This is a genomic window from Pseudonocardia sp. N23 (assembly GCF_002583555.1).
In the GTDB taxonomy this organism is placed as follows: domain Bacteria; phylum Actinomycetota; class Actinomycetes; order Mycobacteriales; family Pseudonocardiaceae; genus Pseudonocardia.
In genome coordinates, this window is the sequence record NZ_BEGX01000071.1 from 113468 (window position 1) to 163844 (window position 50377).

Consider the following 50377-nt stretch of genomic DNA (forward strand, 5'->3'; position numbering starts at 1 on the left):
GCGGCCCGGAGGCCCACGTGCCGCTGCGGGCCACGTCGGGCGGTGTGCTGATCACCCCCGACTCCGGTCTCGAGGGCCTGGTCGGCGCCGATCTGGTGGCCGTCGGCGCCACCCGGCTCCGCGAGTTCCCCGAACCAGTCCTCGACGCCCTGCGCGCCGCCCACGACGCCGGCGCCACCATCCTCTCGGTCTGCTCCGGGGTGTTCGTCCTCGGTGCCGCCGGCCTGCTCGACGGCCGCCGCTGCACCGCGCACTGGAACGCCGTCGACGACCTGCGGGTGCGGTACCCCCTCGCCCAGGTGGAGCCCGACCTGCTCTTCGTCGACGAGGGCGACCTCGTCACCAGTGCCGGTACCGCTGCCGGGATCGACGCCTGCCTGCACCTGGTCCGCCGTGAGCTCGGCAGCGCCGTCGTCAACGGCATCGCCCGCCGCATGGTCGTCCCGCCCCAGCGCGAGGGCGGCCAGCGCCAGTACGTCGACCAGCCGATCCCCGAGTGCAGCGTCGACACCCTCGCCCCGGTCCTCGACTGGATGCTCGAACACGTCGACGAGGACCACAGCGTCGCCGCCCTCGCCGACCGTGCCGGCATGTCCGCCCGCACCTTCGCCCGGCGCTTCGCCGCCGAGACGGGCACCACCCCCGTCCGCTGGCTGACGTTGCAGCGCGTCCTGCGCTCCCAGCGCCTGCTCGAGGACACCGACCTGTCAGTCGAGGAGATCGCCCGCGAGTGCGGGTTCGGCGGCGCGGCGCTGCTGCGTCACCACTTCCGCCGCCAGGTCGGCGTCTCCCCGGCCGACTACCGGCGGTCCTACGGCTGCGGCGCCGACGCCGTCGCAACGGCCATGCGCACCGCCGGAGCCTGAGCGCCGACCCGTTCCCCGGCGCGGCACGCGGCGTTGCGACGGGCGGCGTCGGCGCGGGATTGTCGCCCGAGCCGAACGGACCCGGGCCGGGTCCGTGACCTGCACAATCCCTGCTCGGGTCCGGCACCCCGGTGAGGTATGAATAAGCCCGGTGCCCGGGACGACGACCCCCGGCGCAGCAAGGAGATCGAATGACTTCCGCCCAGCCGAGAGTCGCCGTGATCGGAGCCGGACCGTCCGGCCTGTACGCGGCGGCCGCACTGCTCGCCTCTGCCGCCGAGACCGGCGTCAGCGTCGACGTGATCGACCGGCTCCCCGCCCCCTACGGCCTCGTGCGCTACGGCGTCGCCCCCGACCACGTGAAGATGAAGTCCGTCATCCGCGTGCTCCAGAAGCCGTTCGACCCCGCCGAGGTGCACTTCCTCGGCAACGTCCCCGTCGGCCGCGAGGACGGCGGGCTGCCGCTCGACGTGCTCCGCGAGCACTACCACGCCGTCGTGCACGCCACCGGCAGCTCGGTCGACCGCGCACTCGGCGTCCCGGGGGAGGACCTGCTCGGCAGCGTCGGCTCGGGGCAGGTCGTCAGCTGGTACTCCGGTCACCCCGACCACCTCGGCTCCGCACCCCCTCTCGACCACCCCGGTGTCGCCGTCGTCGGTGCGGGCAACGTCGCCCTCGACGTCGCCCGCGTGCTCGCGAAGAGCGCGGACGAGATGGCCGCCACCGACATCCCGGACAGCGTCCTCGCCGTCCTGCGCGACAGCGCCGTCCGCGACGTCCACATCCTCATCCGGCGCGGCCCGCAGCACGTCAAGTTCACCCCGGCCGAGCTGCGCCAGATCGGCGAGCTCGCCCACGCCGACGTCCTCGTCCACGACGACGACATCCTCGCCGGCGAGGGCCCCGACCGCACCGGCATCGACGACCGCCGGCAGCACCAGAACCTCGACATGCTCGCCAAGTGGGCGGCGGCCGACATCGAGGAGGGCCGCCCGCGCCGCATCCACCTGCGGTTCCTGCGCAGCCCCGTGCGCGTCCTCGGCACCGACGGCCGCGTCAGCGGCCTGGTGATCGAGCGCAACGAGGTCGTCGACGGCAAGGTCCGCGGCACCGGCGAGGAGGAGACCCTCGACGTCGGTCTCGTCGTCCGGGCCATCGGGTACTCGGCCGAGCCCATCCCCGGCCTGCCCTTCGACGAGCGTTCCGGCACCGTGCCCAACGACGGCGGCCGCGTCGTGCGCGACGGTGAGCCCGTCACCGGTGCCTACGTCACCGGCTGGATCAAGCGCGGCCCGAGCGGTGTCATCGGCACCAACAAGGGCGACGCCATCGAGACCGTCGAGAAGCTCCTCGAGGACCTGCCCCACCTGCCGGACCCGAAGGCGCCCGCGCGGGAGGACATGCTGGCCTCACTCGCGGCCCACGGTGTCGAGCCGGTCGACTGGACCGACTGGCTGCGCCTCGACGCCGAGGAGGTCCGCCTCGGGGGAGTGCGCGGTGGCGCCGACCGCGTCAAGGTCGCCGAGCTCGCGGCGATGATCGCGGCCTGCCGCGGCGCCTGACCGGCCCCGGACGTGCTCGAGGCCCCCGCCGGAAGGAAGGCGGGGGCCTCGGCTCGCTCACATCGTCGCGGCCCGTCGAGTGGCCACGTCGCTGTGACGGTCTGGGAAGGTCCGCCGGATCAGGAAGGGTCGACCGCGAGGACCACTGGGTGCGCGAGCATCCGGTCGGCGAAGGCCGGGGCCTCACCGTCGGTCATCGACATCGTGGCGAACACCGAGCTGTACGGGATGCCCTCACGGACCTCGACGGAGAAGTCACGGACGGGAAGGCCGCTGTCGCGCAACAGCTCCGCGGCCGCCAGCGCCCCACCGAGGCCGCCGGAGACGACGATCTCGTAGCGGCGGTGCATACGGAACCCCGGGTGCGCCGAGTCGGAACGGCGCGAGGTGTCGGACGGGCGGCGGTGATCGAGAATCGTCATGGAAGTGCTCCGGTCTGGGTTCACGGGAAGGGAACCCGAGCCAGGTCTCGGAAATCGACGTGCCGCAGGGGTGGGCGGCCGGAGAGCGCGCGGGCGACCTGGCTCAGCCGACGCGCGAGGCTACTACCTCAGCGCGCGGAGTGATGAACTCGTCGAGGCGCACGAGTGTGACCGTAGCAACGTCACGCGTCCCGATCAACCGCACCGCGCCGGACGAGTGACGCCCGCCCGGCCGTCGAGCATGGTCTAGCATCAGGTCAACAGGTTCATTCGTCATCCTGTTTCCACCTGTTTCATACGCATCGCGACCCTGTCGCGGCCGCGTGCCGGCTCGGCGAGGAGGTCCCGCGGATGGCTGCCGACAGCGGCGACGACCGCTCACCGGCCCCCGTCGCCCCGGTCGCCCCCGGGCTCGCCGTCGGCCGCAGGCTGCGGGTCCCGAAGATGGCCGAGCTGGTCGCGGCGCACCTGCGCAGGCAGATCATCCGCGGTGAGCTCTCCGCGGGCGACGCGCTGCCGTCCGAGGCCACGCTGATGGAACAGTTCCAGGTGTCGCGCCCGACGCTGCGCGAGGCGTTCCGCGTGCTGGAGTCCGAGTCGCTGATCAGCGTGCGGCGCGGGGCCCACGGGGGAGCACGCGTCCAGGTGCCCGACGCCGACGTCGCGGCCCGCTACGCGGGCTTCATCCTGGAGTACCGCGGGACGACGCTGGAGGACGTCTACGAGGCCCGGCTCGTGCTCGAACCGCCCTGCGTGGCGTTGCTGGCCGCCCGCCGCACGGACGAGGACGTGGTCCGCCTCAAGGCCGCGCTGAAGGCCCACGACGACGTCGGCGGCGACCACGACCTCACCATCCGCACGCACACCGCGTTCCACACGCTGCTCACCGAGATGACCCGCAACCAGACGCTGCAGGTCCTCATCGGCATGATCGACCACATCATCGCGCTGGCGAACTGGTCGCAGATCGCCGCCGACGCAGGCACCCCCCAGCACCTGCGCGCCATGCGTCGCGGGCTGCGGGCCCACCACCTGGTCGTCGAGTACATCGAGAACGGTGACGCCGTCGCAGCCGAGGACATCTGGCGCAAGCACCTCGAGGAGGCGCGCGACTACCTGCTGCGCGCCGACGTCCGCACCGTGCTCGACCTCATGGACTGACGCGCGCCACCACGCGACCCGTCGTCGTCCACCTCCGGCCGAACCCGGCACCGGACCGCTTCGACCATGGTCGGGACGCAACCCGGCGTCGACCCCGGCCGAGCCGCCCGGCAACGACGAAAGCCCCGCCCGGAATCCGGGCGGGGCCTTCGTCGTGGTCGTCGACCGTCAGTCGGTCGGGTCCTTCGGGCGGCCGGCGTCGGGACGACCGGCCAGGGCCGGTTCGTCGCGACGGGAGTTCGACCGCTCGACCTCGGCGTGGTGGGCCTCGGCGCGCGCCCTGTCCAGGGCCACGGTCTCCTCGATCGGGTCCGGGGTGAGCATCGAGCCGGCCACCGGCTGGCCCGCCGAGCCCAGCTGGTTCATCCGCTTGGGCACCGCAGCACCCTGGTAGGCCAGCGGGATGGCGTGTCCGTGCGAGTCCACACCGGCGAGAGGCTGGTGGACCTCGATGAACTCGCCGTGCGGCAGCCGCTTGATGATGCCGGTCTCGATGCCGTGCTCGAGGACCGCGCGGTCGGACCGCTGCAGGCCGATGCAGATGCGGTAGGTCACCCAGTACGCGATCGGCGGGACGAGCAGGGCGCCCATGCGTCCGGCCCAGGTCGTCGCGTTGAGGGAGACGTGGAAGAAGTAGGCGATCCAGTCGTTGATTCCGGAGAGCACCAGCCACGCGTAGAACGAGATCGCCATGACGCCCAGCGAGGTGCGGACCGGCGCGTCACGCGGGCGCTGCAGCAGGTTGTGCAGCGCGTTGTCCTTCGTGAAGCGCCGCTCCAGCGCCGGGTAGATGCCCGCGACGACGTACAGGATCGGGAGGAACGCGGCCGTGCCCCAGAAGGCGGCGGGGATCGTGTAGTTCCCCAGGTAGATCTCCCACGGCGGGAAGATTCGTGCCATGCCCTCGGTGAACAGCACGTACCAGTCGGGCTGCGACCCCGCCGAGATGTGCGCGGGGTCGTAGGGGCCGATGTTCCAGATCGGGTTGATCTGGAACAGGCCCGCCATGAGGCCGATGACACCGACGGTGACGGCGAAGAACGCGCCGCCCTTCGCCGCGAACGTCGGCAGGATGCGGACGCCGACGACGTTGTGCTCGGTGCGGCCGGGCCCGGGGAACTGGGTGTGCTTCTGGTACCAGACCAGGCCGACGTGCACGGCGATGAGCGCCAGCAGGATGCCCGGGATGATCAGCACGTGCGCGATGTAGAAGCGCGGGATGATCTCGGTGCCGGGAAACTCGCCGCCGAACAGCAGCCACTGCAGCCAGGTGCCGACGACCGGCGCGGTCATCGTGATGCCGGACATGATCCGCAGGCCGGTGCCCGACAGCAGGTCGTCGGGGAGCGAGTAGCCGGTGAGGCCCTCGAAGAAGCCCAGCAGGACCAGGACGACACCGATGATCCAGTTGGTCTCACGCGGCTTGCGGAACGCGCCGGTGAAGAACACCCGGAACATGTGGACGACCATCGCGGCCATGAACAGCAAGGCTGCCCAGTGGTGGACCTGGCGGACGAACAGCCCGCCGCGCACGTCCATCGAGATGGCGACCGAGCTCTCGAACGCCTTCGACATGTGGACGCCGCGCAGGTTGTCGAACGACCCGTTGTAGGTCGTCTCGGCCATCGACGGGTCGAAGAACAGCGCCAGGTACGTGCCCGAGAGCAGTAGGACGATGAAGCTGTAGAGCGCGATCTCGCCGAGCATGAACGACCAGTGCGTCGGGAAGACCTTGTTGAACTGCCTGCGCATCCCCGCTGCGGGGTGGAACCGCTGGTCGAGCTCGTCGAGAGCCTGACCGGCCTTTTCCTGCAGCCCGCTGGGCGAACTGGTGGGCGTCGTGATCGAGCTCATGATCTCCGCTCCCAGAATGCGGGGCCGACGGCTTCGTGGAAATCGCTCCTGGCTACGAAGTAGCCCTGCTCGTCGACCGTGATCGGCAGCTGCGGCAGCGCCCGGGTGGCAGGCCCGAACACGGGGCGAGCGTACTCGGTCGCGAGGAATTGCGACTGGTGACAAGGGCACAGGATGCGGTTGTCCTGCGCCTGGAAGAGCGAGGTGGGGCAGCCCAGGTGGGTGCAGATCTTCGAGAAGGCGTAGTAGTCGCCGTAGTTGAAGTCCTCCTGGCCGGCCCGCTTGACGACCTGGGTGCCGGGCCGCAGACGGATCAGCATGACCGGGGCGTCGGAGGCCTTCTGCGCGTGCAGCAGGGCTTCCTCGTCACCGCGCTCGCTCTCGCGGAAGGGGAAGACCGTCTGCATGGAGCCGGGCTCCATGTCCTCGGGACGGACCCGGCGGATGTCGTCGAGCTCGCCGGTGTCGGCGCGCAGGAAGACGGTCTCACCGTTCTCCGGCTTCCAGCCCGTCACCCACAGCGGGGAGTTCGGGCCGTCCTTCCACGGGTTGCGGATCATCGGCCCGATCGCCGCCACGCCGAGGCCGAGGCCGAACAGGCCTGCCGCCGCGCCCGCCGAGCGCTTGATCAGCGAGCGGCGCGCGATCGTGGTGTCGTTGCCCGCCGCGGCGAGCTGGGCGAGGACGGTCTTGCGCGCCACCGGGTCGGACGGGCCGTCGTGGCGCTGCTGGACCGAGACCTCGCTCGGGAAGAACTTCTTGACGTAGACGATCACGCCGATGCCCAGCGACAGGACCGCCAGGCCGAACGTGACACCGACGACCGGCGTGTACAGCGAGTACATCGTGTAGCCGGGGTCGGACGGGGGGACGTACTCGTGGGGCCAGGCGATGAACGCCACGACGAAGCACAGCGCCGCGAGTGCCGACAGCCCGAACCAGGCGGCGACGCCACGCTCGGCCCGCTTCTCCGCCCGGGTCCCGGGGACCGGGAACTTCGGGGCGTTGTGCTGGACCTCGACGTCGTCGAGCTCGCTGGCGAGCTGCGCGAGCTCGTCCTGGGACATGTCCTCGAGCTCGGCCTCGCTGGGGGAGCGGGTCACGCCGCCCTCACCCGTGGTCACGCCGCTCATTGCTTGGCCCCCAACCACATCGCGAAACCGACCAGCGCGGCGATGCCGACGATGAAGGCGATGACACCCTCGGACGTCGGGCCGATGCCGCCGAGACCAGAGCCACCCACGTCGTTGTTGCCGTCGGACACGGACTTGACGAAGGCGATGATGTCCTCCTTCTCCTCGGGCGCGAGCTGCGCGTCGGAGAACTTGGGCATGTTCTGCGGGCCGGTGAGCATGGCCGCGTAGATCTGGGACTCGGAGGCCGGGTCCAGCGACGGGGCGTACTTGCCGGACGACAGCGCGCCGCCGCGGCCCGTGAAGTTGTGGCACGACGCGCAGTTGAGGCGGAACAGCTCGCCGCCGCGTGCCGGGTCGCCGCCGCGGAGCGCCTCGCCGGTGGCCGCGGGCATCGTGGGGCCGCCGCCGTTCGCCTGGACGAACGCGCCGATCGCCGACAGGTTGTCCTGACCCTCCTGAGTGTGGGGGTCGAACGTCGCCGTCGGAGGCTTGCGTGTGGCCTGGGCCTCCTGGCGGGCCAGGGGCATCCGGCCGGACGAGACCTGGAAGTAGACGGCCGCGTCGCCCACGCCGACCAGGCTCGGGCCGCGGTCCGTGACTCCCTGCAGGTTCGAGCCGTGGCACGAGATGCAGGCGTTGTTGTACAGGTCCTGGCCCTTGGCGATGGTCGCCGCGTCGGCCGTCTGGGCCACCGCCGTCTGCGGCGTCGGCTGCACGACGGAGTAGAGGGCGCCGACCGACAGCAGCCCGATTCCCAGCGCTAGCGCTCCGGCCAGCCGGCGCCGCACCTTGCCGTGCGGTCGTCGGCCGCGGCGGGACCGCGGCTCAGGTGGTGTGGTGGTCGTGGATTCCATCGTCGGCGTTGTCCAACCCTCGCGTCGAGTTCGGGGCGCTTGCGAAGCAGGCCTAGCGGATGAAGTAGATGACGGCGAACAGACCGACCCACACCACGTCGACGAAGTGCCAGTAGTACGACACGACGATCGCCGCGGTGGCCTGCGCCGGGGTGAACTTGGAGAGCCTGGTGCGGATGAGCAGGTACACGAACGCCACGAGACCACCGGTCACGTGCAGTGCGTGGAAGCCCGTCGCGAGGTAGAAGACGGTGCCGTACGCGCTCGAGGCGAGCGTCGTGTGGTGCTCCTCGACCAGGACCCGGTACTCGTTGGCCTGACCGAGCACGAAGATCGCGCCCATGATCAGGGTGAGCGTGTACCAGCGGCGCAGGCCGAAGACGTCGCCGCGCTCGGCCGCGAACACGCCGAACTGGCACGTGAACGACGACGCGACGAGGACGATCGTCACGACGAGGGCGTACGGGACGTTGAGCTCCGTCGGCGGTGGCGGCCACTCACCGACGTTCTGCGCGCGCGCCGTGAAGTAGATGGAGAACAGCCCGGCGAAGAACATCAGCTCGCTGGACAGCCAGACGATGGTGCCGATGCTGACCAGGTTCGGGCGGTTCAGCGAGTGGATCCGCGCGCTGATGTTGGGGGCGGCTGTCGTCACCCGGGCATTATGACCCCACCCGAACTTCTACAGCCTGTCGGGGGACCAGGGATTCACGTCACTCCTCGTCAGGCGCAACGCCCGGCGCGGCGCCGGGGTTCCCGGGTGCGCCCGCGGTGCCGATCACCGCGCGCGCCGGAGGATGTGACAGCGCCCATTACGATGACGCGCGTGACCAGCCCCGCGCCCCGCAACGCCGGAGCGGCCTCCGAGCCGCACAGCCCCCTCCACGTCCTGGTGTTCAGCCACCGTCCCGAGGTCCGGGAGGGCATCGTGACGGCGGTCGGCCGTCGCCCCGCCCCCGATCTCGGGCGTGTCACCTACACCGAGGTGGGCACGATCGCCGACGTCCTCGCCGCGGCCGACGCGGGCTCGCAGGACCTCTTGATCCTCGACGGGGAGGCGCAGCCGACCGGCGGCATGGGGCTGTCGCGGCAGCTCAAGAACGAGATCACCGACTGCCCGCCCATCATGATCACGGTCCGCCGCCGTGACGACCGCTGGCTGGCCACGTGGTCGCAGGCCGACGCCGTGCTCGTGCACCCGCTCGACCCGCTCACCGCCGCCGAGACCGTCGCCGACGTCCTGCGGCGCACCGCGGGCGTCGCCGTTCGTGGCTGACGTGGCGGCAGGTGCGGCGACCCCGACCCCGACCGACGGCAGGACCTGGCCGAAGGTGCTCGCGAGCCTCATCGCGGGCCGTGACCTCGACACCGCCGACACCGCCTGGGTGATGGACCGCGCGCTCTCGGAGGACGCCACGCCGGCCCAGCTGGCCGGGTTCCTGGTCGGGCTGCGCGCCAAGGGCGAGACCGCGGCCGAGGTCGCGGGTCTCGCCGAGGCGATGCTCGCCCGCGCGCCGCGGGTCACGGTCACCGGGCGGGCGGTCGACATCGTCGGCACCGGTGGTGACCAGGCGCACACCGTCAACATCTCCACGATGGCGGCGGTCGTCGTCGCGGCCGCGGGGGTGCCCGTGGTCAAGCACGGCAACCGGGCGGCGACGTCGAAGTGCGGCGCGGCGGACCTGCTGCAGGAGGTCGGGGTGGCCATCGCGCTGCCCGCGGCGGGCGTCGAGGCGTGCGTCGCCGAGGTCGGGATCGGGTTCTGCTTCGCACCCGTCTTCCACCCGGCGATGCGGCACACCTCCGGCCCGCGCGCCGAGCTCGGCGTGCCGACGGCGATGAACCTGCTCGGCCCGCTCACCAACCCGGCACAGCCGTCGGCGGGGCTCGTGGGCTGCGCCGACGGAAGGCTCGCCCCCGTCCTCGCGCAGATCTTCGCCTCACGCGGCCAGTCTGTCCTGGTCGTGCGTGGTGACGACGGGCTCGACGAGATCACGACGACGACCCGGTCGACGGTCTGGGTCGCAGGAGACGGCCGGGTCCGCGAGGCGAGCGTCGACCCGTCCGCCCTGGACATCGACCCGGCCACGCGGGAGGACCTGCGTGGCGGGGACGCCGCCTTCAACGCCGGCGCCTGCCATGCCCTGCTCGCGGGCAAGCAGGGGCCGGTCCGTGACGCCGTCCTGCTCAATGCCGCCGGCGCCCTGGTCGCCGCCGACGGCGTGTCCGGGACCGGCGACACGCCCGACCTGACCGGGCAGCTGCGCGACGCGCTCGAGCGGGTGGCCGCGGCCGTCGACTCCGGCGCGGCCGCCGACCTGCTGGCCCGCTGGGTCACGGTCTCGACGCGGCTGGCCGCCTGACCGGGCTGTCGTCGTGTGACGGCTCCACCCGGGGCCGTCACACGACAGGGCCACGAAGCCGGGTCACGACGCCGGGTCGCATGGCGGGGTCACACCGGGTGGTCACTCCATGCCGGCGCTGAAGATCGCGTCGTTCTCCGTGCTGGAGTAGGAGCGGAACGCGATGTGGGTGTCGGTGCGCACCACGCCCGCGACCTTGCTCAGCCGGCCCGCGATGACCTCCGCGAGCTCCTCGTGCGCGCCGACCTTGACGACCGCGATGAGGTCGACGTCACCCGCGCACGAGTAGACCTGGCTGACCCCGTCGAGGTCGGCGATCGCCTGCGCGGTCTCGGGGATCCGGTCGGCGGCGGTGTGCACCATGACGATCGCGGTGATCACGGTTGCCCTCCTCGGGGACGTCGGGGCGGTCCGCGACACCCGACGACACGGGCGGCGACCGGGACCGAACACTAGCCGAGGGTGATCTCCGAGGGACTGCCGAGCGGCACCGGCCGGGCTCGGCGCGCCCAGTCCTCCCACGCGGCCGCGCCATGGGCCGGTTCGGACCAGGACGGATCGCTGTACACCAGGCGGGTCCCACCCGTGGTGAGCCAGCGGCGCACCAGGTTCACCTCCTCCGCCCAGGCCCCGGACAGCGGCCCGTCGGCGGGCAGGATCGTCTGCGCGGACCGGCGCAGCGACTCCACGACCGGCATCGGTGGCGTGCCCCGGCGGGCGACGTCGGCCGCCGCGAGCCGTCCGTGGCGCACGACGGCCAGCTCCCAGCCGCCCCGCCCGTCGGGCCGCGCGCCCACCACCTCCGGCAGCGCCGCCAGCGCGGCGAGCTGCTGGGACCGTGCGAGCGCCGACGCCAGCGCGGCCAGCCGGTCGCGGTCGCGCGCCGCCGACTCGAACCGCTCGGCCACCGACAGCCGCTCGATCCGGTCGGCCAGGGTGCGCAGCGGTGCGTCGTCGGCGCCGTCGACGAGGCTGCGCAGCGCGCGCACCCCGGGGGCGTACTCGTCGATGCTCTGCAGCCCCGCGCACGGCGCCCGGCACCTGTCCAGCTCGTGGAGGACGCACGGGCTCGCCGCGGGGGAGCGGGCCGGGATGCGCTGGGTGCAGCTGCGGATCGGCAGCGCGTCGAGCAACGTCTCCACCGCGTCGGTCGCGCCCCGGCGGGACCCGAACGGGCCCAGCGCCGGCCCGCGCGGCGCCGTCACGACCGACAGCCGCGGGAACGCCTCCTCGGTCGGTGCGACCCACCACACGCGGCCCGGGTTGCGCGAGCGCCGGTTGTACCGGGGACGGTGCGTGGCGATCAGCCGCAGCTCCCGCACCCCGGCCTCGAGCGCGTGCGCGCACACCACAGTGTCGACGCGCTCGGCCAGCTCCACCATCTCCCGCACGCGCCGACGTCGCTCGCCCGCAGTGAAGTAGCTGCGGACCCGGCGCCGCAGGTCGCCGCTCGTGCCGACGTAGAGCACCTCGTCGCGGGGCCCCCGGAACAGGTACACCCCGGCCGCCGACGGCACGTCGCGCGCCAGGGTCCGCCGCCTGCGGACGCGTTCGGGCGGGCGGTGCGCCGACGCCTCCCGCGACATCGACAGCAGCTCCTCCAGGCTCTGCACCCCGAGGTTGCCGATGCGTTCGAGGAGGTGGTGGAGCACCTCGACGGTGGCGCGCGCATCGGCCAGCGCGCGGTGCGTCGGCTGTGTCGACGTGCCGAACAGCCGGGCCAGCGCACCGAGGCGCACGCTCGGGGCCTCCGCGTGGCTGAGCACCACCCTGGCCAGCCGTGCCGTGCACAGGACCGGCGGGCGCGGCCACGGCCGGTCGTGGCGCTCGCACGCGGCCCGCAGGAACCCGGCGTCGAACGGCGCGTTGTGCGCGACGAGGACCGCCCCGCCCAGGAACTCCAGCAGCGTGGGCAGCACCTCGTTCAGGCGGGGCGCGCCCGTCACCATTGCGGTGGTGATACCGGTGAGCGCCACGATGTTGGGCGGCAGCCGCCCCGTTCCCGGGTCGACCAGCGTGGCCAGCTCGCCGACGACCTCGCCGCCGCGGACCTTGACCGCCCCCACCTCGGTGATCGAGTCGTTGCGGGCCGAGCCGCCGGTGGTCTCCAGGTCGAGCACGACGAACGTCACGTCGCGCAGCGGGGTGCCCAGCTCGTCGAACGACAGCTGCGCGAGTGCGCCGGGACGTGCGGATCCGGGGGGAGCGGACACGCCGCGGACGGTAACCGTGGGCACCGACAGGATCGCCCTCGTGCCCGCTGCGTGGCGGTCGCGGCTGCCGGGCACAGGCGGATAACCTGGTCCGATGTCCGCGGAGGAAAGACCGGCCGGGCGCGCACCCGCGCCCGCCGCGGACGACCCGCGCCCGGAACCGGTCGAGCCCGCCTCCCCGGAAGGTGAGGTCGTGTCCGGCCCGGCCGACTGGGACCGCCTCCCCGATCCCGTCCGCGGCAGGCTCGCCGAGCTCGCCGCGGTCGCCGTCGCCGGCCTGCCCGACGCCGACGTCCCGCACCGGCTGCGCCGCTTCGCCCGGTTCACCCCCGCCAAACGGGCCCGGCTCGGTGGGCAGGCGCTGGTGCACGAGCTGCGGCGGTCCGCCGCCTTCCGCGCCGCCGTGCTGGCCTGGTGCCACGAGCACCACCCCGCGGCCGCCGACGCCGACGACCCGCTGGGTGCCGCCGCGCTCGCCCTCCTCGGCAACGCACCGGACGCCGCGGCGCTCGTCGCTCGCGCCGCCCGCCGCGGGGAGGCGGGCGAGCTGCGCGCCGAGCTGGACGCCGCGCTCTCGCGGGCCGACAAGCTGAGCGCGGAGCTCGAACGGATGCGGGCCGAGCTGGCGGAGGCCCGCGAGGAGGCCCGGACCGCGGGCCAGGCCCGCGACGCGGAGTTCGCCCAGCTGCGCCGCCGCGTCGGGGAGCAGGGCGCGCGGCTGCGTTCGGCCACCGACGCGCTCGACGTCGCCGCGGCCGACGTGGAGGCCGTCCGCAGCCAGGCCCGTCAGGAGCTGGCCGTGATCGTCGCCGAACGCGACCGCGAACGGGTCCGCGCCGACCGGGAGCGGGCCCGCGCCGACCGGGCCGCAGCGCAGGTGGCCGCGGCCCGGCAGGCGGCGCGCGAGGCCCGGCAGGCCGACGAGGTGCGCCTGGAGCTGCTCGTCGAGACGCTGGGCGGGGCCGTCGCCGGCCTGCGCCGCGAGCTGGCCATCGGCGGGGGCGGCCCGCGCCCGGCCGACCTCGTCGCCGGTGCCGGTGCCGTGCGGCCCGGCGCGCCCGTCGACGACCTCGCCGCCCTCGACGCGCTGCTCACCGTGCCCGCCGTGCACCTGGTCGTCGACGGCTACAACGTCAGCAAGACCGGCTACCCGGACCTGCCGCTGGCCGACCAGCGCACCCGCCTCGTCCGTCAGCTCGCCGCCCTCGCCGCCCGCACCGGGATAGAGGTGACCGTCGTGTTCGACGGCGCCGGCGTCGTCGCCGCGGCGACCCGCGGCTCCCGCGGGGTGCGCGTGCTGTTCAGCGACGCCGGGGTGCTGGCCGACGACGTCATCCGCGCGCTCGTCGCGGCGGAGCCCGAGGGCCGGCCGGTGCTGGTGGCGACGTCGGACCGGGCCGTCGTCGAGTCGGTCCGCCGGCGCGGCGCGCACGCTCTGCCCTCGGCGGTGCTGCTCGCGCGGCTGCGCGGCTGAGCGCGCCCGTCCCGGCGCCCCCGGCACGGTCAGGCCGTCTCCGTCGGCGCGGAACTGTCGGTGCGCTGCCCTAGCGTCCGCACCGTCCGAACGACGACGGTGAGGGGAGGCCAGGATGATCATCGACTGTGACACCTGCGCGGTGCGGGGTGACGCCTGCGGCGACTGTGTCGTGGGCGTTCTGCTGGGTGTGCCGGACCCGGCGACACGCCCGGCCGGTGTGCCGCCCGGCGCGTCAGTCGTGCAGCTCGACGCTCCGGAGACGCGCGCCATCGAGGTCCTCGCCGATCAGGGGCTCGTCCCGCGGTTGCGCCTGGTGTCGACACGGCCTCCGCAGGCACCATGGATCCCCGAATCCGGGGACCCTTCCCGCAACGCAGGGTGACGGCGCGCCGGGTACTCCGCGACGCGCCGAACGCTGTGTCCCCTGTGGGTGAGCTGCGCACGGCGACGCGCCGACACACCCCGGTGATGGATCACCGGCGGCGCTGTTCGTAATCTCCCCGCGACCTCGCGAACGGTCTGCGGCTCATCCGGAGCGCAGGCGCGGGGTCACCGCACCGCTCCCCGCAGTGCTCGTGACTGTGGAGAACGCGCGGTCCGCGAGGAGAGGGGCACGTCCGCGTGGTGGCGCCTCGACGCAGCGGTGACGGCAGCGACGACAGCGACTACGGAGCCCGAGCGGTGCCGCGTCCACGCCGGCGCGGCGCCCGTCGGCAGGCCTCCCGCTCGGTGACGGTCGTCCTCGTCGGCGCCATCGCCGGAGCCGGACTGACCGCTGTCGTGACCACCGAGGCCGTCGCGGACCCTGCCCCGCCGCTGCCCCCGGGGGTGACGGTGCCGTTCGTGCCGCCCGTCGGGTCGGCCCTCCCGCTCGCCCCGCCCCCACCCGCAGTACCCCCACCCGCGGTCCCGGTGCCGACGGTCCCGCCGCCCCCGACCGACGCCGCGCAGGCCCGCGACCAGTACCAACAGGCTCAGCGTGAGGCCGAGGCCCTCACCGAGCAGTGGCACGCCGCCACCGACGCCCACGACACCGCCGAAGCCGAGGCCGACACCGCCCGCACGGCCGTCGAGCCCGCGCAGGAGGCCGCGGCCAGAGCCGAGGCCGACGAGGAGCAGTACCGCGGCCAGCTCGACGTCCTCGCCATGGCCACCTTCGAGAACGGCCGCCTCGACCAGTTCGACGCCCTGCTGTCCAGCACGTCCCCGCAGAACTTCCTCGATCAGATGTCGGCGCTGGAGTCGCTGAGCGCGGAGCACCGCGTGCAGCTGGAGGAGTTCGAGGCGAAGGTCGCCGCCGCCCGCAAGGCCCGCGCCGACGCCGATGCCGCTGTCGCGAGGGCCCAGCAGGCGGCCGACGACGCGCAGCGCTCCGCCGACGACATCGAGACCCGCAAGGCCGCCGCCGACGACCGCATCGCCGACGTCGAGCGGATGATCTCGCGCCTGAGCCCCGCGGAGCGGGCGAAGCTGCGCAGCCCGGACGAGGGAGCCCCGATCGGGGTGGTCCTGGGAAGCGGCATCGGGGCCGAGGCGCTGGCCATGGCCGCCACGAAGCTCGGCCGGCCGTACGTGTGGGGCGCGTCCGGACCCAGCAGCTTCGACTGCTCCGGGCTGACGTCGTGGGCGTTCAAGCAGGTCGGCATGACGCTGCCCCGGTCGAGCAGCGCGCAGTCGCAGGTCGGGACCCCGGTGTCGTGGAACGACCTGCGGCCCGGTGACCTCGTCTTCTACTACTCGCCCGTCAGCCATGTCGGCATCTATGCGGGCGGCGGCAAGATGATCAACGCTCCGGAGTCGGGCGACGTCGTGAAGTACCAGACCGTGTCCCGGTCGGCCTTCAGCGGCGCGCGCCGGCTCTGATCCCGGCGCGGCCGGGCCCCGACCCGGCCGCGCCATGGGACGGCCGCTCCCCAGCGGAGGGGGCGGCGGCCGGGACCCGGCCGCCGCCCCGTAGCCGCCGACCCACCCGCCTGAACGAACGGCACAGTTGCGCAACTGTGCCGTTCGTTCGGGAGGGCGCCGGGGGGTGGGCCTCGTGCGAGCGGAGGGTGTCGGTAGCTTCACCGGCCGTGGCCCGCACGTTGCTCGTGACGAACGACTTCCCGCCCCGAGCCGGCGGCATCCAGACCTACCTGCAGGCCCTCGCCGACCGGCTGCCCCCGGGCGAGCTGGCCGTCTACGCCCCCGCCTGGGAGGGCGCGTCCGCGTTCGACGCCCGCCTCGGCTACCCCGTGCACCGGCACCCGACGTCGCTGATGCTGCCCACCCCCGACGTGGTCCGCCGCGCGGCCGATCTGGCGCGCGGGCACGGCGCGGAGACGGTGTGGTTCGGTGCGGCGGCCCCGCTGGCGCTGCTCGGGGCGGGGCTGCGGGAGCGGGCCGGCGTCCGCCGCGTCGTGGCGAGCACCCACGGTCACGAGGTGGGCTGGTCGATGCTGCCCGGGGCGCGGCAGGCGTTGCGCCGCATCGGCGACGGCTCCGACGTCCTCACCGTCGTGTCCCGGTACACGCGGGGGCGGGTGGCGGCGGCGTTCGGACCGCGGGCGGTGCTGGAGCACCTCCCGCCGGGCATCGACGCCGACGTCTTCCGCCCGGACCCGGCGGCGCGGGCGACCCTGCGGGCCCGCTACGGGCTGGGGGAGGCGCCGGTCGTCGCGTGTGTGTCGCGGCTGGTGGCCCGCAAGGGCCAGGACATGCTGGTCCGCGCCCTGCCGGCGCTGCGGCAACGGGCGCCCGGCACCCGGCTCCTGCTCGTCGGCTCGGGCCCCGACGAGCAGCGGCTGCGCCGGCTCGCGGCCGACGTGGGCGTCGCGGGACAGGTCGTGTTCACCGGTGCGGTCCCGGCCGACGAGCTGGCCCCCCACCAGGCGGTCGCCGACGTGTTCTCCCTCCCGTGCCGTACCCGCGGCCGCGGCCTGGACGTCGAGGGCCTGGGCATCGTGCTGCTGGAGGCGTCGGCCTCGGGGGTGCCGGTCATCGCGGGGGACTCCGGTGGGGCCCCGGAGACGGTCCGCGAGGGTGTGACCGGCCACGTGGTCGACGGGCGTGACCTGGACGCGCTGGTCGGTGCCGTCGGCGGGCTGCTGGGCGACCCGGCTCGCGCGGCCCGGATGGGCGCAGCGGGCCGGGAGTGGATGCTCACCGACTGGACGTGGGACGCGGGCGTCGCGCGGCTGCGGCACTTCCTGGCGGGGACCCCGGTGGCAGGCTGATCCCTGCAGGTCAGGCTGGCTGGTGGGTGCCCTGGTAGATGCCGGCGATGACGTCGGCATGGTTGGCGGCGACGACGTTGCGCTTCACCTTCATCGTCGGCGTCAGCTCACCGGTGGCCTCGGTGAAGTCGCCGGGCAGGATGCGGAACTCCCGGATCTGCTCGGCGCGGGACACGGCCTTGTTGGCGTCGGCGACGGCGGCGGCGATCTCGGCGTGCAGGTCGGGATCGTCGACGAGGTCGGCCGCGGTGACGCCGGCGGGCTTGCCGGTGCGCTCCGCCCAGGCGGGCAGGACCTCGGGGTCGATCGTCACGAGCGCGGCGATGAACGGCTGCGCGTCACCGACGACCATGCACTGCCCGACCAGCGGATGGGCGCGCAGGCGGTCCTCCAGCACCGCAGGGGCGACGTTCTTGCCGCCGGCGGTGACGATGATCTCCTTCTTGCGGCCGGTGATGCGCAGGTAGCCGTCGTCGTCGAGCTCTCCGATGTCGCCGCTGTGGAACCAGCCGTCCGCGACGGCCTCGGCCGTCGCGGTGGGGTTCTTCCAGTACCGCTCGAAGACGATGCTGCCCGCGAGCAGGATCTCGCCGTCGTCGGCGATCTTCACCGACTGCCCGGGCACCGGTCGCCCGACGCTGCCGACGCGCTGCGCGGTCAGCCCGTTGACGGTGATCCCGGCGGAGGTCTCGGTGAGGCCATAGCCCTCGAGGACCGGCAGGCCGACGCCACGGAAGAAGTGCCCCAGGCGTTCGCCGAGGGGCGCGCTGCCCGAGACCGCGCCGACGACCCGGCCGCCGACGGCCGCGCGCAGCTTGCCGTAGACCAGCTTGTCGAACACGGCGTGCTTGAGCCTGAGGACGAGGCCGGGGCCGCCGGTGTCGAGGGCGCGGCTCCAGGCGACGGCGGTGGCGTCGGCGACGTCGAAGATCGCGCCCTTGCCTTCGGCGTGGGCCTTCTGCCGGGCGCCGTTGTAGACCTTCTCGAACACGCGGGGGACCGCGAGCAGGAACGTCGGCCGGAACGAGGCGAGGTCGGCGAGGAGGTCCTTGACGTCGGGGGTGTGCCCGATCGTGGTGCGGCTGGCGATCGCGCCGCACTGGATGACCTTGCCGAAGACGTGCGCCAGCGGCAGGAACAACAGCACGGAGCCGTCGACGTTGAGCAGCTCGACCAGGACCTGCCGGGTGCTGTGGACCTCCGAGACGAGGTTGCGGTGCGTCAGCTCGACACCCTTGGGCCGGCCCGTGGTGCCGGAGGTGTAGATCAGCGTGGCCAGGTCGTCGGCTCCGACGGCCTCGTGGCGGGCGCGGACGTCGTCGTCGGACACGTCGGCGCCCAGCGTGGTGAGCGCGTCGACGGCGCCGTCACCCGACGCCGGCTCGATCGTCCACACCTTGGCGAACCCGGGGACGGCCTCGGCGACGAGCCCCGCGTGTTTGTCGGACTCGACCACGGCCGCGACGGCACCGGAGTCGGACAGGATCCAGGCGATCTGCTCGGCCGAGGACGTCTCGTAGATCGGCACCGTGACCGCGCCGGCGGACAGGATCGCGTAGTCGAACAGGGTCCACTCGTAGCGGGTGCGCGACAGCAGCACGACCCGGTCGCCCGCCTCGATCCCGGCGGCGAGGAGCCCCCGTGCGACCGCTCTGACCTGCGCGCCGAACTCGGCACCGGTGACGTCGCGCCAGATGCCGGCCGCGTCGGTGCGGCGGATCAGTACCGCCGCCGGATGGTGGCGCTCGGCTTCGATGACAGGGTCGAGCAGGGTCTCCCGCGGCCCGACCTCGACCGTCGTGGGCACGCTGTACTCGCGCACGTCGCAACCTCCTGTGCCACACCGGTGGGGTGAACGTTCGTCCGAAATCTATCGTGATCGACGGCGGTACCGCACCGTCGCGGCCGGGCCCGGCGTGGCCCGCCCGGTCCGCCACCCACGAACGGGGGAACCTCGCACGATGCCGACGGTCGACGTGATGGACGAGACGTTCCTCGTCGTCGCCCGCCCACGCCTCGCGGCGATCTTCGCCGATCCGGCCGGCTGGACGCGGTTGTGGCCCGACCTGCGGTTGAGCGCCGTCACCGACCGCGGCGACCTGGGGATCCGGTGGACCGTGTCGGGCGCGCTCGTCGGCAGCATGGAGGTGTGGCTCGAGGAGGTGCTCGACGGCACCGTCCTGCACTACTTCCTGCGTGCCGACGCCGCCGGTCCGGACGGCGCGCCGGTGCCGCTGACGCCGCTGCGCGCGGCCGCGGAGTCGCGCAGGCGCCACCACGACGCGAAGCGGCTGGCGCTCGCCCTCAAGCGGTCCCTGGAGAACGGCCGGGCCCCGGGCGAACCCCCGCCGCGCGGTCCGGGTGGCCCCGGGACCCGGTGACCGGCGTCTGTAGCGTCGCAGGCATGCGCGTGCACGTGGTCTCCGACGTCCACGGCAACGTCGAGGGCCTCGCCCGGGCGGGCGACGGCGCCGACGCGCTCGTCGTCCTCGGCGATCTCGTCGACTTCATCGACTACGGCGACCCTGCGGGCGGGATCGTCGGCACCGTCCTGGGTGCGCAGGTCAGCACCCGGCTCGCGGAGCTGCGCCGCACGGGCGACCGGAACGCGTTGCGCGCGTACGCGACCACGGCGTGGGCGGCCGTCGGCGACCCGCGGGCGCTCGTGGAGGAGGCGATCTCCGAGCAGTACGCGCGGATGTTCGCCGTGCTGTCCGCGCCGACGTGGGCGATCCCGGGCAACGTCGACGTGCCGCACCTGTGGCCCACGCACGCCGGGCCGGAGGTGGCGCTCGTCGACGGCAGGGTCGCCGAGATCGGCGGGCTGCGGTTCGGGTTCGTCGGCGGGGCGCCGCTGCCGCCCGGGGTGCCGTTGCGCGGGGGCCCGGCGTGGCGGCCGAACCTGGTGTCGTGGGAGGACTACGAGGCGGTCGTCGACGGGTTCTCCGGCGTCGACGTGCTGTGCAGCCACGTGCCGCCGGCGATCCCGGAGCTCGCCTACGACGTCGTCACCCGGGGTCCGGAGGCGGCGGGCCCCGGCCTGGTGGAGCTGATCGACCGCGACCGGCCGCGGGCCGCGCTGTCGGGTCACGTCCATCAGCCGTTGTCCCGGCGGGTGCGGCGCGGGCGCACCGAGTGTGTGAACGTCGGCTACTTCCGTCGCGACCCGGTGCCGTACGTGCTGCGGTGGTGACGGTCCCGGCCGCGTCGGGGCGGTAACCTCCGCGCATGGCCGACGCGACCACCTCCTCGATCTCGATCGCCGCGGACCCGCAGCGGGTGATGGCGGTCATCGCCGACTTCGAGGCGTACCCGAAGTGGGCGGAGCAGATGAAGACGGTGGAGATCCTCGACGAGGGTGCCGACGGCCGTGCCCGCCGCGTGCGGTTCTCCATGGACGCCGGGCCCATCAAGGACTCCTACACCCTCGACTACGACTGGGGCCCCGACGGCAACTCGGTCAGCTGGAACCTGGTCAAGGGCCAGATGCAGAAGGCGCAGAACGGGTCCTACGTGCTGGAGGGCGACGCCGCGTCGACGACGGTCACCTACACCCTCGCCGTGGACCTCACCATCCCGATGATCGGCATGCTGCGCCGCAAGGCCGAGAAGGTCATCATCGACACGGCCCTCAAGGGTCTGAAGCGCCGCGTCGAACAGGGCTGAGCAGCCCCGTCGCGCCGGCCGCGGCTACGCTCGCCGGATGCGGGTCGTGCTGTTCACCGGCAAGGGCGGGGTCGGGAAGACCACCCTGTCCGCGGCCACCGCCGCCCGGCTGGCGAGGTCGGGGCGCAAGACGCTGGTCGTGTCGACGGACCCGGCGCACTCCCTGGGCGACGCGCTGGAGGCCGACCTCGACGGCGAGCCGCGGGAGCTGCCGGGCGTCGGCGGGCTGTACGCGGCGCACGTCGACACCCGGGTACTGCTCGACGGCGCCTGGGGCACGCTGCAGGGGCACCTGCGGGCGCTGCTGGCCGGGATCGGTGTCGACGAGATCCTCGCCGACGAGCTGACCGTGCTGCCCGGCGTCGACGACCTGCTCGCGCTGTCGGAGGTGCGCAGGCTGGCCGAGACGGGTCTGTGGGAGGTCGTGGTCGTCGACTGCGGCCCGACGGCGGAGACGTTGCGGCTGCTCGCGCTGCCGGAGGCGCTGGCCGGCTACCTGGAACGGCTGTTCCCGGCACACCGCCGGGCCGTCCGCGGCATGCTCGCGGGGCTGGCCGGGCGGGGCGCGGCCGACTCCGCCGCGCGGCTCGACCGCACCGTCGACGCCCTCGACGCACTCGCCGAGCAGCTCGGCGGCCTCGCGGGCCTGATCGCCGACCCGGCGCGCAGCAGCGTCCGGCTCGTGCTGACCCCGGAGCGGGTCGTCGCCGCCGAGACCCGGCGCACTCTCACCGCCCTTGCGCTGCACGGCATCCGCGTCGACGGGCTGGTCGCCAACCGGGTCGTGCCGGCGCCGCCGCCGTCGCTGCGCGGGCCCGCGGCGGCATGGCTGCGGGAACGCCACGCCGAGCAGCGTGCTGTTCTCGACGAGCTCGTCGCCGGCGCCGACGGTGCGGGTGTGCGCGTGGTCGGGCACACCGCCGCGGAGCCGACGGGGGTGACGGCGCTGCTGGAGCTGGCCGACGACCTCTACGGCGACGCCGACCCCGTGCCGCCGCCGGGGCCCGCGACGCCCGCGCTCACGGTGCGCCGCACCGCGGGGGAGGGCACCGCGCTCGACTCCGAGTTCGTGATGGACCTCCGCCTTCCCGGCGCCGACGCCGGGCCGCTGGACCTGGTCCGGGTCGGCGACGAGCTGGTGGTCACCGTCGGGTTCGCGCGGCGTCCGGTGACGTTGCCGTCGGTGCTGCGCCGCTGCGCGGTCGTCGACGCCCGCCTCGAGGGGACCGGCGACGCCGCGGTGCTGTGTGTGACGTTCCGGCCCGACCCTGCGGCGTGGATGCGATGAGCGACGGAACCCGCCCTGCCGGGGACTCCTGCGACGGGCACCCCGGTGTCGGCGGCGAGGCCCGCACGCTGCTCGCCGGGCTGATCGACCGGCTGCAGCCGGCGCTGGACCGCCTCGCCACCGCCCCGCCCGGCGCCGACCGGACCACACCCGCGGCCTGCGCCTCCTGCCCGGTCTGTGCGGTCATCGCCGTGCTCCGCGGTGAGCGCCCCGAGCTCGCCGCCCAGCTCGCCGAGCACGCGTCAGGGCTGCTCACGGTGCTGCGCGCCGCCCTCGACGAGGGCGCCGGCGCCGCACCGGCCGCTGGAACCGCCGCCGCGTCCGACCCGTCGCCGCGCCCCCCGGCGCAACGCATCACCGTGACCCGCGGATGAGCGCCGGACCCGCCGTCGACGAACAGCTGCTGGCGGTCGGTGTCGACGTGGGCGGCACCAGTGTCCGGGCGGGCGTCGTCGACGCCGAGGGCCAGGTGCTCGACACCGTCCGCGCCCCCACTCCGGTCGGTGAGGAGGCGCTGGAGGAGACGATCGCGGGCGTCGTCCGCGAGCTCGCCCGCCGCCACCCCGTGCAGGCCGCGGGCCTCGCCCTGGCCGGGTTCATCGCCCCCGACCGCGACACCGTCCGCTACGCGCCGCACCTGTCGTGGCGCGACGCCCCCGTCGCGACCCGGGTCGGTGCCCGGCTGGGCCTGCCGACCGTCGTCGAGCACGACGCGAACGCCGCCGCACTGGCCGAGCGACGGTTCGGCGCGGCTGCGGGCACGTCGACGGCCGTGTTCATCGCGCTGGGCACCGGGATCGGTGCGGCCCTGCTGATCGGCGGCGAGCTGTTCCGCGGCGCGCACGGCGTCGCACCCGAGCTGGGCCACCTGCGGGTGGTGCCCGACGGGCGGCCCTGCCCGTGCGGGAAACGTGGCTGCTGGGAGCGCTACTGCAGTGGCACCGCGCTCGCGACGACGGCGCTGGAGCTGCTGGGCGCCGATCGTTCAGGCGGGTCGATACTGGCCCGCGACGCCGCCGCCGATCCCGGCCGGATCAGCGGCCAGCGTGTCGCGGCGGCGGCCCGGGAGGGCGACCGCGTCGCCCGCCGCGCGATGGCCGACCTCGGCCACTGGCTGGGGGAGGGCCTCGCGCTGGTCGCCGACGTGTTCGACCCGGAGGTGGTCGTCGTCGGCGGCGGGGTGTCGGGGTCGGCGCCGCTGTTCCTCGACGCCGCCCGCGAGCACTACGCGCGCATCGTGACCGGGGCAGGACACCGGCCGCTGGCTCGGATCCGGACGGCCCAGCTCGGCGAGGCCGCCGCCGTGGTGGGCGCAGCGCAGCTCGCGCGGGAAGCCGTCACGGCGTCGGACGCCTCGCAGCGCGCGGACGTCGCACGCTCTTGACCTGCAGGAACGATGCCGGCACGGTCAGAGGACGGCGCCGTCGTCGTCCTCGTCGGGGTCGCCGTCGGCCGGTGTGGGCCACAGCCGCAGCACCAGCCAGCCCAGGCCGGCGGCCAGCGACAGCAGGCCCAGAGGCAGCCCGTAGACCGACGACATGCCCAGCACGCTCGGCGCGACCACGAGCAGCAGACCCAGCGCGAGCAGCGCGATACCGACGATCGCGGGCGGGCCGAGCCGCGGCAGTGGTGGCGGCTCCGGCGGGACGAAGTGCTCGTCGGGCTCGTCGGCGTCGGACGGTTCGTCGGACGTGGGGCGCGCGATGCCGCGTGCGGGCGTCGGCTCCTCGTCGCGAGGGCCGTCCGGGCGCGGCGGGGCGGGCGCCGCGGCGGGCGTGGCGATCTCGTCGGGCCACTGCGGGACCGGGCCCTCGCTGCGCCACGCGGCGACGATCCGGTCGAACTCGTCGATCGCCCGGTCCGGGTCGGGGCCACCGGTGCCGGGGCCGCCCCGATCGTCGGGATCGTGGTTCAACCGGCACCTCCCGTGGTCGTCCGGACCCGGCTGGGGTCCGGGGCGACGAAGTCCCGACCATCCTGACACGTCGGGCGTGGAAAAGGCCCGCCCCGACCGCATCGAGACCGCTCGGCGTCCGAATCGTCCTGAACAGGTGCATCCACGTCCGGGGCGGCGGCGGTGCCGGACGCCCCACGCCCACCGTCGTGAACCCGTGGGCCCCATCCGGTGGCGGGTGTGGTGGGGCGTCCGTAGGCTGTGCGGCGTCGAGCGGAGGGGAGCCCGCCCCGGTGTTGTACTGGTGGTCGAAGTTCGTACTGCTCGGGCCGTTGATGAGGCTGCTGTGCCGACCCACGATCGAAGGGCTGGAGAACGTCCCGGAGAGGGGCGGCGCGATTCTCGCGAGCAACCACCTCGCCGTCGTCGACTCGTTCTTCCTGCCGCTGCTCGTCCCGCGCCGGATCACGTTCCTGGCCAAACGCGAGTACTTCACCGAGCCCGGCCTGATCGGCTTCCTCAAGAAGCAGTTCTTCACCGGGGTCGGTCAGGTGCCGGTCGACCGCTCCGGCGGGTCCGCGGCCCAGGACGCCATGGACACCGCGGTGCGGCTGCTGCGTGAGGACAAGCTGCTGGGCATCTACCCGGAGGGCACCCGTTCGCCCGACGGGCGGCTCTACAAGGGCAAGACCGGAGTCGCGCGGATGGCGCTGGAGGCAGGCGTCCCCGTCGTCCCCGTCGCGATGATCGGCACCGACAAGGTCAACCCGATCGGCTCGCGCATGTGGAAGCCGCACCACGTCCACATCAAGGTGGGCGAGCCGCTCGACTTCTCGCGCTACGCCGGGATGGCGGGCGACCGGTTCATCGAACGGTCGATGACCGACGAGATCATGTACTCGCTCATGGAGCTGTCCGGGCAGACCTACGTCGACCTCTACGCGGCGTCGGTCAAGGAGAAGGCCGCGGCCGAGGCAGCCGACCGCGTGCCCGGTACCAAGGCCGGATGATCAGCGATCCTCGCCGACGGTCGCCACGTCTCGGTCGTCGCCGAGTCGGCAACCGGTGAGCTGTTGTGCCACAGGGGGATGAGCGCCGTCACGGCGGGCGACGTCGTCGCCGACTCCGGCCAGCGGTGAGGTTGCCGCCGCCCGCGGGCACCACGTGTTCACCCGCACCAAGCTGTTCCTGATGGACCGGGCCCGCGGCGAGGGCCTGCGCGGCATGTGCTCCGTTCCACCGCCGCGGCGTCGACGCCGTCTGCCTCGACCAGCCGGTCACCGACCCCGCGACGGCAACCGTCGCCACCACCTCGAGGCCCTCGGGGTGTCGTACGCGGACATCTTCCCCAAGCCGCGCCGACGGCGACGTGCTGCGGATGCAGTCCCTGAACCGGGTGCGCATCGCGGCCGACGACGTCGTCGTCGCCTCCGACTACGGCCGCGACCTGCTCGACTACGTGCTCCCCGACCTGGCCGCAGGCTCCCGGGCCCGACCGTCGGCGGTGTCGCGGGCCGCCCCGGGCCGGGTGCGCCTGCCGGGTGGTCCGTACGCTCACCTGCGGCCCGGCGGCCGCGGGCGGGAGCCCGTGTCGGCGTCCGGGTGGTGTCGCCGGCCGCAGCGGTCCGGCGGGGTAGCGGGGGCGCGTGATCGCCCCTGGGCAGCACGAACAGGGACAGGATGCGGTTCTTCTACGACTGCGAGTTCATCGAGGACGGCACGACGATCGATCTCGTGTCCATCGGTGTGGTGGGGGAGGACGGCCGCGAGTTCTACGCCGTCTCCACGGAGTTCGACCCGGGCCGGGCGGGGGCGTGGGTACGTGCCAACGTGCTGCCCAAGCTGCCGTCGCCCGCCGACGCGGCGTGGCGGTCGCGGGCCGCGATCCGATCGGACCTGCTGGCGTTCCTCACCGGAGCGCCCGGTGACGTCGAGCTGTGGGCGTGGATCGCCGCCTACGACCACGTCGTGCTGTGTCAGCTGTGGGGAGCGATGCCGGCGTTGCCGCGGGCCCTGCCGCGGTTCACCCGCGAGCTGCGCCAGCGGTGGGAGGACGCGGGACGTCCGCCGCTGCCACCGCCGTCGTCGGACGCCCACGACGCGCTGGCCGACGCCCGGCTCAACGCGCGGCGCTGGGAGGCCATCGAGTCGGCGGTCGCGGCCCGCTGAGCGCGGGCCGCGACCGCCCCTCGGATCAGGGGAGTCGGGCCGGGGGTTCCGAGGTCAGGTGAAGATGCTCACGCCGCCGGGGCCGACGAGCAGCCCGACGATGATCAGCACGATGCCCCACAACAGCTGACGACGCAGGATCGCCACGATGCCGGCGATGACCAGGACGACAGCCAGGATCCACAGAAGAGTTGCCATGCAGGGGGAGTACACCGGGGGTCCGATGTGGAATCGGTCCGTCCGGGTGACGTCGGCGTCCGGACGGACCAGCCGGCGCCCGGTCCGGGCGTCCGAACGGCCGCCCGGGCCGTCGTCCGTGAGGGGTCGGGCCGCGCGGCGCCCGGGTTCGGCGACGGCCTAACCTGGCGGGTGTGAACTGGTCGGTCGACGCCCCCGTCGAAGTGCTGCCCGAGCTGCCGCCGCTGCCCGCGGACCTGCGGACCCGTCTCGACGAGGCGCTGGCGCGCCCCGCGGCGCAGCAGCCCGACTGGCCCGACGCCGAGCAGGTCGCGCACGTGCGCACGGTGCTGGAGAGCGTGCCGCCCGTCACGCTGCCCGCCGAGGTCGACCGGCTGCACGAGCGGCTGGCCGACGTCGCCAATGGCCGCGCGTTCCTGCTGCAGGGCGGCGACTGCGCGGAGACGTTCGTCGACAACACCGAGCCGCACATCCGGGCGACCATCCGGACGCTGCTGCAGATGGCCATCGTGCTCACCTACGGCGCGTCGCTGCCGGTGGTGAAGCTCGGGCGCATCGCCGGCCAGTACGCCAAGCCACGCAGCAGCCCGACCGACGCGCTGGGCCTGCCGTCCTACCGCGGCGACATCGTCAACTCGATCGTCGCCGACCCGGTCGCCCGCATCCCCGACCCGTCACGCATGGTCCGGGCGTACGCCAACGCCAGCGCCGCGATGAACCTCGTGCGCGCGCTGACCGCGACCGGCATGGCCGACCTGACGATGGTGCACGACTGGAACAAGGACTTCGTCCGCACCTCGCCCGCCGGGGAGCGCTACGAGGCGCTGGCCGGCGAGATCGGCCGGGCGCTGCAGTTCATGGACGCGTGCGGCGTCGAGGACTACCGCATGCACACCACCGAGTTCTACGCCTCCCACGAGGCGCTGCTCGTCGACTACGAGCGGGCCATGCTGCGGCTCGACACCCGCAGCGGGACCCCGAAGCTCTACGACCTGTCCGCGCACTTCGTCTGGATCGGTGAGCGCACCCGCCAGCTCGACGGCGCGCACGTCGCCCTCTTCGAGCTGCTGGCCAACCCGATCGGTCTCAAGATCGGCCCGACGACGACGCCGGAGCAGGCCGTCGAGTACGTCGAGCGGCTCGACCCGCACGGCGTCCCCGGCCGGCTGACGCTGGTCAGCCGCATGGGCAACGGCAAGGTCCGCGACGTGCTGGCGCCCATCGTCGAGAAGGTCGAGGCGTCCGGGCACAAGGTCATCTGGCAGTGCGACCCGATGCACGGCAACACCCACGAGTCCACCACCGGCTACAAGACGCGTCATTTCGACCGGATCGTCGACGAGGTGCAGGGCTTCTTCGAGGTGCACCGCGGCCTGGGCACACACCCGGGCGGCATCCACGTCGAGGTCACCGGCGAGGACGTCACCGAGTGCCTGGGTGGGGCGCAGGAGATCTCCGACGCCGACCTGTCGGGCCGCTACGAGACGGCGTGCGACCCGCGGCTGAACACACAGCAGTCCTTGGAGCTGGCGTTCCTCGTGGCGGAGATGCTGCGCGGCTGAGTCCGGAGAATCCTGCCCGGACGACGATCCGGGCTCGGAAGACGGGTCAGGGCTCGACGCCTGTCAGGGCTCGGACGACGGTCAGGGCTCAGAACCCTGTCAGGGCTCAGAACACGGTCAGGGCTCAGAACACGGTCAGGGCTCAGAACACGGTCAGGGTGATCGTGCTGCCGCGCGGCAGCGACTCGCCGGCGTCGGGGTACTGGGCCACGACCCGTCCGTTGTCGCGGTCGCCGAACGGGAAGTCCGACTCGGTCTCGACGTCGAACCCGGCCTCGCGCAGAGCCTGCGTGGCCTGGTTGACCCGCATGCCGACGACGTGGGGGACCTCGACGGTCTTGGGCCGCTCGCCCTTGCTGAGCACCAGGGTGACCGGCGCGCCGACGGGCAGCGCGGTGCCCGCAGCGGGATCGGTGCGCAGCACCGCACCCTCGGGGACGGTGTCGCTGAACTCGGTGGCCGCGACCGAGCGGACCGGGGTGAGGTCGCCGTCACGGAGCTGCTGCTCGGCGGCGGCGACCGCCGCTCCCGGAGCCACCGCGGGCACCACCGGACGCCCGCTCGACACGGTCAGCTGCACGTGCGCCCCGCGCAGCAGCCGTGACTGCGGCGCCGGGTCGGCCTGCGCGACCACGTCGGCCGCGATGGAGTCGTGGTGCTCCTCGTTGACCGTTACGACCAGGTCGGAGTCGGCCAGCAGTCGTTCCGCCGCCGGCCGGTCGAGACCGACGACCGACGGCATCGCCGTCCACCGGCCGGTGCCCAGCCACCAGGCCGCGCCCGCCACGACCAGACCGAGCACCAGCACGACCGCGATCCACAGCGCGAGCCAGCGCCGGCCGCGGCGGCGCGCCGCGTGGTGGGTGGCCGGCGCGTCCGGGGCCGCGGCGGGGGTGAACGCGACAGAACCCGGGGGGCGCTCCATCGTGCGGGTGCCACCCGGGCCGGCCAGGCCCGCCGCGGGCACCGTCAGCTGCTCCTCCACGGGCCGCACCGGCGGGCGCACCGGCACACGGGGGACACCGAGCCGGTCGCGCACGGCCTGCAACGCGGCCAGGAACGCCCCCGCGTCGGCCGGGCGGGCCGCCGGGTCGCGCCGGGTCGCCGCCAGGACCAGCTCGTCGAGCTCCGGGGGGACGTCGCCGGCCACCTGCGAGGGGGCCGGGACGTCCTCGTTGACGTGGCGCAGCGCCACCGTGATCGGCACGTCGGCCACGTACGGCGGGGAGCCGGTCAGCAGTTCGTAGAGCACGATGCCCGCCGAGTAGACGTCGCTGCGGGCGTCTGCCGCGCCGCTGGCCACCTGCTCGGGGGAGAGGTAGGCGAGAGTGCCCATGATCATGCCGGCGTGGCTGGCGCCGCTCTGGGCGGCCGCGGTGACCAACCCGAAGTCGGCGACCTTGACCTCACCGGTGTCCGAGATGAGCACGTTCTCGGGTTTGACGTCGCGGTGCACCATGCCGAGCCGGTGCGCCTCGGCCAGCCCGGCCAGCACCGGCGCCATGACGGCGAACGCCGTGGGCACGCCCACCGCGCCCCGCGCCCGCAGCACATCGCGCAGCGTGCCGCCCTGCACCAGCTCCATGACCAGGAACAACGCGCCGTCGGGACCGTCGCCCTGGTCGTGCACGTCGACGACGGCCGGGTGGTCGATCCGCGCCGCGAGACGGGCCTCGCGCTCGAAGCGGGCCCGGAACGCCGGGTCGGCCGCCATGGCGCCGTCCATCACCTTGATCGCGACGGGACGGTCCAGCCTGGTGTCGAGCCCGTGGTAGACCGTCGACATGCCGCCCTTGGCGATCACCCCGCCGACGCGGTAGCGCGCATCGAGCAGCGCACCTGCGAATCCGGTCGGGGCGGTCACCCCCCGACGGTACCGTCCGGTCGGAGGCTGCCGGTCATTGCCGGTGATGTGGCATCCTGTGCCGCTGTGAGTGAGCGTCAGCGATCGAACCATCTACACAGCGTGTCCGCGAAGCGTCGGCCGAGCCTTGGCGAGGCCGGACGATGAGTGAGCGTCAGCGATCGAACCATCTACACAGCGTGTCCGCGACGCGTCGGCCGAGCCTTGGCGAGGCCGGACGATGAGTGAGGTGTCGGGCGCCGAGTCGGTGCTCGCCGACGATGTGGTGACCGTTCCGGTCGCCGACGTCGCCGAGGCGTTGTCCGTTCCCGTCAGCCGCGTGCACCAGCTCGTGCGCGACGGGCAGCTGCTGTCGTTGCGTCGCGACGGGGCCGTCGTTGTCCCCGCCGACTTCCTCGACGCCGACCTCGGGATCATCAAGGGTCTGAGCGGCACGATCACGGTGCTGCGTGACGGCGGCTACACCGACTCCGCAATCCTGCGCTGGTTGTACGCCGACGACGAGTCGTTGCCGGGCACGCCCGTCGCCGCGCTGGTCGCTGGGCGGCACAAGGAGGTCAAGCGTCGCGCGCAGGCGATGGCGTTCTGACCCGTCCGGCGGGCCGCGCGGCGCGGCTCGGGGTCCGGGCCACGACGGCCCGGGCCAACCCGGGGATCGCGACGGCCGCGCGCCGCGCGGTGCCGACCCGCACCCGCTCGTGCAGCACCGTGTCGTAGCCGGCGTCGGCGACCCGGTCGAGGATGCCCCCGTAGAGGGTCGCGGCCGCGTCGATGCACGCCTGCGACACCGGTTCCAGCATCCCGATGCCGGGCGCGGCGCGCCGGTACACCGCGCGCGTGCGGGCCACGAGGTGCGCGACCGCGGCCCGCACCCGCGGGTCGCGGGCCCGCCGGACACGGCACCACATGAGCAGGTCGCGGTCGACGCCGAACGCGGCCAGCTCGTCGGCGGGCAGGTAGACACGGCCGCGGTCGAGGTCGTCGCCGACGTCGCGCAGGAAGTTCGTCAGCTGGAACGCGACGCCCAGTGCGGCGGCAGGTGGCTCTGCCTCCTCGCGGGGGACGACGGTGCCCAGGATCGGCACCATCTGCAGCCCGATCACGGCCGCGGAGCCGTGCATGTAGCGGGCCAGGTCGTCGTAGGTCGCGTAGTCGGTGACCTCGGTGTCCATCCGCATCGACGTCAGGAAGTCGCGGAAGTGCGCCGGGTCGATCGCGTAGCGGCGGGCGGTGTCGGCGACGGCGAGCAGGACGGGGGCGGCACCCGTCCCCGCACCGTCCGGCAACGCCCCGAGTGCCGGCTCTGGCGCGCGGCCGTCGAGCACGGCGTCGAGGGCCCGGCCCAGGGCGTCGATGCCCGCGGCCCGGTCGCCGGGTGCGCGACCGTCGGACAGGTCGTCGACGATCTCGTCGGCGAACCGGGCGAACCCGTACAGGGCGTGCACCGCGGGCCGCCGCGAGGCGGGCAGCAGCCGGGTCGCGAGGAAGTAGGTGCGGCCGTGCGCGGCGTGCAGGTCCCGGCAGGCGGCGTACCCGGCGCGCAGGGCCGGATCGGTCAGGCCCGCGGCGTCGAGCTCAGCTCGGCCGTTGCCCGGCACCGGCGGCCGCCACGGGGTCGCGGGACTCTTCGGGGGCGGCGACCGGCTTGCGCCGGGAGAGCCTTCTGTTCAGGCCCAGCGGGTCGGGCGTGTGCAACGACCAGGCCGCGAGCAGGCAGCCGAGCGCGCAGATCGCGAGGTAGCCCCAGTTGTAGAGGGCGTCCTCGCCGTTGGGGTAGTAGACGATCACCATCCACAACGAGCCCGCGACCAGCCATGACAGGTGTTTGCGCGACCAGGGCGCCATCGCCAGGAACGCGATGCCCCAGCTCAGGTACCACGGCAGCGTCGCAGGGGAGAGCACGGCGACCGCGAGCAGGACGATGCCCGCCCGGCGCAGCGCGTCGGGGCCGCCGTCGCGGGCCGCGAGCCACTGCTTCACCGCGATCCAGACGAGCAGGGCAGCGCCCACGATGCGCGCGACGTTGATGAACGGTTGCTTCGGGACCGTGACGACCAGGTTGACCAGCCAGTGGACGAGCTCACCCGCGCCCGTCGGCCACGACAGCCAGTTGACGATCATCGACGGCGCGCTGAGCGCCGGCAGCCACCCGAGCCCGACGCCTGCGGCCACGGTGATCAGGCCGAACGTCACCACGAACACGCCGATGCCGGCGCCGATGGCCTTGCCGATCCGGACAGCACGGGTGGAGCCCGGCATCTGCATGGCCCAGATCAGGACGACGAACGGCAACGCCACCGCGGCGCTGGCCTTGACGGCCATCGCGGCGCTCACCAGCACGATCGCCAGCAGGCAACGCCCGCGCAGCGCGAACAGGCCGCCGACGGCCAGCAGTCCCATGACCAGGAGGTCGTTGTGACCACCGCCGACCATGTGGATGATCATCAGCGGGTTGGCGACCGCCACCCAGAGGGCCACCGGCACCTTGCCGCCCATCCGGCGGGTCAGCTCCGGCAGCGCCCAGACCAGAAGGACCAGGCCGAGGCACAGCACCAGGCGCATGAGGATGACGCCGACGATGATGTTGTTGCCCGCCAGCGCGGCCGTGCCCTTGGCCAGCAGGATGAACAGCGGCCCGTACGGTGCCGGCGTGTCCTGCCAGAAGAAGTGCACGTTGTCGGTGAACACGCCCGGCATCGCGTCCGGCCCGACCGCGTACGGGTCGAATCCGTGGAGCGGCAGCGCCCCCTGCGCCAGGTAGCTGAAGACGTCACGGGTGAACAGCGGCGGCGTCACGAGCATCGGGATCAGCCACACGACCGCGGTGCTGAGCACCGCGCGTCCGCCGACCCGCCCGGCCAGCACCTCGCGGCCCAGCCGGATCCACGCCCATGCCAGCAGGACGACGCCGATGTAGACCAGTGCCGTCGCGATCTCGGAGCCGTGGCCGTAGCGCCAGAACCCGATGGGGGAGTTGGTCAGCCACGGGTCGCGGATCAGGGTGCCACCCGCGCCGAACCCGCCGACGAGCATCAGCAGTGCCGCACCAAGGCCCATCAGCAGTGGGCCGCGCGGCGGGCTGCCGAACCGGGAGCGGCGGGCCGCGAGGACGGTGTCGTGCCCGGCAGGGTCCGTGCCGGCGACCTGCTGTGCTGCGGACTGCGAGGCGGACTCCGGAGGCGTCGCGGCGGCCTCGGCCACCGACGGGACGGCGGACGGCACCGGCTCCGATGTCGTCGGCTCGGGCGCCGCCGGTCCCGGGACCGGGGTGGAGGGCTGGGCGGTCATGTCGGCGCCCATGCTCGCACGCCCGCCGTCACGGCCGTGTCGGGACCCTGGGGTGGGGTCGTGCCGACGTCCGTGACCACGGGGAGAACCCTCGACCCGCCGTGGCGCCGCGGTTGCGTCCGGTCGGACCGGTGATCCGCTCGGCGGCCAGGCGCCCCGACAGCACCACCGGCGGGATCCCCACGCCCGGCGTCGTCCCGCACCCGGCCAGCACGACGTTGTCCAGGCCGCGCACCAGGTTGCGGGGCCGGAACGGGCCCGTCTGGGCGAGCGTGTGGGCCAGTGAGAACGGGGTCCCCGCGCCGAGGCCCTGTGCGGCCCAGTCGGAGGGCGTCACGAGCTGCGACACCTCGATCGACCCTGCCACGTCGCCGAACCCGCGCGCGGCCAGCACGCCGAGCAGCTCGTCGCGGTAGGCCGGGCCGATGCGCGACCAGTCGATCGACGACGACTCGGTGTTCGGGCACGGCGCCAGCACGAACAGAAGGTCCCGATCGGCAGGGGCCAGCGTGGGATCGGTCGCGGTCGGGCGCGTCACCAGCAACGACGGGTCGCTCATCAGCCGGCCCTGGTCGATGACCTCGTCGAAGGTCCGGTCCCAGGCGCCGCCGAAGGAGATCGTGTGGTGGGCGGAGTCGCCGGAGTCGTCGGTGAGGCGGCGGTCCAGTCCCGCGTGCAGCACCACCGCGCTCGGCGACCACCGCAGCGGGACCGGCCGCCGGGGCCGTCGGCCCAGCAGCCGGTGCACCACCGGCAGGTCCGGGGTGAGCACGACGGCGTCGCAGGCCAGCCGGTCGAGGTCGGACCCGCCCGTCGTGGTGTGGCGGACCGCATCCACCCGCCCGGAGCGGCGGTCGAGCCCGGTCACCGTCCGTCCGTAGAGGATCCGCCCGCCCGCCGACGTCACCGCGCCCGCGAGCGCCGCACCCAGCGCGCGCATCCCGCCGCGGGGGAACCACACGCCCGCCACCGTGTCCATGTAGGCGATGACGCCGTACGCGCCCAGCGCGTGCCGGGGCGCCACCCCGGCGTAGAGGGACTGGAAGGAGAAGATGCGGCGGAGCCGCTCGTCGGGGATGCGGCGCGCCACCTGCGGGCCCAGCCGCCCGAAGCCGCCCGCGGCCGCCAGCCGCGCCAGGTCGGGGACCAGCAGGTCCAGCGGGGAGTCGATGTTCGCGCCGATGAACCGGTCGATCTCCGCCTCGTAGAGCCGGGTGAGCCAGGCCCGCAGGTCCCGGTACCCGGCCGCCGCCGCGGCCCCGCACGTGCGGGCGACCTCGGCCTCCATCGCCGCACCGTCGGTGTGGACGTCGATGACCGAGCCGTCCGCGAACCGCGCCCGGTAGGCGGGATCGAGCGCGACCAGGTCGAGGCGGTCGGTCAGCCGCTCACCGACGGCCGCGAACACCTCGTCGAGCAGGTCCGGCATCGTCAGCACCGTCGGGCCCGTGTCGATGCGGAACGTCCCCGACGGGCCCTCCAGGTCGAGGGCACCCGCCCGGCCGCCGGGCCCCGCGTCGCGCTCGACGATCGTGACCTCCCGGCCCGCGCCGAGCAGGTGCAGCGCTGCGCACAGGCCGGACAGGCCGGCGCCCACGACGACGACGTGGTCGGTCGGCCCTGGAACCGTGCGGGTCGTCATCGGCGGCGACGGGTCGCGCGGACGGCGAGGTCGGCGAGCATCGCCGCGGCAGGTTCGGTCACGTCGGCCTCGTGCAGGGCGTCGAGCGCGGAGGTCGTCAGCGTCGCGATCCGGTCCTCGACGGCGTCGGTCGCGCCCAGGTCGACGAGGACGTGGCGGACCCGGTCGACCCCCGCGTCGTCGAGGGCCGGGTCGCCGAGCGCGTCGGTGACCACCTGTGCGGACGTGGCGTCGCCGCGCTCGCCCGCCCGTTCCAGTGCGAGCGCGACCAGCAGCGTCCGCTTGCCCTCGCGCAGGTCGTCGCCCGCGGGCTTGCCGGTGACGTCCGGGTCGCCGAAGACGCCGAGCATGTCGTCGCGCAGCTGGAACGCGATCCCGATGTCGGCGCCGAAGCGGCGGTAGGCGTCGGTCAGCGCGGTGTCGGCCCCCGCGAGGGCCGCTCCGATGTGCAACGGCCGCTCGACCGTGTAGGCGGCCGTCTTGAACCGGTTGACCCGCATCGCCGACGCGGTCGTGGTGTCGGCCCGGGCCTGGGCCAGGACGTCGAGGTACTGCCCGCACAGGACCTCGGTCCGCATCGCCCGCCACGGCTCGCCCGCCCGCGCCAGCGCCGCCGCGTCCAGCCCTGAGCTCTGCAGCATGTCGTCGGCCCAGGCCAGCGCGAGGTCGCCCAGCAGGATGGCGGCGGCCGCGCCGAACCGCTCGGCGTCGCCGGTCCAGCCCTGCTCACGGTGGCGGGCCGCGAACTCCACGTGCACCGTCGGACGCCCGCGCCGGGTCGCCGACGCGTCGATGTAGTCGTCGTGGACCAGCGCGCACGCCTGCAACAGCTCCAGTGCGCTCACCGCACGCAGCACCGCTGCGGCCTGCTCCGGGTCACCGCCCGCACCGCGCCAGCCCCACCAGGCGAACGTCGGCCGGATCCGTTTCCCGCTGCCCAGGACGAAGCGCTCCAGCACCTCGACGGCCTCGTCGACCTCGAGCGCGACGGCGGCGGCGTCGAGCCGGCGCTCCGCCAGGGACGCCGCGAGCTCGCCCTCGACGGCGGCGGGGACGTCGGCGTCGGTGTGTGCGAGAACCCGCTGTGGGTCCGTGGCCGGGTCGGTACCGGCCGCCGCGGGGGCCGGTACCGACCCGGTGAGGTCGAGATCGGCAGCGCCGGAACGGGCGCTCACCCCGGTCCCCGGGAGCTCGCATCGGTCATGGGCACGACGCGAGACTATCGGCGGGCCCCCGGTGCGGCGCGGTGACGCGATCAGTGGCCGGACCGGGCGCTCCGGGACGAACCGGATCCGGCGTCCCCCTGACGGTCCCCGCACAGGGCGGTGGTGGTGTCCGACCCGGGCCGTACCCTGTGCCGGTGAGCAGCACCCCGCCCCGGCGCGCGACGGTCGTCGACCGGCTCCACGTCGATCGCCCCGTCTTCTCCGTGGAGTTCTTCCCGCCCAAGGACGCCGCGGGCGAGGCGCAGCTGTGGGGGGCGATCCGGCGGCTCGAGACGCTCGACCCGGCGTTCGTCTCCGTCACCTACGGCGCCGGCGGGTCCAGCCGGGACCGCACGATCCGTACCACCGAGCGGATCGCCTCGGACACCACCCTGGTGCCGATGGCGCACCTCACGGCCGTCGACCACACCCGCGCCGAGCTGCGCCACGTCATCGGCTCCTACGCCGCGGCCGGCGTCCGCAACGTCCTCGCGGTCCGTGGCGACCCTCCCGGCGACCCGCTGGGCGAGTGGACCCCCCACCCCGAGGGCCTCGCCTACGCCGACGAGCTCGTCACGATGGTCCGCAGCCTCGGCGACTTCTGCGTGGGCGTTGCCGCCTTCCCCTACGGCCACCCCCGCTCGACCGACGCCGACACCGACTTCGCGCGCCTCGTCGCCAAGATCCGGGCGGGCGCCGACTTCGCCATCACCCAGCTGTTCCTCGAACCAGGCGGGTTCCTGCGGCTGCGTGACCGGCTCGACGCCGCCGGCTGCCGCGTCCCGCTGCTACCCGGGATCATGCCGCTCACGACCGTGCGGACCCTGCACCGCGGCCCGGAGCTCTCCGGCGCCCCGCTGCCCGACGACCTCGTCGCCCGCCTCGACCGCTTCTCCGACGATCCCGTCGCCTTCCGCGCCGCGGGCATGGACGCGACGACAGAGCTGTGCGAGAAGCTCCTCGCCGAAGGCGTGCGGGGGCTGCACTTCTACACGCTCAACCGCTCACCGGCCACGGTCGAGCTGGTCGGCCGGCTGGGGCTCGCCGCGGGGCGCTGACCCGCGGCTGCGCGTTCAGCGCCCCGACGGGCTGACCGGGGGGTTGCGGGTGCGGTGCGCCATCCGGACCACACCCACCGATGCCGCCGCCACCACCAGCGCCAGCCCGATCGTCCACGCCGTGGCCGACGGTGCGTTCGGGTCGTCGTAGGCCACCGACGCGCGCACGTCGCCCACCTGGCCCGGCGTGAACGTCCAGCTGATGGTCCCGGACTCGGTGTCGCCGTTGGTCTCCAGCACCTCGCCGGGCGCACTGATCTTGAGCTGGAAGTCCGCCTTGTCGACGGGGATCGTCGTCAGGTCGACCTTGCCGGTGATGAGCACCCGGTTGCCCGCGCGGCGCAACGTCAGCTCGGTGCGCTGCTGCCCGGCAGGCCCTGCGACCCCCGCCAGCCGCGACACCTGGTCGAACGACAGACCCGAGAAGCGCAGCACCGATCCGGTGTAGCCGTCCTGCCGGTAGTCGGTGACGTCGATCTTGTCGCGGAAGTCCTCGGGCAGCGTCAGGGACGGACCGCGGTCGTCCGGCGACGTCTGCGGCGTCGCGAGGACGATCTCGCCCGTCACCGTGTCGTCGGGTTGCAGGGCCAGCGCCGTCCGCACCCGGGCGCAGCCGCCGAGGGCCCCGAGCACGAGCACGGCCATCAGGACGACGGCCAGTACGCGGCGGCGGGGGGAGCGGACGCCTGCGACGGGCGGGGACTGCATGGCGTCATCGTGCCATCGGGACCTCCCGGGGCCGTGACGGCGGGGCGGTCGGCACGTCGCCCCTCCGGCGCGACCAGGAACGGACACGCCTCGCCGGTGGTGCCGGCTCATGCCGGGCGGGGTGGCCGGACATCCTGCGGGGCAACGGGATCCGCGCCGTCCGGCGGGTCGAGCGGCAGGGTCCGGCCCAGGACCGCGAACGGGCGCGCGTCGCCGGTGAACCGGTGGTGGCGCAGCACGTCGGTGAACCCGGTGCGCCGGTAGAGCCGCCACGCCCGGCCCGGCTGCCGGTCGCCGTACTCGGGCGTCGACAACAGGACCCGGCTGTGGCCGACGCCCGCGAGCAGGGCGCGCAGCAGTCCCTCGCCGAGCCGGGCGCCCTGGGCGTCGGGGCGGACGTGCAGCTCGGTCAGCTCGAAGTAGTCGGCCAGCCACAGCGGCGCCGACGGGTCGTCCCCGATACCGCTGCGGACCTCGTCGTACCACCACTGGCCGGCTCCGCCCGAGTAGCCGTAGGCGATCCCGACCAGGGAGCCCGTCGTGTCCAGCCAGCCCACCGCGCGCCAGCCGGGACGACGGCCGTGGTCGAGCCACAGGGTGCGGCGCTGGCGGGCCGTGCTGCGCGGGTAGCCCATCGCGGCGACGTAGACGGCGAGCGCCTCGTCGACCCGCGCCGCGAACTCGACCGGTCCGAGCTCGACGAGCCGGTGCCGCGGGCGCGCGGTGGTCATCGGCCCGCTCGTTCCGGTCCGGTGCCTGCCCCGCGCCTGCCCTCCGGGCCGCTGTGTGTGGGGCCGCTGTGTGTGGGGCCGCTGTGTGTGGGGCCGCCGGGGGCCGGGTCCTGCCGGGCCGGGCCTCCGGTGGGGCGTGCGCGCGGCGCCCGTCGGGCGCCGGCGCGGGCCGCGGGCGCGTCGGGGACCAGCACCCGGTGCGGGTGCGGGGCGGGTGGGCGATCCGGGCCGTGCACCGCGACATCTCATCACGCCGCACAGCGGCCGCGCAGGGGCGGGCGGCCGGACTTGACGTCGCGGGACCGGGCAGCTCTACTGGATTCATCGAACATGTGTTCGATACGATGGTTCGAGTCGCGCCGGCCGGCGAGCGAGGGGAAGCGCTCGCCGGCGGTGCGACCCGGGAGGAGTGTGGTCGAGGTGAGGGCACCGTCGGGGCCGGGCGCGGGCGGTCCGGTGGCAGGGGCGTCGGGTGGATCCGGATGAGCGGGTTCAGCAGGGTGTTCGGTTCACGGCAGCCGATGCCGATCCAGGTCCGCTGGCAGGACGGCGAACCGGTCGAGTTCCAGCGCCGGCCCGTGCGCCGCGGGCCGCGCTACCTGATCACCGATGTGCGGGAGCGCTGGATCGAGGAGTCGCCGTGGCCGTTCCCGTCGCCGATGCCGATCGGCGGGGACAGGTTGCGGTGCTGGCGTGTGACGGCGCGGTCGGCCGAGGAGCCGCACGCGCCCGAGATCGAGTTCGTGCTGCGGATGCGGGCAGGGCCGGGTGTGTGGGACCTCGTGCGGGTGCCCCGATGAGGGTGGCGGACGCGGTGCCGGTCGGGTCAGGGCCCGTTGCGATGGACGGTACGGCCGTCGGGAAGGGCGCGGCTCGGGTGGCCGCGGGGGCGCGGATGAACGGGCCTGCGGACAGCGCGGGCCGGCCCGGCGGGAGCGAACCGGCCGGCGGGAACGAGCGGGAAGGGGCGGCGACGATGGACCACGTGCTGGAGCACCTGCGGGATCGCAGGACGGAGCGCGCACCCGGCGGGCCGGCGGAGCCGTCGGCCCGTGTCGGCCGGGACGACCGGCGCGGCGCAGCCGGGCGGGATGCGGGACAGACGGTGTTGCCGTTCGTCGCCGGCCCGCGGCGGCCGCGGCAGGCAGGCCGAGGCCGGGGTGGGGAAGCCCCGGCACGTCCCGCCGCCACCGGTCGTCGCGCCGCGTTCGACGCCCCACGCGGCGACGGGCGCGGTGCCCGTACGCGGCGGGGGTCGCAGGCGGTACCGCCGACGTCGCGGCACGCGGGCGCACTCCTGCGGCAGGCGCAGGAGGGGCTTGCCGAGGCCCGAACGCTGGAAGACCCGTTGCGCCGCTATCCCGCCGCCTATCTGTCCGCACTGCGTGCCGCGGCGGCGGTACTGGCGTTGCGGGCGCGGCCGCAGCCGCGTCGCGGCGCCACCCGCAACGTGTGGGACCTGCTCGCAGGCGTGGCCCCGGAGCTGGGGGAGTGGGCGTCGTTCTTCGCGTCCTGCTCCGCGACGCGTGCGGCCGCCGAGGTGGGGATCGCGCGGCTGGTGAGCCGCCGCGACGCCGACGACCTGCTCCGCCAGTCCGAGCAGTTCGTCGCGCTCGTCGCGGCCGGCGTACCGATCCGATGACCGCGGTGTCGCCGGCTGCCGCGGTGGCGGCAGCCGGCTACCACGATGAACTGACCGGCAGGTCAGGCGATCGGAGGGGGAGGCGAGGTGCCCGGCCGCCCGGACGCGCGTCCACTGCGCAGCACCCGGGCCAGCAACGTCGTGAACACGGCCGAGACCTCGCGCGCCCCCGGGGTGTCCCACGCCTGGATGGGCAGGCACGCGCCCTGGGCCTGCTGCACGGCCGACCGGTCGGGCACCACACCGCTGAACACCAGCGGCCCGAAGATCTCCCGCAGCTCGGAGATGCGGTACTCGTGCTCGGCGTTGCGGGGGCGGACCCGGTTGATCAACACCCCCAGCGGCTGCAGCTCGGGGTTGCCGCGATGCCGCTCGGTGTGCACCGCGTCGAACGCCCGCTGCACGCCCGACACCGCGAACATCGTCGGGTCCGTGACCAGGATCGCCCGCTGCGCCGCGGTGAGCGCGCTGCGGGTGAGCTGCCCCAGCGACGGCGGGCAGTCGATGACCACGAGCCGGTAGGCGTCGGGATCGCCGGGGTCGTACCCGGCGGCGCCGGCGATCGGGTCGTCATCGTCGTCCGGGTCGGCGTCGGGCAGGTCGTGCAGCCGGGACAGGGCCCGCACCAGCCGGTTGAGCTGCTTCGGGCCGGGATCGGGATGGTTGTGCCGCTCGGTCTGCTCCGCACCGACGACGACGTCGAGCCCCTCACCCCATCCGCTCGGTGCGATCGCCCGGTGCAGCACGGAGCGCCGTGGATCGTCGAGCACGTCGGCGATGGTCGCCGTCGTGGGCTCGACATCGAGGGCGATGGTGGCATTCGCCTGCGGGTCGAGATCGACCAGCAGGGTCCGGATTCCGTGATGCAGGGCAGCACCCGCGAGACCGAGGGCCACGGTGGTCTTCCCGACACCGCCCTTGAGGCTCAACGTGGCGACGACGTGCACGCGATCAAACTACTCCGTCTTGGGGACCACTACGCTGCGGTCCGTGACTGCGGCGGCGGGAGATCTGCTCGGTGCGTCCGGCGGCAGCCGGGTGGGCCGAGCGCTCGAGACGGAGCTGGATCGAGTCCGGGGGGCGCACCCCGCCCGCCGACCACTGGTCCTCGACGTGGGCGGCGGAAGCGGCGCGTGGGCGGTGCCGCTCGCGGTGGCGGGCTGCACCGTGATGGTCGTCGACAGCAGCCCCAACGCTCTCGCCGCGCTGCAGCGGCGCGCCCGTGAGGCGGGCGTCGGCGAGCACGTGAGCGCGGTGCAGGGCGACGTCGACGCCCTCGCCGACTGCGTCGAACCCGGCAGCGCCGATCTCGTGCTCGGTCACGGGCTGCTCGAGGTCGTCGACGACGCGCACCGCGCCGTCGAGGCCCTCACCGCAGCGGCGGCCCCCGGTGCGGCGGTGTCGGTGCTGGTCACGGGCCGCACCGCGGCCGTGCTGACCCGTGTCCTCGCCGGTCGGCTCGCCGAGGCCCGCGCGATCCTCACCGACCCCGACGGTCGCTCCGGCGCCGGCGACAAGCTGCGCCGCCGCCTCGACGGGCCCGGCCTGCGGTCGTTGCTCGACGGCGCGGGCCTCGTCGTCGAGGTGGTCCAGGGCGACGGAGTGCTCGACTCCTGGCTGCCCGGCGCCGTCCGCGACGGTGGCGCGGCCGAGGTCGCCGAGCTCGAGTCGCTCGCGGCGGGTGTGCCGGCGCTGCGCGAGGTCGCGACCCGGCTGCACGCGCTCGCCCGTCGTCCCTGAGCGGCGGAGCCGACGTGTCGTCCCTACGGCGACGATAGAACGCCGGAAGGCATCCTGACCTGCTACGTGGAGTCCCGGCGCGCACCGGGACGCGCGGGCCGGATCGGTCCGGGCGGCCGGGCGTCGGGGTGGGCCGCGGAACGGGCCCGGCGACGGCGGCGTGGTCCCGCGGCTCGGTCCGGGCGGACGCACGGTTCGTCCGGAGGGCGAGGAGTGTGAGCCGTTCGAAGATCGGACAGTCGTGTTGGATACTCCGGCTAGTGGACCAGGCGCCGGACTCGTATCCTCTGCACTAGACGCCCACCCTGGGCGCTCGTCGTGTCGTTCCGGCACCATGGAAGATGACCCGACCGAAGATGTGTGCCGGAGGCGAAGCCATGCCCCTCTCCGAGCACGAGCAGCGACTGCTCGATCAGATCGAGCGTGCTCTCTACGCCGAGGACCCCAAGTTCGCATCGTCCGTACGCGGCGGCCGAATGCGCAAACCCACCCGCCGCAGGCGCCTTCAGGGCGTCCTGGTGTTCCTGCTCGGCCTTGTCCTGCTCGTCGTCGGAGTTGCCGTACGTGCGCTTTGGCTCGCCAGTAGCTTCCCCGTCCTGAGCGTGGTCGGCTTCCTGCTGATGCTGGGTGGCGCCGTGCTGGCCGTGACGTCCGTGGGTGCCAGTGGTGCCGCTGCCGCACAGGGCGGCAAGAGCGCCACGCAGCCGCAGGAACGCGGCGGCTTCACCGGGAAGATGGAGGAGCGTTTCCGGCGGCGCTTCGAGCAGGAGTGAGCTGACCTCGGGACAGCGTCCCGCACGACGGCGGCCCGGCTGGGCCGCCGTCGTCGTATGTCCGCCCGCGGAGCAGGGCGAGCGCGAACCGGTCGCGCGCACTCACAGCCACGGCATCTCGCGCGCGTCGTCGGCCGCCACCCTGACGATCGTGGAACCGGCCGCCGCGGACCGTGGGGTTGCGCAGCGGCGAGGGTGCGCACCCTCGCCGCTGTCTCGTCGCCTCGGGGCGACCGTGAGGGTGCGCGCGGAGTGAGCGTCAGGCGGAGGTGGTCGTGCGGGCCGGGGCGAGGTTGCGGCGGTCGGTCACCGAGCGCGGGAACAGCCGCCGGCCGAGGCCGATCGGGGTGCCCGTGGCCATCGCCTCCCGGACCGTACCGATGGCCGAGGTGAGCGCGGCGCCGTCGGCCTGCAACGGGCCACCGGCGTAGCGGGCGGCCTCGACGGCGGTGACGAGGTCGCGCAGCGCGTCCCGGGCGGGATCGCCGAGGCTGTGCGCGCCGACCAGCCGGCGGGCGGCACCGCGGACGGTGTCGGTGTCCGGGACGGTGACGCCGCGGTCGGTGGACTCCGCGAGCACCTCGGCCCAGGCCTGTTCGGCGGCGTCCGGTCCGCCGCCACCGGCCGCGGCGAGCCGTCGCCGGCGTTGCCCGCGACGCAGCAGCGAGGGCAGCGCGAGCGTGGCGACGACCAGCAGCGCGAGGACGGCCGCGACCGGGATCGTCCACGAGCTCGGCTCGTCGGTGGACGGGGGCGGCTGGTCGGGGGCGGTGGCCTGGTCCTGCGGGACGCCGGGGTCGGGCGAGTCGGTGGGGGTGGGGTCGGCGTCCTGCGGGGTGGCGGGCTCGGGGTCGGAGCCGCTCTGGTCGCGCGCCTGCTGCACGTAGGCGGGGACGATGCTGCGGCCGTCGGCGAGCGGGGTGGGGTCGAAGGCGGTCCAGCCGTAGCCGGCGAAGTAGACCTCGACCCACGCGTGCGCGTCGGAGCTGGTGATCAGCCGGCGGTCGCCGTCGACGGTGCCGCCGGTGAAGCCGACGGCGACCCGTGACGGCACGCCGACGGTGCGGAGCATCACGGCCATCGCGGTGGCGAACTGTTCGCAGTAGCCGGTGCGGCCCTGGGTGAGGAAGTCGACGAGCGCGTCGTCGCCGGTTCCGGGCGCGGTCTGCAGGCTGTAGTGGAACTGCGAGGACGGGCCGGTGAAGAAGTCGGTGACGGCCATCGCCTTGTCGAAGGCGGTGACCCGGCCGCGGGTGACCTCGGTGGTCAGGGCGCCGACGCGGGGGTCGACGCCGGCGACGTTGAGGTAGCCGACGTCGACGGCGCCGGGTGCGGCGGTGGCGGCGCGCAGCTCCTCGGCGCTGGGCGTGCCGATCACGGCGGACTGGGTCCAGCCGCTCTCCTCGCGCTGGCGGGTGCTGTAGGCGATGCCGGAGGCGGGGTCGAACGACCACGCGTCGGACAGGCCGTCGACCCGCTCGGGGCTGCCGTAGAGGGGGAGCCAGTAGTCGCGGAAGCCGACGTTCTCGACGGTGACGGTGGCCCGATCGGCGTTGCCGGTGGGCAGGCCGGGCAGGTCGGCGTCGCCGATGCGGACGCCGGGGGCGGGTGCGGTGGCGACGAACCCGCGGTCGGCGGCGAAGTCCCGCAACGTCAGTGCCCGCATGTACTGGGCGCGGGGGAGGCCGGAGACCTCGAAGAGGTCGGTGGGGGTGCCGCGGGTGAGCTGGCCGCGCAGCGCGGTGAAGGGGTTGAGCCCGATGGCGCCGGTGGCGCCGGCGTTGCCGCTGGTGAACCGGCCGGTGGTGCCGACCGCGGTGAACAATGACCCGGCGAGCAGCGCGACGGCGACGGCGACGGCCGTCATGACGATGCCGGCGGGCAGCTGGCGGCGGGCGCCGCGGCGGGTGAGCAGGAGCATCGCGAACCCGGCGGCGGGCCCGGCGACGGCCCACCACGGCAGGAGCTGCCCGGTGAGCGCGGTCGGGACGGCGTAGACGGCGAGCAGCGGCACGCCGGCGGCGGCCGCGGCCTGCCCGACGACGGCGATGAGCTGCACGACGATCGCGACGGCGCCGATGGCACCTGTCGAGAGCAGCAGGATCTCGGGGGTGGCGGCGATGGGCGGGACGCCGGTGCCGATCTGGGCGCCCGCACCGGCGACGAGCCGGCCGAGCTCGGCGAACGCGGAGGGTCCGGGCCACCACTCGGGGGTGAAGACCACCACGAGGTACTCGAGGACGGCGAGGACGGAGACGACGGCGCCGACGACGGCGTGGGTGCGGCGCAGCAGCAGGCCGACGACGACGCAGACGGCGATGACCCCGGCGGCGTGGCCGAGCCAGGCGAGGCCCGAGACGACGGCGGCGACGGGCGCGGAGGCGAGCAGGACGGCGACGCCGGCGATGACGCCGACCCAGGGCCCGGCGCGGTGGGGCGCGGGTGCGGGACGGGGGGTGGGGCGTCGATCGGTGTCGGTGTCGGTCTCCCGGGGCCGGGGCGGTGCGGGGGCGCTCACCACGCGCTCCCGGCGACGGCCTGCCGCCCGGCGGCGAGCTCGGCCCAGCAGCTGCGGGGGTCGGTGTCGGCGCGGGCGACGGCGACGTGCCAGCCGGCGGCGCGCAGGGCGACCGCGGCGGCGTCGGCGCCCGGGGCGCGGGCGGCGCCGGTGGTGTCCCAGCCGGCGACGTCGAGCAGGATCGCGTGTCCGCCGCCGTGGGGGCGGCGTTCGAGGAGCGCGCCGACGTCCTCCACGGTGGCGGCGCCGAGGATCGCGACGACGTCGCCGGTGGGGGCGACGGGCGGCCCGCCGAGCCCGGTGCGGGCGGAGACGCGCAGCGTCGCGAGTGCGTCGAGGATGCGGTCGGCGCCGGCCGAGGGGCCCCCGCCGACGCTGCCGCCGACGCGGTCGCCCAGCGCCGTGCCGTCCTCGGTGACGAGCGTGACGGGTTCACCGTGGCGGATCATGTGCAGGCAGATGCTCCCGGCGAGGGACACGGCGTACTCGAGGCTGGACGTCGGCCCGTCGCCGCGGTGGGCGCCGTCGCGCCGGTCGAGCAGCACGGTGATCTCGCCGCGCCAGGGGCGTTCCTCGAGGCGGACCATGAGGTCGTCGTGGCGGGCGGTGGCGCGCCAGTGCACGCGGCGCAGCTCGTCGCCGGAGCGGTAGGGGCGCACCATGACGTCGGGTTCGCCGACGCCCTGGTGGGCGACGACGGCGCCGGGAGTGCCCTCGCCGCCGCCGAGTGCGGACGGCAGCCCGTGCAGGTCGACGGTGGCGGGCAGGACGAGGAGCCGGTCGGCCTCGCCGTAGCGGCGGGGGAACTCGGCGAGCCCGAGGGGGTCGGTGATGCGGGCGACGAGCGGGCCGACGCGGTGCTCGCCGCGCAGGACGGGCCGCAGCGGGTAGCGCAACGTGACCCCGGAGCGGGCGGGGAGCCGGTGGACGGTGAACCGCGGTGGTGCCGACGCCCGGGGCCCGGCGGCGTCCGGCACGGTGTCGGCGACGCGCAGCGCTCCGACGAGCGGGCCGCCGGTGAGGCGGACGTCGACGCCGCAGTCGGTGCCGACGGGGACGCGTGCGGGGTCCACGGTGCGGTGCGCCCGGATGGCGCGGCGGGTGAGGGCGGCGACGGCGAGCGACAGCAGTGGCAGCGCGACGACGAACAACGCGAGGCGCAGCAGGTCGCGTTCGTCGAGGACGACCGCACTGACGGCGGTCGCGACACCACCCGCGAGCAGGCAGCGGCCGCGCACGGTCAGCCCTGAGGACCACCGCGGTGACGCCACCGGGTCAGGCTCCCGAGCGCGCGGCCGGGACCGGGACGGGCAGCCCGCCGACGAGGGCGCGGACGATGTCGCCCGCCGAGCGGCGTGCGGCCTGGGCGTCGGGGGTGAGCATCAGGCGGTGCGCGAGGACGGGGACGGCGACGGCCTGCACGTCGTCGGGGACGACGTAGTGGCGGCCGGCGAGCGCGGCCTGGGCGCGGGCGGCGCGCACGAGGTGCAGCGTCGCACGGGGGGAGGCGCCGAGGCGCAGGTCGGGCAGCGCGCGGGTGGCGGTGACGATGTCGACGCAGTACTGCCGCACCTCGGGTGCGATGTGCAGGTGGCGCACCGCGTCGACGACGGCGCGCACGGCGCGGGCGTCGGTGACGGGGCGCAGCGTCTCCAGCGGGTCGGACGCGGAGTGCTCGTCGACCATCGCGAGCTCGGCGGCCGGGTCGGGGTAGCCGATGGACACCCGGGCGGTGAACCGGTCGCGCTGGGCCTCGGGCAGCGGGAAGGTGCCGTCCATCTCGACGGGGTTCTGGGTGGCGACGACCATGAACGGGGCGGCGAGCTGATAGGTCGCGCCGTCGACGGTGACCTGGTCCTCGGCCATGCACTCGAGCAGCGCCGACTGCGTCTTGGGGGAGGCGCGGTTGATCTCGTCGGCGATGACGATGTTGGCGAAGACGGGGCCGGGCCGGAACTCGAACTCGCTGCTGTTGCGGTTGTAGATCGACATGCCCGTGATGTCGCCGGGCAGCAGGTCGGGGGTGAACTGCACGCGGCTGACCGAACAGTCGATGGACCGGGCCAGCGCCTTGGCCAGTGACGTCTTGCCGACGCCGGGGACGTCCTCGACGAGCAGGTGGCCCTCGGCCAGCAGCGTGACGAGCGCGACCCGCACGACCTCGGGCTTGCCGACGAGCACGCGGCCGATGCTCGCGGCGATGCGGGACGTGACGTCGGCGATGGCCCCGACGGCGGGGAGGTCGGTGTCGGTGTCGGTGGCCGCGCGTGGCCGACCGGACCGGCTGCTCGTCGTGGTCACCCGTCGTCCTCTCAGTCGTGCTCCCGGGACCTGCAGGACCGCCGCACACGGCGGGATCCACGAGGCGGTGTCACCACAGTCTGTCAAACGACGCGCCGGAGGTTCGCCCGGACGAGTGTTGTCACAGTTTCGTCTCGCCGACCGGTGCCCGGAGGGCGGCAGCCGGGCGCGCGGACGGCGGCAGTCCCGGCGCGGAGTGGTCCCCACCGCTCCCCACCGCGCCGAGCGGGCCGCCCACCATGCCCCCCCACCGCCCCCCACCCGGGGCCCGTGATCGCCCCCGAAGCGCCCCACGGGCCGTGGAACAGGTGGTCGTACGGGGTGGGGTGGCGTCCCTGCACGCTCGCGCCCCCCACCGGGCCCCCACCCACCCCCACCGTTCCTGAGCTGCAGGGATCCGCCGATCGTGGCTCCGGGAGGCTGCGTTTCGGGTTGACGGTGGAGTGAAGTGGGGTAGTGTGGGGCGCGTTGGAGCAACCGGGGACCTCGGGGAGAGGCGGTGCCGATGTTCCTCGGCACGTTCACCCCCAAGCTCGACGACAAGGGGCGGCTCACGCTGCCTGCGAAGTTCCGCGACGACCTCCGAGGTGGCCTGATGATCACGAAAGGGCAGGACCACTGCCTCTACGTGTTCACACGCGAGGCCTTCGGCGAGCTGGCGACGAAGATCGCGTCGGCGCCGCTGACCAACGAGTCGGCACGGGCCTTCCAGCGAAACCTGTTCTCCGGGACCGACGAGCAGAACCCCGACGGCCAGGGCCGGATCGCGATCAACCCGGACCTGCGGCGCTATGCCGGTCTCTCCAAGGACTGCGTGGTGATCGGCGCGTTCACCCGCGTCGAGATCTGGGACGCGCAGGCCTGGTCGGAGTACCAGGAGCGACACGAGGACGACTACGCGAAGGCGCAGGAGGAGGTCCTTCCCGGATTGATCTGACCTCCAGGCGATGCCCCCTCCCGGGGGCCGTGGCCGCCCGTCGCGACGGACAGCCCTGACGCACCTTCCCCGGCGCCAGGTCACGTCCTCGCGGATGGCACCCGGCACCCGGGAGGAGGCATCGCCCGAACGGCCCGGCTGGGGAGTACGGGGCGACGTGGCGGCGATCGGGGCTCGTGCGCCCGGCAGTTGCCATACGCGGACATCGGCCGCGGAGAACATCGGCGGACAGGCGGCGACAGCGGGCGAGGCGAGGTGAGTGGTGGGGCAGCACCCTGAGGGAGACGGGCCGGCTGGGGCCAGGCACGTCCCCGTCCTCCTGCCCCGCGTGCTCGAGCTGCTGGAGCCGGCGCTGTCCGGACGTCCGGCGGTGATGGTGGACGCCACGCTGGGGCTCGGCGGCCACTCCGCGGCGCTGCTCGCCGCGCACCCGCAGCTGACCCTCGTCGGTCTCGACCGCGACCCGCAGGCACTCGAGCTCGCGGGCCGCAGGCTCGTCGCCTACGCCGGCCGGACGCACCTCGTCCACGCTGTCTACGACCGCATCGCCGACGTCCTCGCGGAGCTGGGGCTTCCAGGGGCCGACGGTGTGCTGTTCGACCTGGGGGTGTCCTCCCTCCAGCTCGACGCCGACGAGCGCGGCTTCTCCTACTCGCGCGACTCCGACCTCGACATGCGGATGGACCCGACCACGGGCCCGACCGCGGCCGACGTCGTCAATACGTACCCCGTACCGCAGCTCGCGCGGATCCTGCGCGAGTACGGGGAGGAGCGCTTCGCGGGCCGGATCGCCGCGGCGATCGGCCGGACGCGCGACCACCGGCCGTTCACCCGCAGCGCCGAGCTCGTGGAGCTGCTCTACGCCACGGTGCCCGCAGCGTCGCGGCGCACCGGTGGTCACCCCGCCAAGCGGACGTTCCAGGCACTGCGCATCGAGGTGAACGCCGAGCTCGACGCGGTGCGCGACGCCGTGCCGGCCGCGGTCGACTCGCTGACCCTGGGCGGTCGCATCGTCGTGCTGTCCTACCACTCGCTCGAGGACAGGCTGGTCAAGCGCGAGCTCGCGGCCCGGTCGGTGTCGACGTCGCCGCAGGACCTGCCCGTCGAGCTGCCCGGCCACGGCCCGGAGCTTCGGCTTCTGGTCCGCGGGTCGCAGCCTGCGTCCGAGGACGAGATCGCGGACAACCCGCGGGCCGCCTCGGTGCGCCTGCGTGCAGCAGAGCGGATCCGGGAGGCGGCATGACCGCCGGGCCGGGTCCACGTCACCGCTTCGCGCCCGCCATCCGTGCGGCCGCCGGGGCGGTCACCGTCAGCAGCGTCATCCGCGTCGTGACCGGGGGGTCGGAATGAGCGCGCCAGTCACAGAACGCCAGCACGTGGTGGCACCGTCGCGGGGGAGGCGGAGCCGGGCGGCGGTGCCGGCCCAGCGGTCGGCGCGCGTCGCCGACGTCCCGGCGCAGCGGAGCCGGTCGGGCACGCCCCGGGGCACCACGACGACCGTCCCGAGGACCACCCCGCGAACCGGTACGAAGAGTGCGCCGACGACCGCGAGCCCGCGCACCGCGGCCCAGCGCGCCTATGCCCGCCGCGACGACCGGTTGCGCCGCGTCGTCGGCGGGCGGCTGCCGAAGCAGTCGGCCCCGGCCGGTCGCGCACAGTTCGTCCTGCTGGTGATGGTGCTGCTGGCCATCGGGCTGGTGGCCACGCTGTGGCTGTCGACCGCAGCCGCTGCCGACTCCTACCGGCTGCAGGACTCCCGCACCGCGACCCGTGACCTCACCGAGCAGAGCGAGCTGCTGCGCAAGCAGGTCGCCGCGCTCGACGCCTCACCCTCGCTGGCCCAGCGCGCCACCGACCTCGGGATGGTGCCGTCACTGAACCCGGCGCGGCTCGTCGTCGGCACCGATGGGGCGGTGACGCTGGTCGGCGAGCCCTCGGCCGCGCAGCCGCCGCCTCCTCCTCCGCCGCCCCCCGCGCCGCCGGTCCCGCCCGCCGACCCGAACGCGCAGGTGGGCACCCCGCCGGCCGACGCCGGCGCGCAGGCGCCGCCGCCCGCCGACGCGGGCGCCC

47 protein-coding genes (1 of these 47 only partly in view) are annotated in these 50377 nt (G+C 74.4%); 26 read left to right on the forward strand and 21 right to left on the reverse strand.

Going from position 1 to position 50377, the window contains the following annotated elements:
• Positions 1–866, forward strand: the 3' portion of a protein-coding gene (locus tag TOK_RS21070; protein ID WP_098959717.1) for a helix-turn-helix domain-containing protein. 124 nt of this gene lie to the left of the window's left edge; the window shows 866 of its 990 coding nt (coding positions 125–990); its start codon lies off the left edge, out of view; its stop codon occupies positions 864–866.
• Between the two features lie 191 nt (positions 867–1057).
• Positions 1058–2428 (forward strand): FAD-dependent oxidoreductase, encoded by a 1371-nt coding sequence (locus TOK_RS21075; protein WP_098959718.1) that lies wholly within the window; start codon positions 1058–1060, stop codon positions 2426–2428.
• 119 nt (positions 2429–2547) lie between these two features.
• Here TOK_RS21075 and TOK_RS21080 read toward each other — a convergent pair whose 3' ends face one another.
• Positions 2548–2850, reverse strand: coding sequence for a hypothetical protein (locus TOK_RS21080; protein WP_098959719.1), 303 nt, complete (start codon positions 2848–2850; stop codon positions 2548–2550).
• A 351-nt stretch (positions 2851–3201) separates the two neighbouring features.
• Between TOK_RS21080 and TOK_RS21085 the strand changes: the two genes are divergently transcribed.
• Positions 3202–4011, forward strand: coding sequence for a FadR/GntR family transcriptional regulator (locus TOK_RS21085; RefSeq protein ID WP_098959720.1), 810 nt, complete (start codon positions 3202–3204; stop codon positions 4009–4011).
• A 168-nt stretch (positions 4012–4179) separates the two neighbouring features.
• Here TOK_RS21085 and TOK_RS21090 read toward each other — a convergent pair whose 3' ends face one another.
• Genes TOK_RS21090 through TOK_RS21105 form a run of 4 tightly spaced genes read right to left on the reverse strand, consistent with a single transcriptional unit; the run spans position 4180 to position 8510 of the window.
• Positions 4180–5865, reverse strand: coding sequence for a ubiquinol-cytochrome c reductase cytochrome b subunit (locus TOK_RS21090; RefSeq protein ID WP_098959721.1), 1686 nt, complete (start codon positions 5863–5865; stop codon positions 4180–4182).
• Positions 5862–6998 (reverse strand): ubiquinol-cytochrome c reductase iron-sulfur subunit, encoded by a 1137-nt coding sequence (locus tag TOK_RS21095; RefSeq protein WP_098959722.1) that lies wholly within the window; start codon positions 6996–6998, stop codon positions 5862–5864. The genes TOK_RS21090 and TOK_RS21095 overlap by 4 nt, the downstream gene beginning before the upstream one ends.
• A complete protein-coding gene (locus TOK_RS21100) occupies positions 6995–7855 on the reverse strand; it encodes a c-type cytochrome (protein WP_098959723.1) in 861 nt (286 codons plus the stop codon). Before TOK_RS21100 ends, TOK_RS21095 begins: the two co-directional genes overlap by 4 nt.
• Before the next feature lie 52 nt (positions 7856–7907).
• Positions 7908–8510: a heme-copper oxidase subunit III gene (locus tag TOK_RS21105; protein ID WP_253258532.1), complete on the reverse strand. Its 603-nt coding sequence runs from the start codon at positions 8508–8510 to the stop codon at positions 7908–7910.
• 171 nt (positions 8511–8681) lie between these two features.
• On the opposite strand from TOK_RS21105, the gene TOK_RS21110 reads away from it, so the two are divergent.
• Together TOK_RS21110 and trpD are read left to right on the forward strand one after the other, a co-directional pair.
• Positions 8682–9131 carry a response regulator gene (locus tag TOK_RS21110; RefSeq protein WP_098959772.1) on the forward strand — a complete coding sequence of 150 codons (450 nt, stop codon included), beginning with the start codon at positions 8682–8684 and terminating at the stop codon, positions 9129–9131.
• On the forward strand, positions 9124–10218 hold the full coding sequence (gene trpD, locus TOK_RS21115) for an anthranilate phosphoribosyltransferase (protein WP_098959724.1): 1095 nt from the start codon (positions 9124–9126) through the stop codon (positions 10216–10218). The genes TOK_RS21110 and trpD overlap by 8 nt, the downstream gene beginning before the upstream one ends.
• A gap of 102 nt (positions 10219–10320) precedes the next feature.
• Here the strand turns inward: trpD and TOK_RS21120 are convergent, their stop codons facing one another.
• Both TOK_RS21120 and TOK_RS21125 read right to left on the reverse strand, forming a co-directional pair.
• Positions 10321–10599 carry an Lrp/AsnC family transcriptional regulator gene (locus tag TOK_RS21120; protein ID WP_098959725.1) on the reverse strand — a complete coding sequence of 93 codons (279 nt, stop codon included), beginning with the start codon at positions 10597–10599 and terminating at the stop codon, positions 10321–10323.
• Positions 10600–10670: 71 nt separating this feature from the next.
• Positions 10671–12431 (reverse strand): DEDD exonuclease domain-containing protein, encoded by a 1761-nt coding sequence (locus TOK_RS21125; protein ID WP_098959773.1) that lies wholly within the window; start codon positions 12429–12431, stop codon positions 10671–10673.
• A gap of 94 nt (positions 12432–12525) precedes the next feature.
• Here TOK_RS21125 and TOK_RS21130 point away from each other — a divergent pair, with 94 nt between their 5' ends.
• The 3 genes from TOK_RS21130 to TOK_RS21145 all read left to right on the forward strand — a co-directional run bounded on the left by TOK_RS21130 (position 12526) and on the right by TOK_RS21145 (position 17123).
• Positions 12526–13905, forward strand: a complete 1380-nt coding sequence (locus TOK_RS21130) for an NYN domain-containing protein (protein WP_098959726.1) — start codon at positions 12526–12528, stop codon at positions 13903–13905.
• 684 nt (positions 13906–14589) lie between these two features.
• The gene (locus tag TOK_RS21140; protein WP_098959728.1) at positions 14590–15771 is read left to right on the forward strand and encodes an NlpC/P60 family protein; all 1182 of its coding nucleotides are present in this window, start codon (positions 14590–14592) and stop codon (positions 15769–15771) included.
• Between the two features lie 209 nt (positions 15772–15980).
• Complete coding sequence (locus TOK_RS21145; protein WP_098959729.1) at positions 15981–17123, forward strand: glycosyltransferase family 4 protein; 1143 nt, start codon at positions 15981–15983, stop codon at positions 17121–17123.
• A 10-nt stretch (positions 17124–17133) separates the two neighbouring features.
• Here TOK_RS21145 and TOK_RS21150 read toward each other — a convergent pair whose 3' ends face one another.
• Complete coding sequence (locus tag TOK_RS21150; RefSeq protein WP_098959730.1) at positions 17134–18945, reverse strand: long-chain fatty acid--CoA ligase; 1812 nt, start codon at positions 18943–18945, stop codon at positions 17134–17136.
• A 139-nt stretch (positions 18946–19084) separates the two neighbouring features.
• On the opposite strand from TOK_RS21150, the gene TOK_RS21155 reads away from it, so the two are divergent.
• Genes TOK_RS21155 through TOK_RS21180 form a run of 6 tightly spaced genes read left to right on the forward strand, consistent with a single transcriptional unit; the run spans position 19085 to position 23461 of the window.
• Positions 19085–19504, forward strand: coding sequence for a polyketide cyclase / dehydrase and lipid transport (locus tag TOK_RS21155; protein ID WP_098959731.1), 420 nt, complete (start codon positions 19085–19087; stop codon positions 19502–19504).
• Positions 19505–19527: 23 nt separating this feature from the next.
• On the forward strand, positions 19528–20316 hold the full coding sequence (locus TOK_RS21160) for a metallophosphoesterase (protein WP_098959732.1): 789 nt from the start codon (positions 19528–19530) through the stop codon (positions 20314–20316).
• A gap of 35 nt (positions 20317–20351) precedes the next feature.
• Complete coding sequence (locus TOK_RS21165) at positions 20352–20789, forward strand: SRPBCC family protein (protein ID WP_098959733.1); 438 nt, start codon at positions 20352–20354, stop codon at positions 20787–20789.
• A gap of 37 nt (positions 20790–20826) precedes the next feature.
• Positions 20827–22077: an ArsA family ATPase gene (locus TOK_RS21170; protein ID WP_098959734.1), complete on the forward strand. Its 1251-nt coding sequence runs from the start codon at positions 20827–20829 to the stop codon at positions 22075–22077.
• The gene (locus TOK_RS21175) at positions 22074–22451 is read left to right on the forward strand and encodes a hypothetical protein (protein ID WP_098959735.1); all 378 of its coding nucleotides are present in this window, start codon (positions 22074–22076) and stop codon (positions 22449–22451) included. Before TOK_RS21170 ends, TOK_RS21175 begins: the two co-directional genes overlap by 4 nt.
• A 26-nt stretch (positions 22452–22477) precedes the next feature.
• On the forward strand, positions 22478–23461 hold the full coding sequence (locus tag TOK_RS21180; protein ID WP_098959774.1) for an ROK family protein: 984 nt from the start codon (positions 22478–22480) through the stop codon (positions 23459–23461).
• Positions 23462–23485: 24 nt separating this feature from the next.
• Here the strand turns inward: TOK_RS21180 and TOK_RS21185 are convergent, their stop codons facing one another.
• Positions 23486–23992: a hypothetical protein gene (locus tag TOK_RS21185; protein WP_098959736.1), complete on the reverse strand. Its 507-nt coding sequence runs from the start codon at positions 23990–23992 to the stop codon at positions 23486–23488.
• A 272-nt stretch (positions 23993–24264) separates the two neighbouring features.
• Here TOK_RS21185 and TOK_RS21190 point away from each other — a divergent pair, with 272 nt between their 5' ends.
• Both TOK_RS21190 and TOK_RS21195 read left to right on the forward strand, forming a co-directional pair.
• Positions 24265–24981, forward strand: coding sequence for a 1-acyl-sn-glycerol-3-phosphate acyltransferase (locus tag TOK_RS21190; protein ID WP_098959737.1), 717 nt, complete (start codon positions 24265–24267; stop codon positions 24979–24981).
• Positions 24982–25651: 670 nt separating this feature from the next.
• Positions 25652–26140: a polyadenylate-specific 3'-exoribonuclease AS gene (locus tag TOK_RS21195; RefSeq protein ID WP_098959738.1), complete on the forward strand. Its 489-nt coding sequence runs from the start codon at positions 25652–25654 to the stop codon at positions 26138–26140.
• A gap of 54 nt (positions 26141–26194) precedes the next feature.
• On the opposite strand, the gene TOK_RS32760 is transcribed toward TOK_RS21195, so the two are convergent.
• Positions 26195–26338, reverse strand: a complete 144-nt coding sequence (locus TOK_RS32760) for a GPGG-motif small membrane protein (RefSeq protein WP_172457685.1) — start codon at positions 26336–26338, stop codon at positions 26195–26197.
• 173 nt (positions 26339–26511) lie between these two features.
• On the opposite strand from TOK_RS32760, the gene TOK_RS21200 reads away from it, so the two are divergent.
• On the forward strand, positions 26512–27900 hold the full coding sequence (locus TOK_RS21200; protein ID WP_098959739.1) for a class II 3-deoxy-7-phosphoheptulonate synthase: 1389 nt from the start codon (positions 26512–26514) through the stop codon (positions 27898–27900).
• 142 nt (positions 27901–28042) lie between these two features.
• On the opposite strand, the gene pknB is transcribed toward TOK_RS21200, so the two are convergent.
• On the reverse strand, positions 28043–29764 hold the full coding sequence (pknB, locus tag TOK_RS21205) for a Stk1 family PASTA domain-containing Ser/Thr kinase (protein ID WP_172457686.1): 1722 nt from the start codon (positions 29762–29764) through the stop codon (positions 28043–28045).
• Between the two features lie 220 nt (positions 29765–29984).
• Between pknB and TOK_RS21210 the strand changes: the two genes are divergently transcribed.
• Positions 29985–30353 (forward strand): Rv2175c family DNA-binding protein, encoded by a 369-nt coding sequence (locus TOK_RS21210; protein ID WP_098959741.1) that lies wholly within the window; start codon positions 29985–29987, stop codon positions 30351–30353.
• On the opposite strand, the gene TOK_RS21215 is transcribed toward TOK_RS21210, so the two are convergent.
• Genes TOK_RS21215 through TOK_RS21230 form a run of 4 tightly spaced genes read right to left on the reverse strand, consistent with a single transcriptional unit; the run spans position 30322 to position 35713 of the window.
• Complete coding sequence (locus TOK_RS21215) at positions 30322–31362, reverse strand: phytoene/squalene synthase family protein (protein WP_098959742.1); 1041 nt, start codon at positions 31360–31362, stop codon at positions 30322–30324. The genes TOK_RS21210 and TOK_RS21215 overlap by 32 nt on opposite strands.
• Positions 31340–33052 (reverse strand): polyprenol phosphomannose-dependent alpha 1,6 mannosyltransferase MptB, encoded by a 1713-nt coding sequence (gene mptB, locus TOK_RS21220; protein WP_253258533.1) that lies wholly within the window; start codon positions 33050–33052, stop codon positions 31340–31342. The genes TOK_RS21215 and mptB overlap by 23 nt, the downstream gene beginning before the upstream one ends.
• A 28-nt stretch (positions 33053–33080) precedes the next feature.
• Positions 33081–34694, reverse strand: coding sequence for a phytoene desaturase family protein (gene crtI, locus TOK_RS21225; RefSeq protein WP_098959744.1), 1614 nt, complete (start codon positions 34692–34694; stop codon positions 33081–33083).
• Positions 34691–35713: a polyprenyl synthetase family protein gene (locus TOK_RS21230; protein WP_098959775.1), complete on the reverse strand. Its 1023-nt coding sequence runs from the start codon at positions 35711–35713 to the stop codon at positions 34691–34693. Before TOK_RS21230 ends, crtI begins: the two co-directional genes overlap by 4 nt.
• Before the next feature lie 341 nt (positions 35714–36054).
• Between TOK_RS21230 and metF the strand changes: the two genes are divergently transcribed.
• Positions 36055–36957, forward strand: coding sequence for a methylenetetrahydrofolate reductase [NAD(P)H] (metF, locus tag TOK_RS21235; RefSeq protein ID WP_098959776.1), 903 nt, complete (start codon positions 36055–36057; stop codon positions 36955–36957).
• 15 nt (positions 36958–36972) lie between these two features.
• Here metF and TOK_RS21240 read toward each other — a convergent pair whose 3' ends face one another.
• Together TOK_RS21240 and TOK_RS21245 are read right to left on the reverse strand one after the other, a co-directional pair.
• Positions 36973–37665: a DUF3153 domain-containing protein gene (locus tag TOK_RS21240; protein WP_098959745.1), complete on the reverse strand. Its 693-nt coding sequence runs from the start codon at positions 37663–37665 to the stop codon at positions 36973–36975.
• A 107-nt stretch (positions 37666–37772) separates the two neighbouring features.
• Positions 37773–38396 (reverse strand): N-acetyltransferase, encoded by a 624-nt coding sequence (locus TOK_RS21245; protein ID WP_098959746.1) that lies wholly within the window; start codon positions 38394–38396, stop codon positions 37773–37775.
• Positions 38397–38878: 482 nt separating this feature from the next.
• Here TOK_RS21245 and TOK_RS21250 point away from each other — a divergent pair, with 482 nt between their 5' ends.
• The gene (locus tag TOK_RS21250) at positions 38879–39196 is read left to right on the forward strand and encodes a hypothetical protein (protein WP_098959747.1); all 318 of its coding nucleotides are present in this window, start codon (positions 38879–38881) and stop codon (positions 39194–39196) included.
• On the forward strand, positions 39193–40038 hold the full coding sequence (locus TOK_RS32765) for an SAV_6107 family HEPN domain-containing protein (protein WP_253258534.1): 846 nt from the start codon (positions 39193–39195) through the stop codon (positions 40036–40038). The genes TOK_RS21250 and TOK_RS32765 overlap by 4 nt, the downstream gene beginning before the upstream one ends.
• Positions 40039–40100: 62 nt before the next feature.
• On the opposite strand, the gene TOK_RS21260 is transcribed toward TOK_RS32765, so the two are convergent.
• Entirely contained in the window at positions 40101–40985 is an 885-nt protein-coding gene (locus TOK_RS21260; RefSeq protein ID WP_098959748.1) for a ParA family protein, read from the reverse strand.
• A 43-nt stretch (positions 40986–41028) separates the two neighbouring features.
• Between TOK_RS21260 and TOK_RS21265 the strand changes: the two genes are divergently transcribed.
• Together TOK_RS21265 and TOK_RS21270 are read left to right on the forward strand one after the other, a co-directional pair.
• Positions 41029–41778, forward strand: coding sequence for a bifunctional 2-polyprenyl-6-hydroxyphenol methylase/3-demethylubiquinol 3-O-methyltransferase UbiG (locus TOK_RS21265; protein ID WP_253258535.1), 750 nt, complete (start codon positions 41029–41031; stop codon positions 41776–41778).
• A 377-nt stretch (positions 41779–42155) separates the two neighbouring features.
• Complete coding sequence (locus tag TOK_RS21270) at positions 42156–42551, forward strand: DUF3040 domain-containing protein (protein WP_098959749.1); 396 nt, start codon at positions 42156–42158, stop codon at positions 42549–42551.
• Between the two features lie 259 nt (positions 42552–42810).
• Here the strand turns inward: TOK_RS21270 and TOK_RS21275 are convergent, their stop codons facing one another.
• Genes TOK_RS21275 through TOK_RS21285 form a run of 3 tightly spaced genes read right to left on the reverse strand, consistent with a single transcriptional unit; the run spans position 42811 to position 47370 of the window.
• Positions 42811–45069 (reverse strand): DUF3488 and transglutaminase-like domain-containing protein, encoded by a 2259-nt coding sequence (locus TOK_RS21275; protein ID WP_141566480.1) that lies wholly within the window; start codon positions 45067–45069, stop codon positions 42811–42813.
• A complete protein-coding gene (locus TOK_RS21280; RefSeq protein WP_098959751.1) occupies positions 45066–46340 on the reverse strand; it encodes a DUF58 domain-containing protein in 1275 nt (424 codons plus the stop codon). Before TOK_RS21280 ends, TOK_RS21275 begins: the two co-directional genes overlap by 4 nt.
• Positions 46341–46344: 4 nt before the next feature.
• On the reverse strand, positions 46345–47370 hold the full coding sequence (locus tag TOK_RS21285) for a MoxR family ATPase (RefSeq protein WP_098959752.1): 1026 nt from the start codon (positions 47368–47370) through the stop codon (positions 46345–46347).
• A gap of 505 nt (positions 47371–47875) precedes the next feature.
• Between TOK_RS21285 and mraZ the strand changes: the two genes are divergently transcribed.
• From mraZ to TOK_RS21300, 3 genes are all read left to right on the forward strand, one after another.
• Positions 47876–48307, forward strand: a complete 432-nt coding sequence (mraZ, locus tag TOK_RS21290; RefSeq protein WP_098959779.1) for a division/cell wall cluster transcriptional repressor MraZ — start codon at positions 47876–47878, stop codon at positions 48305–48307.
• A 262-nt stretch (positions 48308–48569) separates the two neighbouring features.
• Positions 48570–49550, forward strand: a complete 981-nt coding sequence (gene rsmH, locus TOK_RS21295) for a 16S rRNA (cytosine(1402)-N(4))-methyltransferase RsmH (RefSeq protein WP_098959753.1) — start codon at positions 48570–48572, stop codon at positions 49548–49550.
• A gap of 172 nt (positions 49551–49722) precedes the next feature.
• Positions 49723–50377: hypothetical protein (locus TOK_RS21300; RefSeq protein WP_098959754.1), on the forward strand; the 655-nt coding region annotated here is incomplete at its 3' end.

Excerpts from the sequence above, each read along its gene's own strand:
- TOK_RS21250 (WP_098959747.1), top strand. The coding sequence starts at position 38,879 with ATGAGCGGGTTCAGCAGGGTGTTCGGTTCACGGCAGCCGATGCCGATC.
- crtI (WP_098959744.1), bottom strand. The coding sequence starts at position 34,694 with ATGACGACCCGCACGGTTCCAGGGCCGACCGACCACGTCGTCGTCGTG.
- mptB (WP_253258533.1), bottom strand. The coding sequence starts at position 33,052 with ATGACCGCCCAGCCCTCCACCCCGGTCCCGGGACCGGCGGCGCCCGAG.
- TOK_RS21175 (WP_098959735.1), top strand. The coding sequence starts at position 22,074 with ATGAGCGACGGAACCCGCCCTGCCGGGGACTCCTGCGACGGGCACCCC.
- TOK_RS21210 (WP_098959741.1), top strand. The coding sequence starts at position 29,985 with ATGAGTGAGGTGTCGGGCGCCGAGTCGGTGCTCGCCGACGATGTGGTG.
- TOK_RS32760 (WP_172457685.1), bottom strand. The coding sequence starts at position 26,338 with ATGGCAACTCTTCTGTGGATCCTGGCTGTCGTCCTGGTCATCGCCGGC.
- TOK_RS21155 (WP_098959731.1), top strand. The coding sequence starts at position 19,085 with ATGCCGACGGTCGACGTGATGGACGAGACGTTCCTCGTCGTCGCCCGC.
- TOK_RS21245 (WP_098959746.1), bottom strand. The coding sequence starts at position 38,396 with ATGACCACCGCGCGCCCGCGGCACCGGCTCGTCGAGCTCGGACCGGTC.
- TOK_RS21090 (WP_098959721.1), bottom strand. The coding sequence starts at position 5,865 with ATGAGCTCGATCACGACGCCCACCAGTTCGCCCAGCGGGCTGCAGGAA.
- TOK_RS21130 (WP_098959726.1), top strand. The coding sequence starts at position 12,526 with ATGTCCGCGGAGGAAAGACCGGCCGGGCGCGCACCCGCGCCCGCCGCG.
- TOK_RS21170 (WP_098959734.1), top strand. The coding sequence starts at position 20,827 with ATGCGGGTCGTGCTGTTCACCGGCAAGGGCGGGGTCGGGAAGACCACC.
- mraZ (WP_098959779.1), top strand. The coding sequence starts at position 47,876 with ATGTTCCTCGGCACGTTCACCCCCAAGCTCGACGACAAGGGGCGGCTC.
- TOK_RS21270 (WP_098959749.1), top strand. The coding sequence starts at position 42,156 with ATGCCCCTCTCCGAGCACGAGCAGCGACTGCTCGATCAGATCGAGCGT.
- TOK_RS21075 (WP_098959718.1), top strand. The coding sequence starts at position 1,058 with ATGACTTCCGCCCAGCCGAGAGTCGCCGTGATCGGAGCCGGACCGTCC.
- TOK_RS21080 (WP_098959719.1), bottom strand. The coding sequence starts at position 2,850 with ATGACGATTCTCGATCACCGCCGCCCGTCCGACACCTCGCGCCGTTCC.
- TOK_RS32765 (WP_253258534.1), top strand. The coding sequence starts at position 39,193 with ATGAGGGTGGCGGACGCGGTGCCGGTCGGGTCAGGGCCCGTTGCGATG.
- TOK_RS21100 (WP_098959723.1), bottom strand. The coding sequence starts at position 7,855 with ATGGAATCCACGACCACCACACCACCTGAGCCGCGGTCCCGCCGCGGC.
- TOK_RS21240 (WP_098959745.1), bottom strand. The coding sequence starts at position 37,665 with ATGCAGTCCCCGCCCGTCGCAGGCGTCCGCTCCCCCCGCCGCCGCGTA.
- TOK_RS21165 (WP_098959733.1), top strand. The coding sequence starts at position 20,352 with ATGGCCGACGCGACCACCTCCTCGATCTCGATCGCCGCGGACCCGCAG.
- TOK_RS21160 (WP_098959732.1), top strand. The coding sequence starts at position 19,528 with ATGCGCGTGCACGTGGTCTCCGACGTCCACGGCAACGTCGAGGGCCTC.
- TOK_RS21085 (WP_098959720.1), top strand. The coding sequence starts at position 3,202 with ATGGCTGCCGACAGCGGCGACGACCGCTCACCGGCCCCCGTCGCCCCG.
- TOK_RS21195 (WP_098959738.1), top strand. The coding sequence starts at position 25,652 with ATGCGGTTCTTCTACGACTGCGAGTTCATCGAGGACGGCACGACGATC.
- TOK_RS21095 (WP_098959722.1), bottom strand. The coding sequence starts at position 6,998 with ATGAGCGGCGTGACCACGGGTGAGGGCGGCGTGACCCGCTCCCCCAGC.